Origin of the sequence: Paenarthrobacter sp. 2TAF44 (genome assembly GCF_052114885.1) — a bacterium.
Lineage (GTDB): Bacteria > Actinomycetota > Actinomycetes > Actinomycetales > Micrococcaceae > Arthrobacter.
On sequence record NZ_JBFRFP010000036.1, the window covers coordinates 1 to 43,106 of the forward strand.

Below are 43,106 nucleotides of genomic sequence, written 5' to 3' on the forward strand. Positions count from 1 at the left end.
TCCCGGACACGGTCAGCAGGGCAGCCATTGAGGAGATCAGCCGAAACGCGACCACGTTCTTCGCGGATCTCTCACCCGAACCGGTTCGTCACAGCATGCACCACGAGAGCGTTACGGTCAGTAGAGTACCGATCGTTGACCTGGACCCGAGCGGACGCATTGTGACCATCGCAGGACTATCAGGCCACGGCTTCAAATTTGCACCCGCTCTCGGCCAGCTCGCAACGAGCCTCCTGACCGGTGTCAACGATTCGCTGTACAGTGCCGACTTCGGCCTCTCCAACCACCCCGACCGGGTCGCGCACGTCTCCTAACGAAAGGATTGGCCTCCCGAATCTGCTACCAAACTCTAGACGCCACAGTCCGTCGGGGAGACCTTGCCATTGGGCAAACGAACCTCAGCTGCCGCTGAATCACCGCAGCTATTGGCCCAGGGCCTTCCCACAGAGAATCCAGGAATTAGTCATGAAGAAAAGAACTCTCATCAGGGCCCCCCATGCGGCAGAAAATGCTTCGTCCGCAGCGCTTCGAACTGGCGATCACTGCCCTGCCAGCGGCTGGTGGGCTGCCGACCTGGTCCCGCAATCAGCGAGGTTCATAGGAGAAGGAACTATCATGCCTGCACATCATGGCCTAGCCGTTGAATGGATAATATTTGCACGCCCAGCATCCCCCTCCACAGAGGCGGGCGCGTGCTAAGTGGTGCTAGAAGAACTACTGACAGATTGAGTACCTCCCGTTCCGTTCCGGGAAGCATCGGCCGGTTTGGCAGTCCAGTACCCCGATGCCGACCGGACAGATGAAAAACGGGGGCCAGGCCCCAAAGGTATATGGCCTTCATCAACAAAGGACAGTGGGGCGCACCTTCGTTGCGCCCCACTGTCTTGGCGTGGGTTACTTGCTGAATCCGGCGGTGAGGCCAGCGACGAGTTGTCGGCGCCCCACGACGTAGACGAAGACGAGGGGGAGAGCGGTAGGACACGGTTTTCTGCGCCTTGGGTCGGGATCAGCGGGAAGAGGAAGCTGTTCCACACATTGAGCGCGTTGTAGATGGCTATGGTGACGATTGCGGGGCGGATCAGGGGGAACGCGAGCCGCCACATCATGGACCAGTCCGAACAACCGTCAAGCCGTATGGATTCAAAGAGCTCGTTGGGAACGTCCCGGAGGAAGTTGGCCAGAATGATTACTGAAACGGGAACAGCGAAGGCGATCCCAGGCAGGTTTCCGCTCTCGTTCTAACGCCGATAATGGAGATTTCGTCAAGTTATCGGCCGAGACTGACCGGGACGTCATGTCTCTTACTTAGTAGGGCCGTGAGGCCTGCAAAAATGGGTGCCATGGAGAAATTAGAGGCCTGGACGGGTATGGGACAGGACTCCGTCCTGGAGGTTCGCGTGACGCTGGTTGACAGCGAGCCTGAGATCTGGCGTCGATTCGAGCTCTGGGGCTCGCTTACTTTAGGTCAGGTACACCAGGTCCTGCAGGCAGCATATGGCTGGGAGGACGCGCACCTGCACAGGTTCGTAGCAAGCGACCCGTTCGCGCCGCTCCAGCCGGTCGACGGCGAATTTCCGGAAGTCCCGCAGTGGCTTCCAGGGCAGCAGTGCGAAGAACCGGGCGACAGGCCTGAGGAGGATTGCTCCCTGGATCAGCTGCTCGAGCTGGGGTCAGGCGAAGCGTTCTACGAGTACGACTTTGGTGACAGCTGGCTTCACCAGCTCGAGCTGGTTTCCCGCCGGCCCGCGGACGAAAACAGTCCGCCGGCCCGGCTGATCGACGGCGCCAGGCGCGGCCCCCTGGAAGACTCCGGAGGTTTCCCGGGTTACGAAGAAATCATGGATGCCTTGGCCGACCCGTCGCATCCTAACCATGCCGAACAGTCCTCATGGGTGGCCGACATGACCGGATCTGCCGAACCAATTGACCCAGCCTTTCTGGACATCCCCGCCGTCAATCGGGCGCTGGCAGGACAGTTTTGACTTACGGAAGCCGGGATAAACTCCACGAACTATGGCAGGAAACAGCCCCTTCTAACGGCACTCCCCCCGTGCTTTTAACGCGGTTGCGCACTTCAGAGTCAGAAGAGGTGCGCATCAGGAAGGCTTGGCCTGGCGAAGGTACTGGTACACCGTTTCCCTACTGATTCCGTAGTCCTTCGCGAGGATCGATTTAGGTGTTCCGTCGGCTGCCCTCCGCGCTAATTCAGTGGCCCGTTCCGGTGTAAGCATCTTTTTTCGCCCGCGGTAGGCGCCTCGCTGCTTGGCCAAGGCGATGCCTTCTCGCTGGCGTTCCTTAATCAATGAGCGTTCAAATTCAGCGAAGGCCCCCATGACCGAGAGCATGAGATTCGCCATGGGGGAGTCCTCACCAGTGAAGAGCAGGTGCTCCTTCACGAACTCCACCTGCACTCCCTTTCCAGTGAGTGTTTTGACTAGTGAACGCAGGTCATCCAAATTCCTTGCCAGCCGGTCCATGCTGTGCACTACGACAGTGTCTCCCTCACGGGCGAAGCGCAACATTTCGGCCAGCGCTGGGCGGGTGGTGTCCTTGCCCGAGGCCTTGTCAGTGAAGATCCTGTCGAGAACTTGTCCATCGAGCTGGCGTTGCTCGTTTTGGTCCAAGGTACTGACCCGCACGTACCCGATTCGCTGGCCAACCATGGTATCTCCTACTCAGGTGTCAGGTTTGAATCTAAGAACCTCAACATCTGTTGTCAAGAAAAGAGAAAAGTAAGTCTATTCTGACAAGGAAAAGTCAGCGGTCTGACGTCGGGTTGGGGTGTGCTTCAATCGGGCTGACTTGCTAGCCTCATTCCGAATCTCGCAACAGTTGGTGTTGCTGGCCTATTTCATCTGCGGACGAGATTCTCGCGCTGCTAAGTTACGGCTTTTCGGTCACGAGCGAGGTCGGCCGCACCCATGGGCATTCAGTATGAGTCGTTGATGGTGATCCTCGGAGCAATAAACAACCTCCTGAATGCGTCCAGCCCAACTTGTCCAAACACCGTCAGGACAATTTGGGCTGCGAGGACAGCACCTTGGGCGTTCCCGCCTATCTTCAACTGGCATGCACGGATATTCGTGGACGGGAGTAGGCGGTTTCCGCCGTTTCCTCCGGCATGCTTGTGTTCGGCCATATGCTTTTTTCAAATGACATGGCTTAGGAGATGCGATGGGGTTGGATTCATGGGGGACCAAACCCAAACCGATGTTCGAGAAGACTGAACGCTGGTCATCGGCACTCTCTCGGGAAGCGGCCTTGGCAGGAATCAACCACCTCGAAACCGCCGTGGCCGAGTACATAGATTGGTTCAACCACCGTCGCTTGCACGGCGAGATCGACCACGTTCCGCCAGTCGAATACGGACAGCTCCACGCAGGTCACCCGGCCCCGGAACTGCTCTCACTTTCCTACTAAAAACGTCTCCATGAAGCCCTGGGCTTGACAGGCAGAGGCCACTGAAATCAGGGATGCGCTTCTGAACCACAGTCATCCGCACGTATCCAAGGGTTTGAAAAACTGTTATAGTTTTCCAGAAAACTAGTTCGGATCATCCATCAGTGACCTGCTAGGCGGGTGACAAGAAATTTGGTGCGCATGGGCACCTGGACATCCCTGAATGAAGAAAGATTCAAGATGATCAATAAGGTAGCGCTTGTCACGGGCGCAGCTTCCGGTATCGGCGCTGCGACATGTATAGCGATAGCGCGTGAAGGCGGTGCCGTTTTGGTGGGTGACGTTGACGAGGCGGGCGGGCTGCAAACAGTCGAGACGATCACGCGTGCAGGCGGTTCAGCCAGCTTCTTTTATCTTGACGTCACCCAGCCTGACTTGCATTATGCAGCTGTAGCTGAGGTTCAGAATCTCTATGGTGGGCTGGACGTGGCAGTGAATTGCGCTGGGATTAGCGTGGGTCCTTCGAAAGTGCAGCGGCCAGTTTACGAAGTGGACGCCGACGATTGGCACCGAATTCTTGATGTCAATCTCAACGGGATGTTCTACGGACTGAAGGCCCAGATTCCAGCGATGATCGAGCGCGGCGCCGGCTCCATTGTCAATGTCGGCTCGGTAATGAGTGCTGTCGCGCGCACTTCTCTCAGCCCGTATGTTGCATCCAAGCATGCGGTGCTTGGCTTGACGAAGGCGGCTGCTCTGGACTGCGCGGCCTTGGGGATCAGGGTGAACGCAGTCGCACCCGGGTATGTCGATACCCCGCTCCTTGCCCAGAAGGACGCAATAACCCGGCGGGCTTACGCAGATCTTCATCCCTTGGGGAGGCGGATGGCGCGAGCCGAGGAAGTTGTCGAAGCGATTCTTTGGCTGGCGAGCGAAAAGTCAAGTTTTAGTACCGGCGCTCTTCTTAGCGTCGACGGCGGTTTTGTTGCTCAGTGAATAATTGAAAAGGAGACATCAGTGAATGCAGTAAGTCTTGATGGCAAGAAAGTTCTGGTGGTTGGCGGGAGTGCGGGTATCGGCTTGGAGGTAGCCAAAATCGCGCTCCAGCTCGGAGGGGTGGTTCACATCGCCTCACGTGGAAAGACAGTGCCGACCTCCATTCTTGACGGAGTGATCTATCACGAGTGTGATGCGAAGTCAGATGCATCATTGCGGGCACTGTTTGATGAGGTGGGTTCTGTTGACCACGTCGCGGTTACAGTTCATGAATCGGCGGCCCGACTGGGCATCGACACCACGGCGGACAGGATGAACCTCTCCGCCGTGATTGAGTACGCGGAGGGCAAGTATCTCAGTCAATACCGTGTAATCCAGGCGGCGCTGCCCCACCTTGCTATGGATGGAACCATAACGCTCACCTCCGGCGTGGCAAGTCGAGCGATTATGGCAAATCACTCCGCCATTTCTGGCGTGAATGCGGCCATAGAGGCCAGCGCGAGGCAACTCGCCAAGGAGCAGGCTCCGCGCCGTATCAATGTGGTAGCGCCTGGTGTAACGGAAACGACGACGTACGACGCGATGCTCCCGGAGCTGCGGGAGCAATTCATCAAGCAGATCGCCGCTGTCGTTCCGCTGAGGCGGCTAGCTCTTCCAGAGGAAATTGCGCTCTCCTACATCTTCGCAATGCAGTGCGGGTACCTGACCGGAACCGTCATCGACGTTAGCGGAGGACAACTCATTGGATAAGTATGTGAACGTTCCGACTTCGCCACCGTTGGCACTAGCCATCGCTCACGTAGGGCTCACAGTCTCCTCATTAGACAAGGCGCTGGCGTTTTGGTGCGGAGTGCTCGGCTGCCAGCTGGTGGTGCGAAAGGATCTGGGATCGGGGCCCGCAATCGACAATATCGTCGGGGTACAGGATGCCGCCATTGAGATTGCTGTCGTAGTCCTTCCGGACGGGGGAAGAATTGAGCTTCTCGAATACCGCAGTCCCCACGGCGGCCGCGTGTCCGAATTGAATTCGAATGACATCGGTTCAAGCCACTTAGCCCTCAGGGTTCAAGATCTGGATGCCACCCTCCTTCAGGTCGAATCGGCAGGATGGATGCGACTTGGTGCGCCACAATCGCTTCCAGTAGGGCGCGTGGTATATGTCAGGGGCCCGGAAGGCCACACAATTGAATTTATGCAGCCGCCTGCCGCGATTGATCCGCCCCGCGGCTGAACCTACCGACGAGCCGTCGGGGTGGCCACGAATAGGTTCCAGCAGTGCACCGCAAAATGGGCGGATGTCGCAACTGGTTTCCCATTGCTGCTGGTGCTCGGCGGTTCGCGTTCTCCTTCGGTAGCGGAAGGCAGACAGCTATGACCGGGAAGGGCCGCCTTTGTTATGAACTGCTCCTCGGAAGTCAGAACTGAATTTCTCAGTCCAACCTTTCGAGGAGCGGTTCATTGTGTCGGCCCATTCCTGTCCGCATCTCGAACCATAGTTCAGGTGGGGGATCAGGCTAAAAATGGCGTCCCCATCAGGCGGATATCCGAGATTCGCTTTGGCTCAGTCGAAACCTCCGCATAGCGGCGCGGTTCACGATGGTGACACCCGCTGCGGGCTATGCCCGATCTCATGAAGCTGGCGATGTTTCGCCGGCAGGATGTGACAACAAGAAACCCTCGCATATCAGTGCGCCGATCGTGCAGGAAAATCCAGGATTTTAAGCGAGATTAGTGGAGCTTACCGAGTGGTGTTGCGATTTGGCTGAGCGGCTCAGATCTACTTGGCCCTGATCAAGTGCTGGACCGTCCTGCCCGCCCCTGCCCGAAAGGGTCATAACCACGACCTTTGGGCCTGGCACTCTCGGGCTGCGGATCCGGGAATATTGTCGTGGGGTGGACTTCCTGTCCCCTACGCAATCGACGTGCAGTAAGGACCCTCTCAAGATATGTCGGCCGTTTGAGCGGGCCCTTCCACGACAATCATCAGCTCACGCAGATGGCGAACGAGAACATCGCGAGACTGGGGCGACATTGCGGACAGCAACTCCCTCTCGTAGGCGGAGATTGAGTTTAGCGCGGGGGCAAGAACCTCCTGCGCCTTGTCAGTAGGGTGAACGAACGCACTCCGACCATCCCGCGGATTGACTGTCCTTACGACAAAACCCGAGGCAATCAACTTCTTCAGCCGCTTCGTCGTTCCCGGCTGTGACGTCAATGATGTGGTGGCGATCTCGGAGGGCGACATCGGTTTTGCGGTCCGCACTAAGAGCGAAAGAATGTCGAACTCCGCCCGAGTAATGCCATGCTTCGCGAGCACACTATCGCTTCGCGCCTGGATCATGTGAGCAAGAACCCGTATCCGCCCCACAATAGCCAGCGGTTCGGTGTTTATGTCCGGGAGGATCGCATGCCATTGCTCGCGGACGACATCGATTGAATCGTTCATGAAAAGAGTTTACTTCACCAGAGAAGTAAGCATATACTTTTCTAGAGAAGTAAGTCTTGGAAACCGCAATCAACGAGACCCGAATCACAGATTCGAGACACTCGTTTCGCACACGAGGCAAGCCTCGGAGCATGCGAACAATGACGGGATTTAGGTTCCGTTCGTTACAGACGAGCTGGCATGCCAGTGCGCCGCTTACAGTGATCTGCCTCCACGCTTCACCGCGGAAACGTGGAGCCAACAAGATCAGCCAGGCCGAGAATGACCTCCGCTGGTGCACGGACGGATGATGCCGTCTGTGCGTCTGAACTTAGAAGGTGTGATGGAAAATCAGTTGGAATTCGACACGGATGTGCTCATCGTCGGTACCGGTCCGACCGGAGCCACGGCGGCTCTCGCGCTGGCCACCCAGGGTGTGCGCGTCCACATGCTTTCGCGTTGGAACTGGCTCGCCAATACTCCCCGCGCCCACATCACGAACCAGCGCGCCGTAGAAGTGCTGCGGGACCTGGGCGTGGAGGAGGAAGCGGCGAAGTACGCCGTCCCGTGGGGCGAAATGGGCGATACCTTGTTCACCACCAGTCTCGCAGGCCAGGAAATCGCCCGGCTCCGCACCTGGGGGACGGGGGATGAGCGGTACGGGGATTATCTGAAGGCCAGCCCGTGCACGATGCTCGACGTTCCGCAGCCGCTGATGGAACCGATCCTGCTGAAAAACGCAGGGGAGCGTGGCGCGCAGGTCACGTTCAACACCGAATACCTCTCGCATGTCCAGGACGCCGACGGCGTGACCGTCACGTTCCGGAACCATGTCACAAATTCCGACTACACGCTGCGTGCCCGCTACCTGATCGGTGCCGACGGTGCCCGCTCCCAGATCGCCGAAGACATCGGTCTGCCTTTCGAAGGCCAGTTGGCCCGCGCCGGCACTGCCTATGTTCTTTTCAAGGCGGACCTGAGCAAGTACGTCGCTCACCGCCCTAGTATCTTGCATTGGATTATGAACCCGGTCGCCGGCTTCGGCGAAGTCGGCATGGGCCTGCTCCGGGCCGTCCGCCCATGGGACGAATGGATCGCCGGTTGGGGCTTCAACATGGCCGACGGTGAACCGGACCTCTCCGAGGAGACGGTGCTGGCCAAAATACGCGCCCTCGTCGGGGACCCGGACCTGGTCGTCGATGTGCAGACCACGTCCACCTGGTACGTGAACCAGCAGCACGCCAACCACTTCTCCGTCGGGCGGGTCTTCTGCGGAGGAGACGCCGTCCACCGCCATCCGCCGAGCAGCGGACTGGGCTCCAACACCTGCATGCAGGACGCCTTCAACCTGGCCTGGAAACTTGCCTATGTCATCAAGGGCTACGCCGGAGAAAGCCTGCTGGACTCCTACTCCCTCGAACGTGCCCCCGTCGGTCGGCAGATCGTGGCACGCGCCAACCAGTCCCGCAAGGACTACGGACCCCTAAACGAAACGTTCCGAGTCCCCGGCGAGGAGCACAGCATCGACGCCGGGCTGGCAAGGCTGCACGCACCGACGCCGGAGGGCGTGGAACTGCGCCAGAAACTCCAGGAAGCTCTGGAACTAAAGAATTACGAATTCAACGCCCACGGGGTTGAGCTCAACCAGCGTTACGAATCCGCCGCCGTCATCCCGGAACCGGATGCGGGAGAGGAGCAGTGGGTCAAGGATCCGCAGCTCTATGTCCAAGCGACCACCCGTCCGGGAGCGAAAATCCCACACGCCTGGCTCGTGGACCGCACCGGTAACCGCACCTCCACCTTGGACGTCACCGGCCATGGCAAGTTCAGCCTTATTACCGGACTCGCCGGCCGGGCCTGGGAAGCGGCCGCCGCCGAACTGAACGAACCCTTCCTGCGCACCGTCGTCGTGGGCGAGAAGGGTGCCGAGGACCCTTACGGCGCCTGGCACAAGGTCCGCGAAATCCACGAGGCGGGCGCCCTGCTCGTCCGTCCCGACGGCTACATCGCCTGGCGCCAAAGCGCCCCGGTATGGGACCTGAAGACAGCCCGCACCGAACTTCGCTCCGCACTGGACGCCATCCTCGGCCACACAAAACAGACCAACCCCGAACACGTAGGAGAAACCCGTGAATTCACGCCCGTACACTAGCGTCTGGTCCGATCTCGCACAGGTCGAATTCAGCCAGGGCTACATCCAGGCCGGCCCCTACCGCACCCGCTACCTGCACGCCGGCGACAGCTCCAAACCCACCCTGCTGATGCTCCACGGCATCACCGGCCACGCCGAAGCCTACGTCCGCAACCTCCAAGCCCACGCCGAACACTTCAACGTGTACGCCATCGACTTCATCGGCCACGGCTACAGCAGCAAGCCTGAACACCCGCTGGAAATCAAGCACTACATCGACCAGGTCAACCATTTCCTGGACGCCGTCGGTGTCGAAAAGGCCTACTTCTCCGGTGAATCCCTCGGCGGCTGGGTCACCGCCCGGTTCGCCATCGACCATCCCGAACGGGTCGAGCGGATGGTCCTGAACACCATGGGCGGCACCATGGCCAACCCCGTGGTAATGGAGCGGCTCTACACCCTGTCGATGGAAGCGGCGAAAGACCCGTCCTGGGAACGCGTCAAAACGAGGCTCGAATGGCTCATGGCCGACCCCGCCATGGTGACCGATGACCTGATCCGCACCCGCCAGGCCATCTTCCAGCAGCCGGACTGGTTGCGCGCGTGCGAAGCCAACATGGCACTGCAGGACCCGGAAACGCGCCGCAGGAACATGCTCACCGACGAAGACCTGCGTTCCATCCAGGCGACCGCCCTCGTCGTCTGGACCACCAAGGACCCCTCCGGCCCGGTCGATGAGGGCCGCCGCATCGCGGGCCTGATCCCCAACGGCCGCCTCGCCGTCATCGAAAACGCCGGCCACTGGCCCCAGTACGAACAGCCCGGGATCTTCAACAAAATCCACCTGGACTTCCTGCTCGGCCTCGACGCGGGCGCCGGGACGGAACTGACCCCCGCCCACGCGGAAGGCTAGGAGACCGCCATGACCGTCGCACTGCTCGCCATGTCCCACAGCCCGCTGCTCGAATACGGAGACCCTGGACCCGACATCAAGGCCGAAGTAGAGGCGGCCGTGGATGCTGCCCGCAGTTTCGTCCACGACTATGACCCGGATCTGGTCATCAACCTGGGCCCGGATCACTACAACGGCTTCTTCTACCAGCTCATGCCACCGTTCTGCATCGGCTACGACGCTGTCAGTATCGGTGACTTCGGCAGCCAGGCCGGACCTTTGAATGTGCCCAAAGACGTCGCCGAAGGGCTGGCGGAGTTCGTGATCGACCGCGGCATCGACATCGCCATTTCGCTGAAGATGGAGGTCGATCACGGCGCCGTCCAGCCCATGGAACTCATCTACGGTGACATATCCAGCAAACCTTTCGTGCCAGTCTTCATCAACTCCGTTGCGCCACCGTTTACGCCTCTCAAACGCGTCCGCCAATTGGGCGAAGCCATCGGCGGATACCTGAAGACTCTTGACCGGAAAGTCCTGCTCATCGCCTCCGGGGGCCTCTCACACGACCCCCCCGTACCACGGCTGGCCACCGCAAGTGAGGCACAGCGTCGGATGCTGATCGGCGCCGACGGCCGCCAAACTCCCGAGGCGCGCGCAGCTCGGCAACAGCGGATCTTCGATGCCGCGGAAGCTTTCGCCCGCGGCGAAGCGAACATTAAGGACCTCGCCCCGGAATGGGACCGGCAGCTGATGAAGATCCTGGCCTCCGGTGACCTGTCACCCATCGATGCGTGGGACCCACATGAAATGACCGAAATCGCGGGCAACTCCTCCCACGAAGTCCGCACCTGGATCGCCGCCTACGCAGCCCTCGGCGCCATCGGACCCTACACAGTCAACTACAGCTACTACCGGCCCATCCGCGAATACATCGCCGGCTTCGGCATCACCACCGCAACCCTCGACAACTAGCACCCACTCGCCGAGCTAACGGTCTAGCATGCTAGACCTTTTATTTCCCCTTCTCGCCGCAGCACCACTGCACAACGGAGAGCAACCCCATGACACACCAACCCACCACCGCCAGCGACGGCGGAACGGTTACGGCCCGACCATCACCGGCGGACCTGAGGAACGTCGCTAACACGCTTCTCGGTGCTTTGAAGACAGCACGCCCCTGCGGACCTGTACGAGATATCCTCGAGGCAGACCTGGACTCGGCGTACGAGGTCCAGGAACTGATCATCCAGAGCCGGGTCAGCGTCAGGAACCGCCGCGTTGGACGCAAGGTCGGACTGACCGCTCCAGCCGTCCAGCGCCAGCTCGGCGTCAACCAGCCTGACTTCGGAGTCCTGCTCTCCGACATGCAGCTGGGCGAGGACGAACAAATCCCACAAGGCGCGCTCATCGCCCCCCGCATCGAAGCGGAAATCGCCTTCATCATGGGCCGCGATGTCGAGGCCACAGACCGTGATTCAGTCCTCGCCGCGGTGGACTACGTCGCACCATCGTTGGAAATCGTCGACAGCCGCATCGCCGGATGGGACATCGGCATCGTCGACACCGTCGCCGACAACGCCTCCAGCGCCTACTTCGTCCTGGGCAAAGGCAAAGCAACACTCAACGGGTATGCCCCGGCAGGCGCAGAAATGGTCATGACCATCAACGGACAAGAGGTGTCAAAGGGAACCGGGGCGGATTGCCTCGGGGATCCCGTCAACGCCCTGCTCTGGGTCGCCGAAACGGCCGCCGCACTCGGCCGGCCCCTCCGCGCCGGCGAGATCGTTCTCTCCGGCGCCCTCGGCCCCATGGCCCCACTCAACGCCGGGGACATCGTCGAAGCCCGCATCGGCGGGCTGGGCACCGTCACCGCAACAGTCACTAAGGACCCCTCATGAGCGCAAAAGCAGCCATCATCGGCTCAGGAAACATCGGCACAGACCTCATGTTCAAGATCATGCGGCTGACCGAGAAGCTGGACATGGGCGTGATGGTCGGCATCGACCCCGACTCCGACGGTCTTGCCCGCGCCGCGCGGCTCGGCATCGCCACCACCGCTGAAGGAGTCGAAGGCCTCATCGGCATGCCCGAATTCCAGGACATCGAGGTCATCTTCGACGCCACCTCCGCCGCCGCCCACCGCCACAACGCAGCAGCCCTGGCACCCTACGGGAAGAAACTCGTCGACCTCACCCCGGCAGCCATTGGCCCCTACGTCGTGCCCTCCGTAAACCTCGAGCAGCACCTGGACGCCGGCAACGTCAACATGGTCACCTGCGGCGGGCAGGCCACCATCCCGGTCATCGCCGCCATCAACAGCGAAACACCCGTCCACTACGGCGAAATCGTCGCCTCCATCTCCTCCAAGTCCGCCGGACCCGGAACGCGCGCCAACATCGATGAATTCACCGAAACGACCTCCGACGCCATCGTCACCGTCGGCGGAGCAGCCAGCGGCAAGGCCATCATCGTGCTCAACCCCGCAGAACCGCCGATGATCATGCGCGACACGGTCCTGTGCCTCGTGGACCGGCTCACCGACGCCGAACAGGACCGCGTCGCCGCGGCCGTCCGCGACAGGGTCACCGAAGTCGCCGGCTACGTTCCCGGTTACCGGCTCAAACAGGCCGTGCAGTTCCAGAACGAAGGCGCCGAAGTCAGCGGACTCATCCCCGCCGGCCGGGGAACAGGGGAGTACACGAGGGTCACCGTCTTCCTGGAAGTCGAAGGTGCCGCCCACTACCTCCCCGAATACGCCGGAAACCTGGACATCATGACCTCCGCCGCACTCCGCGTCGCCGAGCGACTGGTCACCACCAAAGAGGAAGTAGCATCATGAGCCAGACACCGACCCGGGTCTTCATCCAGGACGTCACCCTGCGCGACGGCATGCACGCAGTCCGTCACCGCCTCAGCCCCGAGAACGTCGGCAAAATCGCCGCAGCCCTGGACGCGGCCGGCGTCGACGCCATCGAAGTGGCCCATGGCGACGGCCTCGCCGGCAGCAGCCTCACCTACGGCCCCGGAAGCCACACCGACTGGGAATGGATCGAAGCCGCCGCGTCCGCGATCAAGAACGCCCGGCTCACCACGCTGCTGCTGCCCGGCATCGGCACCCTGAAAGAACTCCGCCAAGCCTACGACCTCGGAGTCCGCTCCGTCCGGGTCGCCACCCACTGCACCGAAGCGGACGTCTCCGCCCAACACATCGCCTACGCCCGCGAACTAGGCATGGACGTCTCCGGATTCCTCATGATGTCCCACATGTCCGACCCCGAAAAGCTCGCCGCCCAGGCCAAACTCATGGAAAGCTACGGCGCTCACTGCGTCTACGTCACCGATTCCGGCGGCGGCCTGACCATGGATGGCGTCCGCCAGCGGGTCCGCGCCTACCGGGACACCCTCAACCCGGAAACCGAGATCGGGATCCACGCCCACCAAAACCTCTCCCTCGCGGTCGCCAACTCCGTCGTCGCCGTCGAAGAGGGCGCCTACCGCGTGGACGCCTCCCTCGCCGGCCACGGTGCGGGAGCCGGGAACACCCCGGTCGAACCCTTCGTCGCTGTCGCCACCCTGCATGGCTGGGAGCACAGCGCGGACCTCTTCGCCCTCCAGGACGCTGCAGAAGACCTCGTCCGGCCACTGCACGACCGTCCCGTCCAGGTCGACCGCGAAACACTCACCCTCGGCTACGCCGGCGTGTACTCGAGCTTCCTCCGCCACGCCGAACGAGCCTCGACCCTGTATGGCTTAGACACCCGCGACATCCTCGTCGAAGTCGGCAAGCGCCAGCTCGTCGGCGGCCAGGAAGACATGATCACCGACGTCGCCCTGGACCTCCAGAACACCGCCAAGAACCACTCTCAACCCCTCTTGTCCGCTAGCACCACCCCAACCCCTCCTGTCCGCTAGCACCACCCCTCTAAGGAACCCGACATGTCAACGAAGACACCCCCCGTCGCCAAAGGCCAGACCCATCCTATGAAGGTTGCCATGGCAAGCTTCATAGGAACCACCGTCGAGTACTACGACTTTTTCATTTACGGAACGGCAGCAGCACTGGTCTTCCCCAGGCTGTTCTTCCCCGAAGCCAGCCCCCTGATGGGCACGCTGCTGTCCTTCGCCACCTTCGGCGTGGGATTCCTTGCCCGCCCGCTCGGCGGCATCGTCTTCGGCCACTTCGGTGACCGGGTCGGGCGGAAGAAGATGCTCATCATTTCCCTGGTGGGCATGGGCGCCGCATCGTTCCTGATGGGCCTCCTGCCCGGCTATGCCCAGATCGGCATCGCCGCACCCATCCTGCTGACCATCCTGCGCCTCTTCCAGGGGTTCTGTGTCGGCGGCGAATGGGGAGGAGCCACTCTCATGGCCGTAGAACACGCACCCAAGGGCAAGAAGGGCTTCTATGGAGCCTTTCCCCAAATGGGCGCCCCTGCCGGCGTAAGCCTCGCCACTGTCGCCTTCCTCGGTGCCACCCAACTGCCCGGCGACCAGTTCCTTACCTGGGGCTGGCGGCTGCCGTTCCTGGTCAGCGCCATCCTGGTTATCGTCGGTCTCGTCGTTCGCCTCACCATCACAGAAAGTCCCGTCTTCGCGGCGGCCCGAGAGAATCAGGAACTGGTCAAGCTCCCCATCAAGGAAGCCTTCCGTCGGCACCCCAAGGAAATCTTCCTCGTCGCCGGCACCTACCTCAGCCAGGGCGTCGTCGCCTACATCACCATTGCCTACCTCGTGAACTACTCCACCACCATCGTTAAGATCGATCGCACCAGCGTCCTGCTCGGGATCTTCATCGCCGGACTCGTCGCAGTCGTCCTCTACCCGATCTTCGGCTCCCTCTCCGACAAATACGGCCGCAAAACCATATACCTCATCGGAGCCGTGGCCATGGGCGCCCTCGTCGGACCCGCCTTCATGCTCGTCAACACCGGAGTCGCCGCTAACTTCGTCCTGGCCGTGGTGCTGCTCTTCGGCATCGCCATGGCCCCGGCCTCCGCTGTCACCGGTCCCCTGTTCTCAATGGTCTTCTCCCGTGAAGTCCGCTATACCGGAGCATCGGTCGGCTACACCATCTCCCAGATCTGCGGATCGGCATTCGCCCCCATCATCGCCACCGCCCTGTACGCGTCTACACAGTCCACCGATTCCATCGTCATCTATATCCTGATCGTCTCGGCCATCTCCGTTATCTCGGTGGCGCTGCTGCCAGGAGGTTGGGGTCGCAAAGAAGCAGCACGCCAGAACAGCGAACTGCAGCACCCCCAACGCGCACAGGCACCCACCGCAGCTGAGGCCTGAACCGACCTCGGAGCGGACTGCTGGCCTCGCACCCCTACGCCACCGGACAAACAGACTAGGCGGCGGGCACCAAGGGGCCCTGAACCAGGGCCCCTTGGTCAGAAAGGACCGGATTCATGCAAGAGGGCTTCCAGCACGATACGCCCGCAAGAAAAGCTCCGCCGGAAGACACTGACCACCGCCGTTATCCCTTCCTGGAGTGGAATCTGCTGATCGGTGAAGTAGTTGATGTCTGGCGCGGAGGCTTATTTTTCAGAACTGGCCTTGTAGACGAAACCACGCCCTCCGGGGATACAGCCTGGATTGCTGCCGACGGAATTGATCACCGAATAATGATCGAAAAAGCCACAGGCTACGACCTCTGGATCACAGCCGAACAACTGCTGCCCCGGAGGGTTCATCAACCAAGCGATCCAGTTGCCGCGGGAGGGAATGAGGCCGCAATGTGGACGATGCCGGCGTCCCGGCCGCACAACACAGAGCCATTGAATGGCGAGAGTGTGCCCCCATCCACGCCGAAACCGCCCCGCTCAGTCTCAACTAAGGACGTTACTCTGGCCCGCGTGACTTCGAAGACTTTCCCAGTACCCAATTACGTCTTCAGCCGAGGTGGTGGTGGCACCAATATCCACCCGAAGAATCTCATTTAGTGTGACTTGATTCGCAGGCGGACCATTTCACTTTCGTACATCAATACATCATGGGGTTGCCCATGGCGGACAATCCACAGGAGTTTGACTGGCTGCTCATGGACTCGACAAACAAAAAAGATCTCTCAACGTTTCCACAGCCTTGGCGGGTTGTCTGGCTCTTAGCTATTGGTTCCTTCGCTGTGGGGACGGGGCTCTTCGCCCTCAGTGGTGTTTTGCCGCTCATGGCAGCATCCCTGCATGTCCCCGTTGCGGTCGCCGGGCAATCAGTAACCGTATTCGCCGTTACCTACGCCGTTGTCGCACCAATCCTGGCAAGTTTTGCCAGTCGCTGGCCGACGCGATCTTTCCTGCTCATTGCTCTAGGCATCTTTACGGTTGGTAATGCACTTTCTGCGTTCGCAACCTCGCTCGAATTGTTGATGGTTACCCGAATCATCGCTGCTATCGGTGCAGCTGCATTCAGCCCAGTCGCCCTCGGCGCGGCAGCTGCAATTGTTCCTGAGGCCAAACGAGGTCAGGCACTCGCAATTGTTATGAGTGGCCTCAACGCTGCTCTCGCCGTCGGTGTTCCACTGGGAGTGGCTCTAGCTGGCGTTTCGTCGTGGCAAAGCGCCGTGTTGGTTGTCACTGCGTTGGGCGTGGTGGCGATTGCGGTCATCGCTATTGGCGTGCCAAAGCTCCCGCAAGGCCAGCAAACTTCGATAAAGCGGATGCTGGGTATCATGCGCTTTGCTCCAGTGACACGGGTTCTAGTAGTCACAACATTGTTGATCGCCGCAGGAATTAGCGCCTACGCCTACGTCGCCCCTTTGGTTCAGTCTACGGTCGGTGCCACGGGAACTGTTTTCATTGTCCTCTTGGTCGTCTACGGAGTCGGCGCGTTTGCCGGATCGCTTGGTTCTGGCGTCCTAACCGACCGGATTGGCTCGCGCCGAGCCTTGACAGGCACAGTGAGCATGCTCGTGGTGGTCCTTCTACTCTTGCCCAACGTTCACGTACTGTGGGGTTGCATGATTCTCCTGTTCTTATGGGGGGGGCTCTTCGTCGCCAATACGACGCCGCAGCAACATCGGCTGGTCAGCCTCGTGCCTCATGAGCCAACGGTGGTCGTCAGCCTCAATTCGTCAGCGATATATGTCGGCCAAGCAATTGGTGCCGCCTGCGGCGGAGCGTTATTAGCGGTAGGCGTCGACAGCAGCAAATTACCCTATCTCGCCGCAGGGCTGGCCCTGTGCGCGCTCATTCTTCATGTCGTCTCCACTCGCCCGATTCCCTGCCCCGAAAGCGCTCAAGCCTCAAATTCTTCCAGTCAGGCAGTGACCGAATAGAGGACGGAATGGCTTGAACTTCCCCAGTGTCACAGCGTAAATCGGCCGAGCCGGTCAATCTCACTCATGGAGGCCAGGGCCCTACACCCACGAAAAGCTGCCTGTGGCGGAAGAGAAGGCCCTATCAACTGAGGGACACATCGTTGCGGTCCTGGAAGCGGCGAACAGTAGCGCGGGGGCACCTTCTGGGGTCACACCGTACCTGCACTGCTCCAAACCGGGCCGAAGTCTTCCAAGTCCAGCATAGTCATTTCGCGCCGGGCGAAGCCCGTAGGCATGGCAGATTTTGAACGCCACCCAGTCGCGGAACAGGGAGCCGATAACCGGCGTTATGACAAGCTGAACAGTGATTAATGCATCCGATGCATGATCGCCCCTCCTCTGCCGTTACTCGCCGCCACGTAGTAGTTCATCTTCGAAAAGCGCATTTGACCTGCGGAAACACTTCACGCAGAGTCGGCGCAGGGCACTCCTAAAAGCACCTAATGGGCACGCATAGCCACCGGACATTCAACTTGCATCCCTCGTTGAGCAGCGGATTTGCGGGGGTTCTGCATTAATTGCATGATTCTTGCATCCAATGCAATGTTTCAGGAGGGTTTATGGCGGTCGATTCAGCGGGACGGATGCTCGACTTCGGCGCAGTGCGTTTCCTTCATCCGGAGGACGTCGTGTTCACCCAAATGCTCACCGGATGGCGCAACCAGCAGTTGAGCCGGAACCTGGCGTATGGCACTATCGAGGGCCGGGAGCGGCTGGTGACGCGGTTCCAGGAGTCCACGAATGATTATCCGTGGCAGTGGACACCGGCACATGTGGATGAGTTCTTCGGGGATCTTCGCAGCGTGAAGCACGCGGCCCAGTCCACGATCCGGAGTTATCAGGCGGCGCTGAGGGCGTTCTGCTCGTACGTAACCTCGCCTGAGTATGGCTGGGACCGGGTCTGCGAGCAGTATTTCGGAACGCATCCTTCGCAGGTCTGTTTCGACTGGAACACCGCGGTCCATGCGCAGGCGACAGAGTCAGCTCCTGTCCGGCGCCCATTTACCAGGCAAGAATTACAGGCCTTCTTTGACCGAGCCGATGACGAGGTGGACCGTATTGTGACCCTGGGCCGCAAGGGCTGGCTGCCGGCCTACCGCGACGCTGTCCTCTTCAAGGTGGCCTACTGCTGGGGGCTACGACGCAATGAGGTCAGACACCTCCAGACTGTCGATTTCGCCAGGAAGCCGCATGCCAGCGAATTTGGCAAGTACGGAGTGCTGCAGGTCCGCTATGGCAAGGCCATGAAAGGGTCTCCCCCGAAACGCCGCAGCGTCCTGACAGTGTTTGACTGGTCGGCTGAGATCATCGCCGACTGGTTGGAACGCGGCCACCCGCACATGACCGACGGCCTGGACCTGTTCCCCTCCGAACGGGCCACCCTTGTTTCGGAGACGGCGCTGAACCGAAGGTTCAACCGGTACTGTCAAGGGCTGGGCCTCTCCCCCGGCCTGGACATCCATTCGCTGCGCCGCTCCTACGTCACCCACCTCATCGAAGCCGGCATGGACCCCCTGTTCGTCCAGCACCAGGCTGGACACGAGCACGCCTCGACCACGGCCCTCTACACCTCCGTCTCCAGCGACTACCGGGTCAAGACACTGCGCCGTACCCTGGACTCCACGATCCGGGACGCGCTGGCCGGGATGGAAGACTGAACGCATGAAACGAGAGATCGACTACCGCTGGCGACTCGCCGAACTCATGGCAGCCCGCGGACTGCACAACAGCACAGACCTGGGCCCGCTGCTAAAAGAACGCGGCATCGAACTCTCGGCCTCCCAGGTCTATCGGCTTGTCACCCAACGCCCGGAACGCGTCTCACTCATGATGATCGCCGCCCTCTGCGACATCTTCTCCTGCGGACCCGAAGACCTTGTCACCGTCACGGCAACAGACGCCAAAGTCCGCAAGGCCGCCTCCGACACCAACGTCGTGGACCTGAACAAGACCATCCGCCCCAAACGTGCCCGCGTGATCCGCGATGACGGCTGAGACCACCCCCCGGCCTGGCGTCCGCGGCCGACCCCGTACCACCGGGGTGTTCACCTGCGACAGATGCTCACGGACAGCCGGTAAGCATCGCACCAGTTGGCCTGAAGGCAGGATCTGCGGGACTTGTCTCACGATCGCCATGCGGACCCACGGCACCTGCCCCGGCTGCGGGACAGCGCGCATGCTCCCAGGCAGGTCTGCTTCCCACAGTGACCAGCCAGTCTGCGCCGATTGTGCCGGCATCACCCAGGACTACCACTGCTTCGGCTGCGGGACGGAAACCGAGCACTACCGCCAGAACACCTGCGCCCGCTGCTCACTCCGGAACGACCTCAGGGCTCTGTTGCACGTCGACGAGTCTCAGGGCACGGAAAGGACGGCAGCGAAACTACTCGCTGCGCTTTGCGGAGCCCAGCGCCCCAAAAGCATCCTCACCTGGCTCCGCAAACCCGGTGTCCGCGAACTGCTCGAGCGACTCGCCACCGGAGACATCCCGCTCACTAACGAGGCGCTGGACAGGGAACCGAACAGCCTACGGGTGGAGCACCTGCGCAGCCTGCTCACCCACCACAACCTACTGCCCGGGCGGGATCACTACCTCGCGCTCTTTCAGCGGTGGCTACTCAGCAAGCTCGATGACATCGATGACATCGAGGTTCGGCGACCCATTGAGTCCTTCGCCCGCTGGCACCACGTGCGACGCATCAGGACGCTCTCCACAGACGGGAAGCCCACTCGAGGTCCCGTGCACAGCGCGAAGCAGGAAATCACCGAAACCATCAAATTCCTCATCTGGCTCAAGCTCATCCACGGACGAACGGTCGCCTCCCGCCTCCAGGCCGACGTCGACGCCTGGCTGGCCGACGGCGCACAACGCGACATGCCATCAGAACCTTTTTCGTCTGGGCGGTGAAGAACCGGACCTGCACCAACATCGCAATCGGCTTCCGGCAGGCCAAGACCGTGCCACTGCTCACCCAAGGTCACAGGCTCACTTGCTCAAGGCCTGCCTCGCCGACAACATGGCATCCTGTCCTACCGGGTCGCCGGCACTCTCTTGCTGCTCTACGCCCAACCAGTCGTGAAGATCGCCGCGATGAAAAGCACCGACGTGATCCTGACACCCGATGGTCCGCGCCTCTCACTCGGGGAAGAACACACAGCGCCAGTCCCCGAACCTTTCGCCTCACTGCTCACTAGACACCTCGCCTCACGCCCCAACATGCGTACCGGCAGTAGCTCCGGCAGTCCGTGGCTCTTTCCCGGCTACCGCGTCGGGCAACACATACACCCCAACACGCTCATGATGCGGCTCAGAGAAATCGGCATAGACCTCCTAGGCGCACGCAACGCACCCCTGCGCGGGCTCGTTAAAGAAGTCCCGGCACCGCTCGTGGCAGAAATGCTCGGCTTCAGCTACCAAGTCACGCAAAAGCACGCTGCAGCCGCGGCAGAACCCTGGTCCTGATACCTAGGAACCCGACCGGGGACCTAGATGACACAACCGCTCTTGAAGCACTGTTTAATGACTCAATGAACAAAGCTTCGGCTAGCGACACGCTACTCCTAAGCGCCGTGCCATCATCGATTCGCGCAGATGCTGACTCCGCACTCCTTAGTTTGCGAAGACCGGAACTCCAAACAACGCCTCACCTAATTCAAGACACGCATTCCGGAGTCCCACAACGGCCCGGAATAATCATCGAGGGTCAGCTCGTCCAGATCCCATACAGGGTCTACTACGCGTGGCCCGAGTCGCGCCGCGCAGAGGGTTTGAACCAAACCCAACAACTCGTGCTTTGGGCTTGGATGACCAGAGACACTGACGGCAGAATCCGACAAGAAGCCCTTAGGAAGCTCCTGCAGGAAGACGCGCCGTGGACCATTCCTTACATCATCCAACTTTGCGGCGAATACGTGGTCGAGATCGCGACCGACATACTCCAATTCCTCACCACGGAGCTACCAAAACGCCCAAAACTTCGACAGTCATATAGGCAATTCATCGCCGACAACCCAACGTTCATGACACTCACAGGGCAGAGAGCACTGAGCTATTGGAATGCCTACGACCGATGGCGATCTACCCGGGACGAATACCCCCAGTTAGCAGCCCTCCAACTCCTGGATGATCTACGCCGCGACAGCACGGGCAAAAAGTAGGCATTAGTGCCGAAACGAATATGCACGGTTGCCAGTAAGAGTGATCCAATTGGAGAATATGCAGATTAGGACCCGCTGACACGCACAGCCCTGCGCACCCACGGATCCTGCCCAGACTGCGGCGAAGAAAGGTTGGACCCTAACAGACCGCCGGCAGGATATCGGAAGGCTACCCGCCGACAGCTGATCTAGACCAAAAATCCCGAAAGATATCGCGCTCAGCGACCCGTCCGCGCAGCGCTAACATATCAAGTAAGTCCACAATACTGATGCCTCGTATGGTACTGCCCACTATGAATGATGTTGTCGCAGCTATCGGATGAGACTTCATGAGTTTTGTCGTAGTTAATGCCAGTTCAAGGTCTCTCCTTGTTTTCTGACTATCATGCGTAATTGGCACGGCCGCAACACCACTAGCTATGTCATTCACAGCCTGGCGAGATGCCGTAAACTCGACTTTACGCACTTCTTCGAGGGACTCTACAAAGCCGACAATGCCGTCCCCCGACGCGCGAAACATCCGTAGTCCTAACTGCTGGAATTGCGCGAAGTAGCGCTCCAAAAGAAGATTATGAGATTGACGAATAACAAGGCTTTCCGATATCAGGCTGAAAAAAGATATTTTTCGATCCAAGTAGCGCGAAAGGGCATTGTCTAAGTCTGGAGAAAAAATACGTTCAGTGTCGTGAATATCAGTCTGCAACACATAGCCCTTTGTGGGCCAAATTCGGGACGCAAGGTGCCACCGTTCGAGGTCATCCAGCACGGTAGGCTCCTGGAGACCGCCCAACGCTACGGCATAGAGTGACTTCCGCATTGCTTCTTTCACGTCACCAATGGCCGCATCAGTTCCAAAGTCACAGTGGAACCACTTCTCAATGCATCGCGCATCACGCCAACCCGAACCGACCAATCCACCCAACCGAGCAGCCTGTAGACAGAGGTAGTGAGCCAAGGCGAACCGAGATGAAGTGTCCATGTCCGGCCACTGGAGATCAACCCATCTGAGATCCACATAGCTAACTCGGTTCAACGCCTCCTTCATCCAGACACTAACTTCAGCCGAAGAACTATAAAGGCTGACTTGTTGCTTTACTTCGCGTAGATGCTCATAGTCCTGGGCGACCATCATGATCTTTCCCTGGTTTCGTAACGTAATCGCCTCCATGGTCTCGGCAAGAAGTTGTGTCTCAACATAAAGACGGTCAAGAGCATCTAGAGTCGAACCACAACTCGAGAGCACTTCGCGAAAATTAGGAGCGATAACAGCTATATAACGCGCGGACGAGCGGCAATTGGATGAAATAAAATAGTCAGCAGAAAGAACCATGATTACTCTGACAACTGAGAAGCATTAAAAATCTGAGGAGCTAGGGATGATATTGACTTCACATCGCGCACGCTAAAGTCTGCTAAATCGAACACAGTACTAGAGCTCTTTTGCATCGGCCCTTTCAAAACTAACGTAGAAGTGCCAGGGGCCCACGAAGCGATTTGATGAACGGTGTTCATATCAATACCATAACCCTGACCCTCAGCACAGGAAAAGTCTTTTTCAATCTTTATCGCTTGCAAGACACCCTCGTGATGAGTTACGACGAACTGTCGCTGTCTGATCTCTCCAGTTATCACTCGTGACGCAAACGAGTATCGGTGGTTGTGTATACTGCGTGCATAACTTGTTGTCGTCGTCGTCTCCTTGTATTCGTTTATCCAAAGTGAGAGCTCATTAGACGCAAATAGACACCACTTGTAATGCGTACTGACCTCACGAGATAGGTCCCTGCGAACTAAGGTGGAAAGGTCAAGAGACCTCGCACCGAGTTGATCCAAAAAATAGGAGGCCTCATCGGACTGCAAAACTTCATGGAGATGATCACCAACGGCAACTGAGTCTCTAAGTCCTTGCGCAGCACCAATTATGGATTGAGCAGACTTGGGTAGACGGGCAATTTCAGTCACAATTTTCCTATGCTCTAAAGTAATTCAGGTTCGTGCTTTGTGCGAAACGCTGTGAAACTATCTTTGATAGCATTAAATTCGGCATTTTGAGTTGTCCAATCGAGACTAGCTCCCAAATCTCCCAAGAGGCGCAACTCATTTAGCTTTTCAATCATTTCTGCTTCGGTTGTATTTCGAGTAATATTGAACTTGCTCGATGGTGCGCCAGGGTTTCGGACAATGTAATCTAGAAATGGGTAGGTGAAAGTCTGTTTATCGAAACGCAATGTCTCGGGATAAGGTTTGCGATCGCTGTCCTCATCACGCTCCAGAGCGCAAACATAAGCAGCATTATCAAATATCTCAAAGCGATTCGAAAATTTCTTACTCAGGAATGAAATCTCAAAGTCAACTGGTCCACGCGCAAGGAAGAGCCCCACAAGTGCTTGGGCGATATGGCTTCGCCAAGAATGTTGGATCTGTTCGTACGTACGCCGAGCTTTCCTGTTGTGAGGAAGAGTCATTTCGTAGCGGATAAGACTCACATACCCAGGCGCGTCAGGGGACGGGTCAGGAAGCATAATGCTGACTCTTGACACTTTGGGCGGAAGATGGTGCATTCTAAGTGCGGTCCAAGAACCGCCTGTGCCCTGAAAATAGTAGTGTTTACTGCTGGCAAGGTCCTTCATTAAGGCAGTGTTGAATTCTGGATCTGGGCTGCCAGTGCCGCGAAATACGTGCGTGGGGTAATGAAGAGGCTTTATTACTTTGAGAGTTCTTATCATTTCTTCATACTGGGCCCTCGATTCTGTCTGGATAGTCGCAACCACGGTCTGCGCAGCTCGCTTCAAGAGACGTTTCGTGGCCTCTCTTCGCTGACCTCCGAAAACGAGCTCAAGTACGAGTCCAGCAACGATGGACACCCCTAGACCTTGTACGACAATGTCACCGAGGTTCCCAATGAATAGAGGCCATGGATCCTTTGGAGCGGCAAGAAGCGATTTTACAAAGCTCAGTACAAGGATCGCTCCCACAGCCACCACAAAGATGATGAAGATCGTTCGGAACTTGATCTTCTCGTAAAGATCTTCTATCTGATCTACGATTGAGTCAGCTAGTTGCGTATCTTCATTGCTCATCCAGATCCTCGTCTTAGCCTCGTAGCAGTGCTTCCCGCAAGCGGTAATGCTGTGGTTACCCCGTAGCATATCGCCCGTCCACCTATATTAAGTAGGATGAGTTTTGTGCCGTTTCTGGCCGAATGAGTGGTGTCGGCAAGCGCCTCAGGCACTACTCGATGCAAAGACTCGCCCAGGTCACACGCACGCGGGCGTTGGCACGGCACATTCCGCCACCGGCGATGACATGGCCTTTTCACAACACCTTGGAGCTCTCTCGATCGTGCTCCCCAACCCTGACAAAATGGCCCCCTCGCCATGGAATTGGTAGTTCACCTGCGCGAGGAAGATAGTTGGACCGGCCAAAGCAGGACGAGGCACTCACCTTGATCCGAATAGTTCCCCTTCAAATAGACCAAAGCCGGTATCCGAAGGAGGCTGTATGGAAACCATCGAAAACAGGCATTCTGGCACGGCTGGAGGCGTTTTGGTCCCCTTATGACCAGAGAATGCCGCAGAGCGTCCACGTTGATATTTCTGCCTCTGCCTCCAGTAAGGTGGCAGGCCAGCGGGCACTCTGGATGCTGGTCAACCATCTAGCCAGAGCAGTCGGCGCCCGTGGCCGGAATTACATTGTCTTGCCCAAGGCAAAGCTCCTTCCCGCGGTTCTCGAACCCCCAAAGCCAATCGAGGGGTGCCACTTATCGTTATGTGGTCGGCACAGGCTCCGGAGCAGAGCTCCATCATCGGCATCGATCGCGTTGACAACGCCCAGCTATCTTTGGCTTTCGGGGATTTTGTGGGGAGGGATGACGTGCTCAACCCCTGAAGACAGTGTGGAAGGGAACCTCCCATGTGGTCCCTACGTCGCCGCAGCCCACGCCGCTGGCTACGTCTTCCAAAAGCGACTACGCGGCAGCGCACTCGGATCTGGGGGCTGGTGTGGGATCCGCACTAGGGCCTTGCCCAGGAGCACCCCAGCCGCCAGCAGTCGCAAGGTTTCTGTTATCAGCTTGGACAAAATCGCTCGCTGTCAGCGCTACAACGCATGATCCCGAGAACGCTTTCGGTGCGTCTATTACAACCTTTGTGGCCAATGTCTTGCGTGCGGGACCCCCGGGTTGAGGGCCTGCCTGATGTGCCATAACCCCCTTGAGCCGGAGATCAGCGACCACGAATTGCGCGAACGGTATCTGGCAGCAGATCAGGAAACACGTGGGCGTCTCGCGAAATCCCTTGCAATCTCGACAGGCGGACTCGATTCCTGGGGCACGCACGGCGCGTTGCGGCGAACTGGACAACCGACCCTGCCGTTACTTGCGGGGAACTCCTTAGTCAGCCCACACCAGTTTTGGCCGGTTATCTGAGTCTCCTGGCCAGGCTCGCACGTCTGGATGGCCTCGGCCGTGTTCGTCCTCGCCTTCAACACTGCCTCACGAGTTGTGGGCGGCGGCCTGCCTCCGAAGCTGACTCCGTTACAGCTCTTTGGGGCTTTCGCTCGGACGGGCGACGGGTCATAATCCGCGCTCGAATATCAAAGTTGTAATTCAAATACTAGGATCCCTTTGGGTGCGGTCGCCGCGCCCTACGCGGGTGGTGATAGACGCTGCCCGAAGTCGAAATGGGGATCCTTCGTTGTCGAATCAAACACCACCCGGAACAGGTTTGTTCCGGCTTTCAAAACCCACCATCATCGTGGGCATCCTGGCGCTGCTCTTCATGATCAGCGGCGCCTTCTCCTCCGGCTTCGGAGGCGTCTTGCTCACGCTGGCACTCTTTGCTCTGCTGACAGGCCTATACATTGTCGTGACCGGCCGCCGCTCCTGGGCGATGCTCCGCGGGGGCCGAAAGGCCGGCGCCATCCTTCTAGCCGGTGCGCTCGTGCTCATGGTGGTCGGCGCCGCGATCACACCACCAAAGCCAAAGGAGACACTCGATGCCTCCCAAACTGCAGCCGAAGCACAGAAGCTGGCCGCCACCGCTGAGAGCTCCACGCCCACACCCACTCCAACGCAGTCGGACACCGGCACCCCACTGGACCCGGAGACCACGACCGAGCTGGCCAAAACCGCCACGTACAAAGCCCCGCATGCGCAGCCTGCCTACGCCACCAAGGCACTCGACCTTCTGGCCACCCTTCCCATCAAGGGCAGAGCCCCCAAGACCGGCTATGACAGGGAACAGTTCGGTCGAGCCTGGGCCGATGTGGACCGGAACGGCTGCGACACCCGCAACGACACCCTCAAACGCGACCTCAGCCAGATCACCTACACCAACAGTGTCCAGTGCAAGGTCCAGACCGGCGTCCTCGCCGACCCGTACTCGGCAAAGACCATCAGCTTTGTCCGTGGCTCCGGAACCAGCGCCGCCGTGCAGATTGACCACGTTGTCGCGCTCAGCGACGCCTGGCAAAAGGGCGCCCAGCAACTGTCTGTGGAACAGCGGACCGCTTTCGCGAACGACCCGCTGAATCTTCAGTCCACTGACGGCCCCACCAACATACAGAAGGGCGACGGCGACGCCGCGACGTGGCTGCCGCCGAACAAGACCTTCCGTTGCGACTACGTCGCACGGCAGATCTCGGTCAAGTCCACCTACACCCTGTGGGTTACTCAGGCCGAACACGACGCCATGGCCAAGATACTGGGCGACTGCAAGGACCAGATCGCACCAACTAATGAAAAGGCCCCGTCAACACCTGTCATTGCAGCCTCTTCACCTGCCACCGTTTCCGAACCGGCACCAGTTCAAGCCGCGGTCCCGGCACCAGCCGACCCCGCGCCCGCCCAGGCCGTAGTCCCGGCCCCCGCAGCACCGGCACCAGCCGCTCAGGCACCGGCGGTTCCGGCCCCCGCACCTGCGGCACCTGCACCAGCTCCTGCAGCCCCTGCCCCGGGTGGAGGCGCCACGGCCCTCTGCAACGACGGAACACTCTCCTACTCGGCCACCCACCGTGGCACCTGTTCCCACCACGGCGGCGTAGCCGCCTGGTACAAGTAGGCCCAAAAGAACGGACTGTCGACGGCTCAGTGCTGGATTGACAGAAGCTAGGTGGCGCTCCCGAAACGAAGCGCCGCCTAGCACCACCGTTCCCGACGAATCCTGGAAGCTGGCCCAGCACCAATTGCAGAACAAGCCTGCGCAAGTTCACGACCTGCTCTAGAGCTAAGGCCGACACTGAACCGAGCAGCCGTTGAATGCCATGGGTAGATGATCATGAGCAGCCACGAACGGGACGAAGCCACCCTGCTGCGAATTCCAAACCACTCATTGTTTCGAGCCTTACTCAACAAGCCATGCATTGAAGGATTCATGAGCAAGTGAAGAGACGTTTTCCCCCGTTGGATGTGGGATTCTCTCGTCTACGTGCACCCGATAAAGAACGCGAATAACGGAGATTTCGTCAAGCGGCGTCCTTCCACGCCCGAGCTGCTTGATGACTCAGCAGCTAGAGGTTTCGCGTTGCTGCTGCGACAATTTTTGACCAAGCGGTATCGCCTGAGGATTGGATAACAGGCGTTGGATTCTCCAACACCTTTTGGCCTTCGGTTGTAAATGCGTTCCAAGGGACGTCCAGCCTGTGATCTTGATGAGCTTGGCAGTACTTGTCGAGGTCCACAGGACCTTTTGAGTATGCATCCCTCAGATTAGCCAAAAAGGGCCAGCGTCACCTGTGGCTTCTGCATACTCCATGATCCTGGCCTTGGTGGTCACACTGAACTGCGTCCCAACGCTTGGCGAGTAGTAGATCACTCCCCCCCGTAGCGGGGCCGTAACGCGTCTGCCAGCCGTAATCATCCTTTCCGGGCCGACAATCACAAGTAAGTCGAGGGCACGAGTTACTGCACCTTGCTTGCCGTCAATGTCCGAGTGCGCTTTCAACAGCTCCTCTGACTTCGGTTCCGGCTAATCCTCAGCGAGGTCTGCCCCACCGATCGATATCCCGCGCGCGGAAATCGCCTCGTAAATGGCACGCGTAGCCATGAGGAATTCGACATAAGCCTCGCGCCGCTTCTCCTGGGGCCACCGATCGTGTTCCCTTGCCTCAGTCCTTCTCAGTGTGTACAGGCCGATGAGTGCTGAAAGGCCGCGTGGCGCCCCTGTTCGCCGTAACGGTACAGGTCCAAAAGCACGTTGGCGTCGAGAGCAACAAGACCAGTCTTTAGCGCAGAAACGTATTCTTTTCTTTTGGCAGTCCGATACCCTTCAAAGCCATCAAGATGCCCCCTACTGGCTGGCTCGGCAGCGTGTGCCTTCGGGGACGACATATCTGGACCTTGGTCTTCCTTGCACAGTGACATCAGTTGCTGTTCTTGGCCTTTGGAACGTCTCTGTAAATGCCAAGCGGCGTAACGCTGACGGTGGGCCAACGCGGACCGTCTAGAAGACCGATGCGTTCCATGTCTCCTAGCAGACTCGCCGCACCTCGCTCCGTGGCGGCTCTTGAGATGTTCCCAGAGGGAAGAATGAAGTTCATACCCCCCTCGGGCTTCGTCCTTTCGTCCTGTTCAGGCACGCTGGCGATTTGAAGAACGGAAGTCCAGTTGCTCATGTAAGTCCCGTAGCGACTGAACAGGTGCTCGCGTTCTTCTTGGATGTAGTCATTTCGGTTGAGAAGTGAGCCACTAAATCCAAACTCCAAGTGCTTTTCTCCGCAGGGAAGTGCCTTCATGGCTATGTCATCGCCCAAGAAGGAGTGAACGAAATTGTACATCGCCTTGATGCCTTCCTCGCCAACATCTCCGACTAAGCTTGTGCGGGCATCTTGAAGGAGTTGCGCCTTTTGCTTGGCCACCGACGTGCCCTTCACAGGCTTCACCTCAGCGCTATTGGTGGAAAGCCGTGCGAGCGAATCCACCATGCCAAGGTAGCGTTCGAGTCTGGACTCAAAAAGTCCCCCATCTAGCATCTGGACCTCGCATGTGATCCGAATGATCTGAGCTGGCTCAAGCTCCGCCTGGACGCTGCCATCGGCCCACTTTGCGGCGTCGTAATAGTCATCAGTGGCGTCGGTGATGAATCCGTTTTCATCCGCAGAGTCCTCGAACAGGGAGAAAACTACGTCCTGGAGAGACTTCTGCTCTTCTCGTTTCCAGTCGTGCGAGTAGCCGCCGCCCCCGCCGAACCCCAGGAGCTTCGCCTGGGCGTCGGCCTTGACATTGTCTGTGTGACCAGCCTTGGTCTGCTCAACCAGACCGCCTTCCATGTGAGCTAGGAAAGACTTCACGCGCTGGGTGTCGACGTACAGGAATTCTCGCGGTCGCGACTCATAGCTTGCCATGCTTCTCCAACTTCTATTCAGTGTGACCATGCTAGCTTGACAAATAGCCCCTCATAGAAGTCTTGACAAGCTGGGCCCAGGTCGTTCCTGAATTCTGCCGAGAAGTCGCGGCGCGCAGTGCGCACTTATCGGAGCCTTCAAGAAGGTCGCTTCATCTTCCAAATCTGGATCCTCTAAAATGACTTCTGCCAATGCTGTGATTGCTTCTATGGTCTTGTTCGCACGGTAGTACAGCCATGAGGGCGTCAGGAGCAGGATGCGTGCTTGCTCGATCTTTCTCGCTTCCTCCGCGAAATTATATCCAACGGCATCTCCGCTTTGACCCGAGTCTCGCCCAAGGTCCACAGGAACACTTCTACGGCTACCAGGAAATCCGTGTAAGCCTTAAGGTTTTCTTCCCTTGGCCATTTTGAGTGCTCGCGCCTTCAGGCGACGCCAGAAAGACCCGCGACGGTGCCACCGACTGCACCTCCAGCGATCCCCAGTACGACCTTGGCAGACTCATCCACTTCCGGATGCCTTCGCGATTTGGGGCTCAGTTTCTTTTTGGGCTGTTGCCTGACGCTTTGCCTTCATCCGATTGACCCGCGCCGGTCCCTGGAAAACCTCACTCAGTATCTCCGTCATGACGTCAAGGACTGTGTCGGCATCGTCAACGCCTACGTCATTGACGAAGTCGCCGTGTGCCATTTCGTTGCCCAAGAACCTTAGCTCGTGAGCTGCATCCTTGGTGAAGCCACGGATGTCTCCCTGGGCGTGGAGCGCATCGATCTTGGCGTGAAGGGCTCCCCTTAGGATGCCCCGTTCCTTCGTCGTGGCTTCAACCACCCCGCGTGCTAGGAGAATTGCTCCCCTGAGAGCATTGATACTCCGGCACCTATAGGCTTCGTCCGCGGCGGTCGCTATGTGCTGAGGCACATCGGGAAAATCTTTGCCGCCCACTGTCTGCGGAGTCCATGTGACTGGATGAGTGTCCCACCAGTTGAGGGACTGAGCTGCCAAAGCGCCCTCGCGTTGCAGACCTGCGGCGGAACCAATACTGAGACGCCGACAGTTATCACACGAGAATGCGGCCTCCACGCGAATGAGATTTGGGGCTACTGTGGCAAGGCCGTTTGTCGTTGGCTCACCATGTCGAGTCATATTGGATTTGGCCTGGCACCATGCGCAAACTGTGGCTGGCATTTACTTTGTACCCCCATGAGCGAACTTTCGTTGATCTCAATATAGCCAGCACCTGCGACTTCACCGGCACACGCGCAGGCTTAGTTCCTGGCCGCTGAATGCAAACCACCAGTCTTCGACTTCTTGATTGGCTTGGCTCAAAGTTGGTTCGCGCGGTAATCGCGCCCGCCTTGTTTGAAGGTGAGCCAGCTTGGCGGGACGTGGCCCCGGGCGACGAGTTGCGCATGTACGAATGTCCACATCTCAGTGGGCGTGGGACAGTTTTTTGGGTGAAACTCTACTTGGCCCAAGCCAGAAGAGGACCAAGACCGGTTTACCCGTTGGCTCGAATCCGAATAACTGGCGTCAACTATCCGAGTCAGCGTGATGGCGCTCGTTGCTGTACGTCGCCTTCGCGAATGGTTGCCCGCCACCCCGAAAGACATGTGGCTGACATACTGGGGTCCATGTTGCATCGAATGCTCTGATACATTTCGGGCAATCAGAAAGGGCCATCTATGGGCTTCGTTACCCGCCGCCTCGTCCCACGCAGGATTCGCAGAGCAATTCACCCTGTTAGAACTGCTAAGCGTGCCGCCTACCGCGCCACCGTTCCGCGCAGCGTACGCCGAACCGTGAGTACAGCGCGCAAGGTGGCCCATCCCGTCAGGACTGCCGGTTATGCAGCCGAGAAAGCGATTTTCGGGCCCCACAACCGACGTTCATCGCGCACCGGTACGTCGGCTGCTTACGGCATATGCGGCGTTCGACACGGCAGTCCCAGAACTGCGGCCAACTGCCGTAAGTGCCGTCAGATTCGCCCGACGTTCAGCCGTTCCTCCACACCCACGAAGGGCTCGAGCAAGTCATCCACACGAACCGGCGTCATGGTTGCGATGGTCGTCTTCGCGTTGATCGGTTTCACGAGCGGTGGCGGGGGTACCATTCTCGGGGTGTTGCTCGTTATCGCATTGCTTACTTGGGCACTCGGTGCTTTCGCTTTCAAAGACCACTGATCTCACCGTTACAGCCGGACCCTGCCACCCATATGCTGCGATGACCGATGGAATATGGACAAAGCTCCGATCAAATAGCGATTGGTCGGAGCTTCGTCCTCTCTCTATCCGGCTCAACTAGGGTTTCGCCGGGAAGCAGCTCACCCGTTTCCGTAGGCGGGATTCATCTAGCGCTTACGCCGTGTGACGGGGGCGGCAATGGTTTTACCATGTCCATTTTCCCGTCTTCCGGCTGCGCTCGATCTTGCTGCCCTGGGATGGATCTCTCGGGTCAGCGGCTGGGGCCGTTTTTGCTTCGTTCTGCACCTATAGAGGATCCGCGGCTGCTCTTGCGTGCTTTTGCCGCGTTGCTGGTCGTGACGGCTGCGCTTGGGTGTACGCCCTCGTTGCGGGCGGCTGCGAGCCGGCCACGTATCTGCGTTTCGTTGGCCCCGGTACCACTGAGCGAGTCAGCGAAGCTCGCGTAGTGTTCAGCGGATCCGTAACCAGCCTGTGCAGCACTTTCTGTCTTCAACCCTTGGTCTCTTTGTCGCTTGCTGTCGTTGCCGGTGACGCGTTCTTCGATTTCGCGTCCGGGTCCTTCTATGCGGGCGAAGAGCTCCTTCTCGGCGCGCTCGTACCACTGCTCCTGGGTTGACCACCTGTCGCCCGTGAACCCGCCCTCAGCGAGGAGTTTAGCTTCGTGCAGGTTCTTGGCCGCGTCCACGAACGCGGTGTCTTTGAAGCGTTCCTCTCCTGCCCCGTTGATGTTCGCCGTTTCTTTCCTCAGCTGGTCGATGTCCGGACCGTTGATGCCGTCCTTGCCGATCAGGAACATGCGTTCCTTCACGGCGGCATTCGCTACCTCCAGCGCTTTGGGTGTCTTTGCGTTGTGTGCCTGCTGGAGTGCCTTGCTCAATTCAGGGTTGGCCAAATACTCCAGCGGTACCTGGTGCTGCTTCATCTCGGACGCGAGTTTTGCAGCTTGGGCACGGAGTTCTTCTGCGCGGGCAGCCGCGAGGAGTTGCATGGCCTTTTCTTGTTCGGCGGCCGCGTTATGGGCCTCTTCCTGAGTGAGGGCAAGTGCGTCCTGCCGCGCCTTCTCCATGGTGATGGTCTGGATGCCTGATTCGAGGTAAGCTGCGTCCGTGCCGACGTCGTGGGTGTCGATGCCATACCGTGTCAGGACCTCCTGACGGATCCTCTCCGACGCGGCCAAGGCAGTGGGATCGTGGTCTTTCCAGCCCTCAGCGACCGCGTGTGCTGTGGCGATGTCGGCGGCCTGGGCTTTGTCCCACCATTGGTCTTTTGCGACCGGCGCGAGGGCTGCGTGGGCGGCGCTGCGCTCGGCTGCGAGACGTGCTTGGGCTTCGTGGGCGGCCTGTGAGTCAAGGTGTTCCTGTTGCCGCTGGGATTCCTGTCGTTTGCGGGCCAGGGTCTCCGCGACACGGGACGCGATCATCAGCGATTGCCGCAGTCCGCCGTCAAGCACTTCGTCCATTCCGTCTGATTCACTCATTGGTGTTCCCCTTGCACTAGTGGTGTGATTCTTATCGGTCGAGGCCCTGGCCAGTGCCGCGTTGGCTGGGCTGATGGGTCTTTGCGGGTGTGGCCGGCGTCGGCGTGGTCGGCACCGCTGATCCCGGACGAATGGGAGCCATGCCCCGGCGTGCAATATCAACAGCCGTGCGCGGCACCGCAAACTCTGTTGCCGTTTGTTGGCCGGCACCGACGGAGACGGCCTTGGGCATGGTGGCGCTGAATGGTCCCAGCTGGTTCTCCACGACGGAGCGGATGCGCTGTGCTTCGCGGCTCCGCCCGGATTGGGCGTGCATTTCGTACACGGCGAAGGCGGTGTTGATCAGCTGCACCATGAGCGCCGTTTGGGCGGCTGTTTTGTTCTTGCTCGATGCTGCCAAGAACAGCATTGCTGTGCCGGCGATGGAGGGCAGCGCGACGGGTTTGTTGTGCTCGCGTGGTGCGCGGAGCTGGGCGGTACGGGAAAGTTCGGCAGCGGTGGCCGCTAAGGGTCCGGGTGTGCTTTCGAGACGGTGGGACCATGCTGCGAACGCGCCGGAAACTTCCCGTGCAGCCTTCGCCCAGGTCGCGTGATCATCCCGGGGAATGGACCGCAGCTGCTCCGCAAGAGCTGCCGCGTTGCGGGTGTACTCCACCCATACATCAGCGGAGGGGTTTGCGTTTTCGGGACCGGTCTTGGAGACCTTGCGCTTGTTGCGTGCAGCGGCGTTCCATTCGGCGGCAGCTTCGGTGGCGAGGTGCGGTGAGTCCATCCACGCTTCACGCAGAGCACCAAGCTTCAAGTCAGAGGCGAGGGTGCCGCCGCCGAACCAGATAGGCCTCTCCCCCGACCTGGGACGTTCGGCGACGGAGTAGCCAACGATGACGTCCGTGGTGTTCTTCGCGTACCGGGGACGGAGCAGCATTCCGGTGTTGCGGGCGCGGCGGACGAACTCGCCTTCGGACGCTGACGCGCTGGCACTGGCCCGGACTTTGCGTGCCAGGGATGCCCTGTGCATTTCCCGTTCGTCACGGACAGCGGTGGCCTTCTCCGCCCGGTCATAACCGCGGGTGGCGTGCACGGTGGAGAGCTGCTCCAGCCCGTACTTGGCTTCCAGCTCGCGGCACGTCTGCTGCGCGCGTTGGTAGTCCCCGTGGGTGGAGGCTTTCGTGCCATCTTCCCGGACCAGGGAGACGGCCAGGTGGATGTGGTGGTTTCCGTTCTCACTGGTGCCGTGGTTGATCGCTACCCACCGGCATTGGGTCTTGCCGCTGGCCTCGGTGAAGCCCATGGAGTCCATGAAGTCGTTGGCGATATCGCCCCACTGCTGGTCCGTCAACGCCCCCTCTTCGGCGCGCAGACTCAGCGAGCAGTGCCACACGCTGGCATCCTTGTAACCCACGTGGACGCGCTGCTTCCTCGCAGCGTCCCACGCGAAATCCTTGATCCTAACCTCGACGCCGTACGCCTTGCGTGGCCGGTCCAAATGCTTGGCAATGGCCACCGCGTCGTCGTGGTCCAGGACACCGTCGTCGTACCATGCCATGATCGCCGCGTCCCCGGCCACCAGGTGCGGTTCCGTGTGCGCGTTCTTCGTCTTATCCGTATCGGTCGATGCCAGGTAGACCATGAGCCCGGTCATGCGCGAACCGCGGGTGATGTTCGGAATCATCCCTACATCAACCCATCAATCGCATCATCAATGCGCATCGCCACGGACCGGATGTGCTGCAGCGCTTCCCGCGCTTCGGCAGGGTACTCCCCCGTCGCGTTGGCCTGCCGCGCGATCTGGTTGATGTTGTTCGAGGATCGCGCCAACAAAAGATGCAACGACATGAGCTCGGCCATGATCGCCCGACGCTCCGTCGGCGAATCCGTGCCCTCCGACAACGCCGTCGACACCAGCAGGTTCGGGACAGTCACTCTCTCCCGCGCGGCCCTCGCCACAAGAGCTGCCTCTTCCTCCACCGTGACCCAAACGTCTCTCCGCTTCTTGGACCCCGCCGGAGCATTCGCACGACGACGACGGGACAAATTGGAACGACCAGCACCCTCCTCCGGCACCCCAAACCCTCCCTCCAAAAGCCCAGCGCAGCGACCCCGAACCGGGGACCACACAAGCCAGTGTGCCGCACCCGACCGCCAGTGTCGAGCGCGTCAAGCCACTTACACCCGTGTAAATGTATAGCTTGCTTCGTCGGCTGCTTTCTGCAGATCTCCCCAGCGTGTTTGCCGGACAAGCAACCGCTCAGTCGCTATGCTGGTGGCACATTCGGCGAAATCCAGGGGGAGATAATGCGTCAAGACATCAACCAGGCACTCGAACTGCCGTCCAAATTCCACAACAATCAGGAACTTTTCCAGCTGCGTTCGGAACCGCCTGAACTGTCACCGGCAGCGTCTCCCTCAAGCCCACAAAACAACCCAAAGCTCGCCGAGGAAAGGCAAGCACAAGAGGCCTTAACCAATCCGCTCAGCGTCGATGATGCCTACTACGTGGAACCGACCACATCAGAACCTGCTCAGATTGTCATGGGCTTCAAAGTGGACCGTAAGCCAAGCAACGGCAAGTACCTGGTGGACGACGTAACCCGCATCCTTGATGCCGGCACAGATCAAGTAGCCGGCACCATCGAGTCGCTGGCGACGGACCATCTTCGCAAGGCAACAGGAACAAGTGCCCGCATTCATGACGATGGATACACCATCAACATCCGGGCAGAGCTGCACGTCGATAGCAGAACATCCCAAGCCGACACACCGACGTTGACCAGAGATCAAACTGCAGCACTACCCGGCATCGAGCTCGCAGTCCGGAACGTCCTTCCCTTCGAAGTCCAGGAACACGCCAGTTCCGTGGCGGCGAGGATCGCGAAAGAACTCCCAACACAGACACAAGTGATCGATGCCTACGAACGCCCAACCCTTTCCGAAGTCATCGATCACCATCAACGGCAGTTCAGTCCCTCCCCGGGCCAGCCCGTCGCGCTGAACACCTATCTACGCTCGTTCCCGGCGCATCCCGTCGCTGCGCTGACAGACAGCCCAACCCCTCCCAAAGCTGCGACGCACAGCACCGCGACTATCCCGGACCTCCACTCCGGACCGGAACGCTAGGCCACCACTAAGAAAGGCACCCACGGAACATGCCCATCGATATCGAACAGACCAAACACCAAGCACGCGCCCTGCTGAACTCACGCATCACATCAGTCGAGGAACTCGTCAAGGCACGCCAAAAAGTCACCGATCTTAAAGAACAACTGGTCGACGCGGAACGCGAAGACAAGCGCGCCTACGTTAAGGCCATCAGGGACGGCTGGAGCGCCGATGAACTCAAGAAGCTCGGCCTCGAACCCGCGACGGTAACCCGCCGGCGCAAGGCCCAAAACAAGACACCAGATTCCCCGATGGGCAGGCCTCAAGCGAATTCCGAAAACTCCCACAGCCACTAAAGCCCCTCGCCCACACGGGCACGGCAAAAGCTAAACCCTTCGGGCTTTTCCCGCACACATGTGGACGACGGGACCCACCTGACCGGTTGCACACAATCGCCAGGGAACCTCTTCTGCGCAGGTCACCATGGGCGGCCGGCGATCATGCACAATCTGTTCTGTGAGTGGGCGGGTGCGTCCCCCAAAACAAGGAATCCATGGATCAGCCTCTCCTTATAGCCGCGACCCTCGCATCGGCTTTCGTCGCCTGTCTCGCCCTGATTTCAATCTCTATCGGAATCATTGAAGTCTCATTCTTTGGACAGCGCGTGATTGGCTTCACCGAGAACCAACGCAAGCAATTCATCACCAACGTCATCAAGGTCATACTCACCACAGGTGCCGCCAGCATGGTCGCAATCGTGCTCGTCGTTCCAGGGCTTGCACAACAAACCGCACCAGGGATTCCGAACTACACCCCCGCTCTCACCCTGATAGTGGTAATCGTCGCAGCGTTAGTCACGTACAAACTTGAAGTAGCCAGCGAATCCCCAGACACCCTCTTTGACCTCCACAGTGACTTGCGGAAATCCTGGGTAGATGAAGAGGACCTAAAGCGTCACGCCATCGCACGCCGCAGAGCATGGCTGCGCGACTTCATGAGGACGAACGGAGGCCGATCCATGGTGTCCTCCAAGCGACCTCTCAACGCCGCTTACCAAGCAGCGATCGATAAATCACTGGACTACGACTACACCGACATGCGATTCAAAAGACTCGCCAGACTGACAACTTTCAAGACGATAGCGGCGATGATCCGCGGGCACGTGTGGCGATCTCTCTGGCTACTCACTCCCCTGTTTGCCGTCCTATTCTCGTGGCTCACGGTACTGCTCCTCTGGACACCGGATAGCACTCCCGATGTCCCAGGCCTTCTCCTCTTCGGAGTGGGCACACTCGCCCTCGGCTGCACGTTTAGCTACTTCAACTTTTGGGCCCGCTCGACGGCACGCCTCAAGAGGTACTGCGAGTTAAAGCGATATGAACAGCTCTGCGACCTGCTGCTGACGAAGTTCGCCATACGCGCATCAGCAGCACACAAAACAGCCACCGCAGAAGGGGAAACTCAACTCGCAACAGCACAACAAGTAGCCGCACTCACCTCAGCGCTCGAAGCGCATCTCCAATCCAGCTCACCCGGAATCATCCGCCGCATCCTCCGAAAGCTCTGGTAAACCCTCAACCACGTACTCTGGACTAATTCTCAGCCACCCCAACGGGAACATTTCTCCTGGTCCACGCCGGAGCTCCCGGCACCCCAAACATCCGTGGTGGCGTTCTTTCAGCCTTGACGACACACACTGGTCGCGCTGGGGCCCAAACACGCAGGCACAGGAACCGAGCCTGACAGGAGACCTCTAAAGCGCCACGGGGATTCACGCTGAGGTACCCGACACTTTCACCCCAGACTTACCTACCGCAGCGCACGTCATAAACCATAGAAACCCAATGGACGACAACTCCTTGAGTCCCGGTTTTCGAATGCCATGACCGACGTTGTTCAAGGGTGCTGCAGGCCGAAGTCGAGCCCCAAGTTGGTGCCCCAGAAGAGATGGAATGTCAGCGGTCTTCGTGACGAGCGGTTTCCTCACGGGTTCGTCTCCCTGGGCGGAGTTCACCGGCTTCAATACCGGGCCATTTCCGGCCGTTGTTGTACTTGCGCTGCAGCCGGCGTAGCTCTCTGCGGGCAGCTCCTTCAACGAAGTCTGTAATGGACACATACCCTTCCAGCTTCCCGACTGCTTGAACGGCGGCCCGGATCTGCTTCAGGTCCTCTTCAGTGAAATAGGGCCCCTTCTTCTCACCCGACTTCATGGGTCAGGACGCCTGGAGATAGAACATGAGGAACTGCAGGGAGAAACTGACCAGTCCGATTGCCAACAAGCCCAGCATCCTCTTCCCATATCGGGATTTGTCACCGCTGAACTGCTGCGTCTTCATGGCAGCAAGAGTCCCGAGCGAATCCCGTAGGGTTTGGCGGGTCTTGACGTCCGCCATTGCGCGGTTCTTTTCTGCCCTGGGAACTCTTCCGAGCTTCATCCTGTCGGCAGCTTCTTCGGCCGTACGGGCCGCGTTGGTTTCCTTCTGCAGTTGCTCTTTCAGCTGCTGCAGCTGAATCTTCTTGATCATGAGGAGAACGATGGTCGCACTCGCTGCCACGATCGACAGGACTGCCACGATGAAGGCCGCCCACTCTATGAACCCGGTGATGGGATCGAGCGAGGAAAGCGAGGATCCAGGGAGCATTGTTCTTCACGTCTTTTCTGATATCGGGAGAGTAGGTGCCAGTTCCTGGCAGGGTTTCGATTCGTCTTGAGCTATGGCTGGTCCTGGCCGAAGATGCGCCGGTGCAAGGCCTCGCCCATTCGTCTGCCACGGCCAGAAACCTGTCGGAGTCCTCATGTCGGGGATCCGTCTCGACCAACAGTGGCTCGGTTAGTCTTTGCGCTATTCAGATCAAGTTTCGGCCAGCTGCCGCTTTCCCCCGTCCGTAGCCTTTTCTGCTGCCTTGAACAGCTTCCTTGGACTCGGCATGTGCGGATCCTCTTGTCTGAAGGGCGAAGTAGTGTCGGGGCCACCGTCGTGGCCAGCCCCGATACCAAATGGTTTAGAAGGGGGGGTCGGAGTCGGGGCCGTTCCCCCAGGAGCCGGCGTTGGCTTGCGAGTTCGCGGCCCATGGGTCGTCCTGCTGGGCGACCTGTCCGGTGGTGGGCTGGTTGCCGAAGCCTCCGGCGTTTCCTGCGCCCTGGTTGTTGCGCTGGGTGCGGTTGACCTTCGCATTCGCATAACGGAGGGACGGGCCGATCTCGTCCACCTCGAGCTCTACCACGGTGCGCTTTTCGCCCTCTTTGGTCTCGTAGGACCTGGACTTAAGCCTGCCGGAGACGATGACGCGGGTGCCCTTGGTCAGCGACTCGGCTACGTTCTCGGCCGCTTCCCGCCACACGCTGGCGCGGAGGAAGAGTGTCTCTCCGTCCTTCCATTCGTTGGCTTGCCGGTCGAAGGTCCTGGGAGTGGATGCGATGGTGAAGTTCGCTACCGCAGAGCCTGACGGGGTGAAGCGGAGCTCAGGGTCCGATGTCAGGTTTCCGATGACTGTGATGGTGGTTTCGCCTGCCATGATGGTTCCTTGTCCTCGTGCGCTGGTCTCGTTCTCGGTGTTTTTGCTGATGTCGTTCTGAGGTGCAGGGTCGTCTGATTCTTCGGGCTGCTGCCGGTCTGCAATGTCTGGCTCCGTTGCGAAAGGATCCCAGATGGTGCCAATCGGCCACGGCGGCAGATCCTGCGTGCCAACCGGGTAGTTCACGGCGGCGCAGTCGTAGGGGTCGGGGGCCGGGACGTTGATGACGCCGGATGGGTTGCCGATACGGCCGAACTCTTCAAGGTCCACGTACTTGCGGGGGCTGAGGGTGAATCCGTCGACGGGGTGCCGTGCGTCCATGATGTTCACGCCGCTTTCTGGTTCATGGCCGCCTGTACGAGCTTGTCGCGGCGGAGGCCTGACCAGTGGTCCTGGTCATCGGAGTTGTTCACGACAACGGGTGCCTGTGAGTATCCGAGCTCGGCGGTGATGTATTCCAGCGCTGCCGGTACTTCGGTGATGTCCACGGCTTCGTAGGTGATGCCTTTGGAGTCGAAGTACTCCATGGTGCGGTCGCAGTTCGGGCAACCGGGCTTGGTGTAGACCGTGTAATCGGTGATTGAGGTAGTCATTTTCAGTCCTGCGTTTCGTATCAGTTTTGGTTAGGTTCGTCTGGCTGACTTGCTACCTCCATTCTAGCGTTTATCCAATCGAATAAAAAGGGTTTCACCCCGGATTGTAGGGGTTTTTCTACTCATTTTTGCATTCTTTGGCGCGCTCAGGGTGGTGCGTTTGGTCTTGCGGGTAGTAGGCCGGCGTGACTCCCCCGGGCTTCGTTAGGAGCTGGCCTGGGCGTTGGGTTCTTGTGCCTGCGTCAGGTGATTCCGCGTGGCCCCAGTGTGGCGTCCCGGCTGAAAGGAACAGCCTCCATAGCGGATGGTGGGTCGGCGGCGATTGTCTTGACCCATGGGAAGGGTGGCCGGATTAGCGGGTTAAACAAAGCAGGACCGGCGGCCGGTCCTGCATCGCTCTCCTCGGACAAAGGAAATCTGTTGTTCAGTCTACAAGACTGAAGAATTGCGCCTCAGTGGGTGGCTCGCTTGTGTGTTGCCCGGTATCGGCGCAGGAGAAGGTATGTAGCCAGGGCAAGGACTGCTCCGATCACTGCACCGAGGATCCGTCCGGTAATGCTTCCCGTGATGTTCAGCAGGATCAATGGCAGGGAGATGGCAGCGATGAAGCCCATGTCGAACGCAAGAGTGTCGGAATCGACGTCCTCCATTCTGGAATGGGCGATCCCCCATTGGATAAAGACGTAGATCGTACCGATAATGCCGAAGATTGCTGCCCCGATGATCCAATGCTCCAGGATTTCATTCAGGCCAGGAAACATCTCGGCAAGGGAGATCCCCGGGAATGGCTGCGTGGTCATGGTGACTCCTGTTCGTGGTGCTCTGGGATGAGACTAGCGGCGGCCTCTGACAAAACTTTTCGGTGGTGAGCCGATGGAATAGCCAGGTAGCCGGCGAGGCGCGGCTTTTGGTGGGCCCGTGCCTGGTGGCGTTGAATGGCGGTCCGCCGCGGGTGATTGGCTGCTGTGGTTCGCACTGGGCGGCGGACCGCCCGACGTTTGGGAGGTTCCGGCCCTGCCGTGGTGAGCGGCCGGGGGCCTTGCCGGGCGGTGGGGTTCCGCCCGGCAAGGGGTCTTATGCCGCTTCTCCTTCGGCTGGTTTGGCGCTGTCGATGATGATCTGCTCAACCTCGCTCGGGGTGTAGCCCCATGTGACGAGCTGGTTCAGGTAGTCCCGGTGGCTTTGGAATGGGTTGCGCCATGAGTCTTTGGCAATGGTCTTCTCGCACCCTGCGCAGACCAGCGCGATCAGGGAGAACTCGGGCCGGGCCGTGGACTTGGCCACGTGATCCCTGAGCGGGTTCCATGCCCATGACTTCTCGCCGTCGGTCTTCGCACTGACCATTTGCGCTGCCACTTTTGCGTCATAGCTGGCGGTTTCGGAGTGGTGCGTGAGCGCGTGGATGGTGAAGTACTGCCAGCCCTTCGGTGCCTGCTTCTTCGCCAGCAGGGTTTTGACGAACTCCCGGCGCACTGTCGTGGCCGATTCCATGGCTTTGTTGTTGGCGATCAGGGTTTTCCGTTCGGCTTTCTGTTCCTCGGTCATCGGACCAGTGTTGGCCGAGGATGAGAAGCGGTTGCGGTCCTTGAAGCCGAGCTTCTTCCAGCCAACGATTACCGGCACGGCTGAGCATTCGCCCCTGTAGTCCTGTTCGATGTAGACGGCGTTCGCGTCTTCTTCGGTGGCGCGTTCTCCGTCTGCCCGGTTCAAGGAGCTGACACGGGCCGTTTCGTCGTCGTAGTAACCGGGCTTCTCAACGATGGTCGTCTCGGTTGCTTCAAGTTCAGCGGTGAACGCTGCAAGAGCAGCAGCGTGAGCACGTGCGTCCCGGAGTTGCTGAGCGACGTGGAGCAGCTGATCCGGTTCGTCCTCCATGACTGATTCCAACTCTGCTGTGGCTTCCTCGTCCCCTTCGAACTCGGCCATCACGAGGGCTTCCTCGATGGTGTGCCCCTTGCCCAGGGCTGCGGTTCCGGCGTCGGATGTTTTGGCTTTCAGCGCACCTTCAACGGCGGCCTTTTTCCGTCCGGTTTTCTTCGCGATCGCTGCCGCTGAAACGCCGATCAGGGACAGTTGGTGGTAGGCGTCGGCTTCGTCGGCCTCTGTCATCGCGGCGCGCTGGATGTTCTCAACCACCTGCGAGACGATCCTCTCTGCGTCCTCTGTGGATGCGGTGATCATCACCGGGATCAGGGGGCACTGGGCTTCGACTGCACCAAGAGTACGGCGCTGGCCCATCCGCACATACACGGTGCCGTCCTCGTTGCGGTGGGCGATGACCGGTTCGATGACGCCGTGTTCTTTGATGCTTGCGATGAACTCCGGGGTCAGGGCGGCGTCTTTGCGGACGTTGATGTCCATGATCAAGGTAGTGGGGTCGAGCATTTCCAGCGTGGGTGCTGCGTTCATGGTGTTGGTCCTTCTTGTCCGAGAAGTTGGGTGGGTGGGGCGACCAATGGTGACCGGCCAGCTTCCCCTCTCCCCCCGTTGTTTTTTGGTTGCTGGCAAGCTTGCTTGCTTGGCGGCCAGCGGAGCCCCGTCTACCCGCAGGGCAA

38 protein-coding genes and 2 pseudogenes are annotated in these 43,106 nt (G+C 59.4%); 24 read left to right on the top strand and 16 right to left on the bottom strand.

Annotation, left to right across the window (positions count from 1 at the left end; translation table 11 throughout):
• Window positions 1-314, top strand: a pseudogene (locus AB4Z15_RS22995) (N-methyl-L-tryptophan oxidase); the annotation flags it as partial.
• Between the two features lie 580 nt (window positions 315-894).
• Here AB4Z15_RS22995 and AB4Z15_RS23000 read toward each other — a convergent pair.
• Window positions 895-1,223, bottom strand: a pseudogene (locus AB4Z15_RS23000) (ABC transporter permease subunit); the annotation flags it as partial.
• Between the two features lie 117 nt (window positions 1,224-1,340).
• On the opposite strand from AB4Z15_RS23000, the gene AB4Z15_RS23005 reads away from it, so the two are divergent.
• Window positions 1,341-1,982, top strand: coding sequence for a plasmid pRiA4b ORF-3 family protein (locus AB4Z15_RS23005; protein ID WP_442019092.1), 642 nt, complete (start codon window positions 1,341-1,343; stop codon window positions 1,980-1,982).
• A 114-nt stretch (window positions 1,983-2,096) separates the two neighbouring features.
• Here AB4Z15_RS23005 and AB4Z15_RS23010 read toward each other — a convergent pair whose 3' ends face one another.
• Window positions 2,097-2,663, bottom strand: a complete 567-nt coding sequence (locus tag AB4Z15_RS23010) for a recombinase family protein (RefSeq protein ID WP_442019093.1) — start codon at window positions 2,661-2,663, stop codon at window positions 2,097-2,099.
• A gap of 511 nt (window positions 2,664-3,174) precedes the next feature.
• Between AB4Z15_RS23010 and AB4Z15_RS23015 the strand changes: the two genes are divergently transcribed.
• From AB4Z15_RS23015 to AB4Z15_RS23030, 4 genes are all read left to right on the top strand, one after another.
• Entirely contained in the window at window positions 3,175-3,420 is a 246-nt protein-coding gene (locus tag AB4Z15_RS23015; RefSeq protein WP_442019094.1) for an IS3 family transposase, read from the top strand.
• 180 nt (window positions 3,421-3,600) lie between these two features.
• Window positions 3,601-4,395 (top strand): SDR family NAD(P)-dependent oxidoreductase, encoded by a 795-nt coding sequence (locus tag AB4Z15_RS23020; protein ID WP_442019095.1) that lies wholly within the window; start codon window positions 3,601-3,603, stop codon window positions 4,393-4,395.
• A gap of 21 nt (window positions 4,396-4,416) precedes the next feature.
• Window positions 4,417-5,145, top strand: a complete 729-nt coding sequence (locus tag AB4Z15_RS23025) for an SDR family oxidoreductase (protein WP_442019096.1) — start codon at window positions 4,417-4,419, stop codon at window positions 5,143-5,145.
• Window positions 5,138-5,626 (top strand): VOC family protein, encoded by a 489-nt coding sequence (locus AB4Z15_RS23030; RefSeq protein WP_442019097.1) that lies wholly within the window; start codon window positions 5,138-5,140, stop codon window positions 5,624-5,626. Before AB4Z15_RS23025 ends, AB4Z15_RS23030 begins: the two co-directional genes overlap by 8 nt.
• 708 nt (window positions 5,627-6,334) lie before the next feature.
• Here the strand turns inward: AB4Z15_RS23030 and AB4Z15_RS23035 are convergent.
• Window positions 6,335-6,841: a MarR family winged helix-turn-helix transcriptional regulator gene (locus AB4Z15_RS23035; RefSeq protein WP_442019098.1), complete on the bottom strand. Its 507-nt coding sequence runs from the start codon at window positions 6,839-6,841 to the stop codon at window positions 6,335-6,337.
• 322 nt (window positions 6,842-7,163) lie between these two features.
• Between AB4Z15_RS23035 and AB4Z15_RS23040 the strand changes: the two genes are divergently transcribed.
• The 14 genes from AB4Z15_RS23040 to AB4Z15_RS23105 all read left to right on the top strand — a co-directional run bounded on the left by AB4Z15_RS23040 (window position 7,164) and on the right by AB4Z15_RS23105 (window position 21,325).
• Window positions 7,164-8,972 carry an FAD-dependent oxidoreductase gene (locus tag AB4Z15_RS23040; protein ID WP_442019099.1) on the top strand — a complete coding sequence of 603 codons (1,809 nt, stop codon included), beginning with the start codon at window positions 7,164-7,166 and terminating at the stop codon, window positions 8,970-8,972.
• Window positions 8,950-9,864 (top strand): alpha/beta fold hydrolase, encoded by a 915-nt coding sequence (locus tag AB4Z15_RS23045; protein ID WP_442019100.1) that lies wholly within the window; start codon window positions 8,950-8,952, stop codon window positions 9,862-9,864. The genes AB4Z15_RS23040 and AB4Z15_RS23045 overlap by 23 nt, the downstream gene beginning before the upstream one ends.
• A 9-nt stretch (window positions 9,865-9,873) precedes the next feature.
• The gene (locus AB4Z15_RS23050; protein ID WP_442019101.1) at window positions 9,874-10,818 is read left to right on the top strand and encodes a 3-carboxyethylcatechol 2,3-dioxygenase; all 945 of its coding nucleotides are present in this window, start codon (window positions 9,874-9,876) and stop codon (window positions 10,816-10,818) included.
• An 89-nt stretch (window positions 10,819-10,907) separates the two neighbouring features.
• A complete protein-coding gene (locus AB4Z15_RS23055) occupies window positions 10,908-11,744 on the top strand; it encodes a 2-keto-4-pentenoate hydratase (protein WP_442019102.1) in 837 nt (278 codons plus the stop codon).
• Window positions 11,741-12,685 carry an acetaldehyde dehydrogenase (acetylating) gene (locus tag AB4Z15_RS23060; protein WP_442019103.1) on the top strand — a complete coding sequence of 315 codons (945 nt, stop codon included), beginning with the start codon at window positions 11,741-11,743 and terminating at the stop codon, window positions 12,683-12,685. The genes AB4Z15_RS23055 and AB4Z15_RS23060 overlap by 4 nt, the downstream gene beginning before the upstream one ends.
• Window positions 12,682-13,758, top strand: a complete 1,077-nt coding sequence (gene dmpG, locus AB4Z15_RS23065) for a 4-hydroxy-2-oxovalerate aldolase (RefSeq protein ID WP_442019104.1) — start codon at window positions 12,682-12,684, stop codon at window positions 13,756-13,758. The genes AB4Z15_RS23060 and dmpG overlap by 4 nt, the downstream gene beginning before the upstream one ends.
• A gap of 24 nt (window positions 13,759-13,782) precedes the next feature.
• The gene (locus tag AB4Z15_RS23070; protein ID WP_442019105.1) at window positions 13,783-15,144 is read left to right on the top strand and encodes an MFS transporter; all 1,362 of its coding nucleotides are present in this window, start codon (window positions 13,783-13,785) and stop codon (window positions 15,142-15,144) included.
• 116 nt (window positions 15,145-15,260) lie between these two features.
• Window positions 15,261-15,794: a hypothetical protein gene (locus tag AB4Z15_RS23075; protein ID WP_442019106.1), complete on the top strand. Its 534-nt coding sequence runs from the start codon at window positions 15,261-15,263 to the stop codon at window positions 15,792-15,794.
• Between the two features lie 62 nt (window positions 15,795-15,856).
• Complete coding sequence (locus tag AB4Z15_RS23080) at window positions 15,857-17,125, top strand: MFS transporter (protein ID WP_442019107.1); 1,269 nt, start codon at window positions 15,857-15,859, stop codon at window positions 17,123-17,125.
• A 602-nt stretch (window positions 17,126-17,727) separates the two neighbouring features.
• Window positions 17,728-18,825 carry a tyrosine-type recombinase/integrase gene (locus AB4Z15_RS23085; protein WP_442019108.1) on the top strand — a complete coding sequence of 366 codons (1,098 nt, stop codon included), beginning with the start codon at window positions 17,728-17,730 and terminating at the stop codon, window positions 18,823-18,825.
• A 4-nt stretch (window positions 18,826-18,829) separates the two neighbouring features.
• Window positions 18,830-19,162, top strand: a complete 333-nt coding sequence (locus tag AB4Z15_RS23090) for a helix-turn-helix domain-containing protein (RefSeq protein ID WP_442019109.1) — start codon at window positions 18,830-18,832, stop codon at window positions 19,160-19,162.
• A 181-nt stretch (window positions 19,163-19,343) separates the two neighbouring features.
• The gene (locus tag AB4Z15_RS23095) at window positions 19,344-20,075 is read left to right on the top strand and encodes a hypothetical protein (protein ID WP_442019110.1); all 732 of its coding nucleotides are present in this window, start codon (window positions 19,344-19,346) and stop codon (window positions 20,073-20,075) included.
• Window positions 20,076-20,258: 183 nt separating this feature from the next.
• Window positions 20,259-20,630, top strand: coding sequence for a hypothetical protein (locus AB4Z15_RS23100; RefSeq protein WP_442019111.1), 372 nt, complete (start codon window positions 20,259-20,261; stop codon window positions 20,628-20,630).
• Between the two features lie 341 nt (window positions 20,631-20,971).
• Window positions 20,972-21,325 (top strand): hypothetical protein, encoded by a 354-nt coding sequence (locus AB4Z15_RS23105; protein ID WP_442019112.1) that lies wholly within the window; start codon window positions 20,972-20,974, stop codon window positions 21,323-21,325.
• A 169-nt stretch (window positions 21,326-21,494) separates the two neighbouring features.
• Here the strand turns inward: AB4Z15_RS23105 and AB4Z15_RS23110 are convergent, their stop codons facing one another.
• Window positions 21,495-22,655 carry a hypothetical protein gene (locus AB4Z15_RS23110; protein ID WP_442019113.1) on the bottom strand — a complete coding sequence of 387 codons (1,161 nt, stop codon included), beginning with the start codon at window positions 22,653-22,655 and terminating at the stop codon, window positions 21,495-21,497.
• Between the two features lie 646 nt (window positions 22,656-23,301).
• A complete protein-coding gene (locus tag AB4Z15_RS23115; protein ID WP_442019114.1) occupies window positions 23,302-24,405 on the bottom strand; it encodes a hypothetical protein in 1,104 nt (367 codons plus the stop codon).
• 1,614 nt (window positions 24,406-26,019) lie between these two features.
• On the opposite strand from AB4Z15_RS23115, the gene AB4Z15_RS23120 reads away from it, so the two are divergent.
• Window positions 26,020-27,384, top strand: coding sequence for a GmrSD restriction endonuclease domain-containing protein (locus AB4Z15_RS23120; protein ID WP_442019115.1), 1,365 nt, complete (start codon window positions 26,020-26,022; stop codon window positions 27,382-27,384).
• A 1,300-nt stretch (window positions 27,385-28,684) separates the two neighbouring features.
• Here AB4Z15_RS23120 and AB4Z15_RS23125 read toward each other — a convergent pair.
• From AB4Z15_RS23125 to mobC, 5 genes are all read right to left on the bottom strand, one after another.
• Window positions 28,685-29,665, bottom strand: coding sequence for a DUF6414 family protein (locus AB4Z15_RS23125; protein ID WP_442019116.1), 981 nt, complete (start codon window positions 29,663-29,665; stop codon window positions 28,685-28,687).
• 501 nt (window positions 29,666-30,166) lie between these two features.
• A complete protein-coding gene (locus tag AB4Z15_RS23130; RefSeq protein WP_442019117.1) occupies window positions 30,167-30,850 on the bottom strand; it encodes a DUF4145 domain-containing protein in 684 nt (227 codons plus the stop codon).
• Between the two features lie 1,266 nt (window positions 30,851-32,116).
• Entirely contained in the window at window positions 32,117-33,343 is a 1,227-nt protein-coding gene (locus AB4Z15_RS23135) for a hypothetical protein (RefSeq protein ID WP_442019118.1), read from the bottom strand.
• 31 nt (window positions 33,344-33,374) lie between these two features.
• Complete coding sequence (locus tag AB4Z15_RS23140; RefSeq protein ID WP_442019119.1) at window positions 33,375-35,015, bottom strand: relaxase/mobilization nuclease domain-containing protein; 1,641 nt, start codon at window positions 35,013-35,015, stop codon at window positions 33,375-33,377.
• 2 nt (window positions 35,016-35,017) lie between these two features.
• Complete coding sequence (mobC, locus tag AB4Z15_RS23145; RefSeq protein WP_442019120.1) at window positions 35,018-35,266, bottom strand: plasmid mobilization relaxosome protein MobC; 249 nt, start codon at window positions 35,264-35,266, stop codon at window positions 35,018-35,020.
• A 372-nt stretch (window positions 35,267-35,638) separates the two neighbouring features.
• Between mobC and AB4Z15_RS23150 the strand changes: the two genes are divergently transcribed.
• The 3 genes from AB4Z15_RS23150 (at window position 35,639) to AB4Z15_RS23160 (ending at window position 38,012) form a co-directional block, all read left to right on the top strand.
• On the top strand, window positions 35,639-36,460 hold the full coding sequence (locus tag AB4Z15_RS23150; RefSeq protein WP_442019121.1) for a hypothetical protein: 822 nt from the start codon (window positions 35,639-35,641) through the stop codon (window positions 36,458-36,460).
• Between the two features lie 29 nt (window positions 36,461-36,489).
• Window positions 36,490-36,798, top strand: coding sequence for a hypothetical protein (locus AB4Z15_RS23155; protein WP_442019122.1), 309 nt, complete (start codon window positions 36,490-36,492; stop codon window positions 36,796-36,798).
• Between the two features lie 197 nt (window positions 36,799-36,995).
• Window positions 36,996-38,012, top strand: a complete 1,017-nt coding sequence (locus AB4Z15_RS23160) for a hypothetical protein (RefSeq protein ID WP_442019123.1) — start codon at window positions 36,996-36,998, stop codon at window positions 38,010-38,012.
• Between the two features lie 385 nt (window positions 38,013-38,397).
• Here AB4Z15_RS23160 and AB4Z15_RS23165 read toward each other — a convergent pair whose 3' ends face one another.
• The 6 genes from AB4Z15_RS23165 to AB4Z15_RS23190 form a co-directional block, all read right to left on the bottom strand.
• Window positions 38,398-38,652, bottom strand: a complete 255-nt coding sequence (locus tag AB4Z15_RS23165; RefSeq protein WP_442019124.1) for a ParB family protein — start codon at window positions 38,650-38,652, stop codon at window positions 38,398-38,400.
• Between the two features lie 3 nt (window positions 38,653-38,655).
• Window positions 38,656-39,084, bottom strand: coding sequence for a hypothetical protein (locus AB4Z15_RS23170; RefSeq protein ID WP_442019125.1), 429 nt, complete (start codon window positions 39,082-39,084; stop codon window positions 38,656-38,658).
• A gap of 361 nt (window positions 39,085-39,445) precedes the next feature.
• Complete coding sequence (locus tag AB4Z15_RS23175) at window positions 39,446-40,279, bottom strand: single-stranded DNA-binding protein (RefSeq protein ID WP_442019129.1); 834 nt, start codon at window positions 40,277-40,279, stop codon at window positions 39,446-39,448.
• Window positions 40,280-40,284: 5 nt separating this feature from the next.
• The gene (locus AB4Z15_RS23180; RefSeq protein WP_442019126.1) at window positions 40,285-40,551 is read right to left on the bottom strand and encodes a glutaredoxin family protein; all 267 of its coding nucleotides are present in this window, start codon (window positions 40,549-40,551) and stop codon (window positions 40,285-40,287) included.
• A 452-nt stretch (window positions 40,552-41,003) separates the two neighbouring features.
• Window positions 41,004-41,351 carry a hypothetical protein gene (locus AB4Z15_RS23185; RefSeq protein WP_442019127.1) on the bottom strand — a complete coding sequence of 116 codons (348 nt, stop codon included), beginning with the start codon at window positions 41,349-41,351 and terminating at the stop codon, window positions 41,004-41,006.
• A 274-nt stretch (window positions 41,352-41,625) separates the two neighbouring features.
• A complete protein-coding gene (locus tag AB4Z15_RS23190) occupies window positions 41,626-42,960 on the bottom strand; it encodes a ParB/RepB/Spo0J family partition protein (protein ID WP_442019128.1) in 1,335 nt (444 codons plus the stop codon).
• Window positions 42,961-43,106: the final 146 nt, after the last annotated feature.

Coding starts and splice junctions, on each gene's coding strand:
- AB4Z15_RS23005 (WP_442019092.1), top strand. CDS start 1,341: ATGGAGAAATTAGAGGCCTGGACGGGTATGGGACAGGACTCCGTCCTG.
- AB4Z15_RS23010 (WP_442019093.1), bottom strand. CDS start 2,663: ATGGTTGGCCAGCGAATCGGGTACGTGCGGGTCAGTACCTTGGACCAA.
- AB4Z15_RS23015 (WP_442019094.1), top strand. CDS start 3,175: ATGGGGTTGGATTCATGGGGGACCAAACCCAAACCGATGTTCGAGAAG.
- AB4Z15_RS23020 (WP_442019095.1), top strand. CDS start 3,601: ATGGGCACCTGGACATCCCTGAATGAAGAAAGATTCAAGATGATCAAT.
- AB4Z15_RS23035 (WP_442019098.1), bottom strand. CDS start 6,841: ATGAACGATTCAATCGATGTCGTCCGCGAGCAATGGCATGCGATCCTC.
- AB4Z15_RS23040 (WP_442019099.1), top strand. CDS start 7,164: ATGGAAAATCAGTTGGAATTCGACACGGATGTGCTCATCGTCGGTACC.
- AB4Z15_RS23050 (WP_442019101.1), top strand. CDS start 9,874: ATGACCGTCGCACTGCTCGCCATGTCCCACAGCCCGCTGCTCGAATAC.
- AB4Z15_RS23055 (WP_442019102.1), top strand. CDS start 10,908: ATGACACACCAACCCACCACCGCCAGCGACGGCGGAACGGTTACGGCC.
- AB4Z15_RS23060 (WP_442019103.1), top strand. CDS start 11,741: ATGAGCGCAAAAGCAGCCATCATCGGCTCAGGAAACATCGGCACAGAC.
- dmpG (WP_442019104.1), top strand. CDS start 12,682: ATGAGCCAGACACCGACCCGGGTCTTCATCCAGGACGTCACCCTGCGC.
- AB4Z15_RS23070 (WP_442019105.1), top strand. CDS start 13,783: ATGTCAACGAAGACACCCCCCGTCGCCAAAGGCCAGACCCATCCTATG.
- AB4Z15_RS23075 (WP_442019106.1), top strand. CDS start 15,261: ATGCAAGAGGGCTTCCAGCACGATACGCCCGCAAGAAAAGCTCCGCCG.
- AB4Z15_RS23080 (WP_442019107.1), top strand. CDS start 15,857: ATGGCGGACAATCCACAGGAGTTTGACTGGCTGCTCATGGACTCGACA.
- AB4Z15_RS23085 (WP_442019108.1), top strand. CDS start 17,728: ATGGCGGTCGATTCAGCGGGACGGATGCTCGACTTCGGCGCAGTGCGT.
- AB4Z15_RS23090 (WP_442019109.1), top strand. CDS start 18,830: ATGAAACGAGAGATCGACTACCGCTGGCGACTCGCCGAACTCATGGCA.
- AB4Z15_RS23095 (WP_442019110.1), top strand. CDS start 19,344: ATGCTCCCAGGCAGGTCTGCTTCCCACAGTGACCAGCCAGTCTGCGCC.
- AB4Z15_RS23100 (WP_442019111.1), top strand. CDS start 20,259: ATGAAAAGCACCGACGTGATCCTGACACCCGATGGTCCGCGCCTCTCA.
- AB4Z15_RS23105 (WP_442019112.1), top strand. CDS start 20,972: ATGACCAGAGACACTGACGGCAGAATCCGACAAGAAGCCCTTAGGAAG.
- AB4Z15_RS23110 (WP_442019113.1), bottom strand. CDS start 22,655: ATGGTTCTTTCTGCTGACTATTTTATTTCATCCAATTGCCGCTCGTCC.
- AB4Z15_RS23115 (WP_442019114.1), bottom strand. CDS start 24,405: ATGAGCAATGAAGATACGCAACTAGCTGACTCAATCGTAGATCAGATA.
- AB4Z15_RS23125 (WP_442019116.1), bottom strand. CDS start 29,665: ATGGCAAGCTATGAGTCGCGACCGCGAGAATTCCTGTACGTCGACACC.
- AB4Z15_RS23130 (WP_442019117.1), bottom strand. CDS start 30,850: ATGCCAGCCACAGTTTGCGCATGGTGCCAGGCCAAATCCAATATGACT.
- AB4Z15_RS23135 (WP_442019118.1), bottom strand. CDS start 33,343: ATGAGTGAATCAGACGGAATGGACGAAGTGCTTGACGGCGGACTGCGG.
- AB4Z15_RS23140 (WP_442019119.1), bottom strand. CDS start 35,015: ATGATTCCGAACATCACCCGCGGTTCGCGCATGACCGGGCTCATGGTC.
- AB4Z15_RS23150 (WP_442019121.1), top strand. CDS start 35,639: ATGCGTCAAGACATCAACCAGGCACTCGAACTGCCGTCCAAATTCCAC.
- AB4Z15_RS23155 (WP_442019122.1), top strand. CDS start 36,490: ATGCCCATCGATATCGAACAGACCAAACACCAAGCACGCGCCCTGCTG.
- AB4Z15_RS23160 (WP_442019123.1), top strand. CDS start 36,996: ATGGATCAGCCTCTCCTTATAGCCGCGACCCTCGCATCGGCTTTCGTC.
- AB4Z15_RS23165 (WP_442019124.1), bottom strand. CDS start 38,652: ATGAAGTCGGGTGAGAAGAAGGGGCCCTATTTCACTGAAGAGGACCTG.
- AB4Z15_RS23170 (WP_442019125.1), bottom strand. CDS start 39,084: ATGCTCCCTGGATCCTCGCTTTCCTCGCTCGATCCCATCACCGGGTTC.
- AB4Z15_RS23175 (WP_442019129.1), bottom strand. CDS start 40,279: ATGGACGCACGGCACCCCGTCGACGGATTCACCCTCAGCCCCCGCAAG.
- AB4Z15_RS23180 (WP_442019126.1), bottom strand. CDS start 40,551: ATGACTACCTCAATCACCGATTACACGGTCTACACCAAGCCCGGTTGC.
- AB4Z15_RS23185 (WP_442019127.1), bottom strand. CDS start 41,351: ATGACCACGCAGCCATTCCCGGGGATCTCCCTTGCCGAGATGTTTCCT.
- AB4Z15_RS23190 (WP_442019128.1), bottom strand. CDS start 42,960: ATGAACGCAGCACCCACGCTGGAAATGCTCGACCCCACTACCTTGATC.